Annotated in this window: 43 protein-coding genes and 1 riboswitch; of the genes, 30 read left to right on the plus strand and 13 right to left on the minus strand. The window is 75.0% G+C overall.

Translation table 11 applies throughout. The annotated features are described in order from the left end of the window. Nucleotides 1-261: 261 nt before the first annotated feature. Nucleotides 262-424, plus strand: a riboswitch (cyclic di-AMP (ydaO/yuaA leader). A gap of 2 nt (nucleotides 425-426) precedes the next feature. Beyond that, nucleotides 427-1,179: a C40 family peptidase gene (locus JQN70_RS21095; RefSeq protein ID WP_204132731.1), complete on the plus strand. Its 753-nt coding sequence runs from the start codon at nucleotides 427-429 to the stop codon at nucleotides 1,177-1,179. Between the two features lie 76 nt (nucleotides 1,180-1,255). Here the strand turns inward: JQN70_RS21095 and JQN70_RS17820 are convergent, their stop codons facing one another. Then, entirely contained in the window at nucleotides 1,256-1,783 is a 528-nt protein-coding gene (locus JQN70_RS17820; RefSeq protein ID WP_204132732.1) for an O-acetyl-ADP-ribose deacetylase, read from the minus strand. Further along, the gene (locus JQN70_RS17825) at nucleotides 1,780-2,220 is read right to left on the minus strand and encodes a YdeI/OmpD-associated family protein (protein ID WP_204132733.1); all 441 of its coding nucleotides are present in this window, start codon (nucleotides 2,218-2,220) and stop codon (nucleotides 1,780-1,782) included. Before JQN70_RS17825 ends, JQN70_RS17820 begins: the two co-directional genes overlap by 4 nt. 64 nt (nucleotides 2,221-2,284) lie before the next feature. Between JQN70_RS17825 and JQN70_RS17830 the strand changes: the two genes are divergently transcribed. The 4 genes from JQN70_RS17830 (at nucleotide 2,285) to JQN70_RS17845 (ending at nucleotide 5,582) form a co-directional block, all read left to right on the plus strand. Continuing rightward, nucleotides 2,285-3,433 carry a glycerate kinase gene (locus tag JQN70_RS17830; protein WP_204132734.1) on the plus strand — a complete coding sequence of 383 codons (1,149 nt, stop codon included), beginning with the start codon at nucleotides 2,285-2,287 and terminating at the stop codon, nucleotides 3,431-3,433. A gap of 85 nt (nucleotides 3,434-3,518) precedes the next feature. Beyond that, nucleotides 3,519-4,163 (plus strand): fasciclin domain-containing protein, encoded by a 645-nt coding sequence (locus JQN70_RS17835; protein ID WP_204132735.1) that lies wholly within the window; start codon nucleotides 3,519-3,521, stop codon nucleotides 4,161-4,163. Nucleotides 4,164-4,264: 101 nt separating this feature from the next. Next, nucleotides 4,265-4,834 carry an RNA polymerase sigma factor gene (locus JQN70_RS17840; RefSeq protein ID WP_307836068.1) on the plus strand — a complete coding sequence of 190 codons (570 nt, stop codon included), beginning with the start codon at nucleotides 4,265-4,267 and terminating at the stop codon, nucleotides 4,832-4,834. Beyond that, a complete protein-coding gene (locus JQN70_RS17845; protein WP_204132737.1) occupies nucleotides 4,821-5,582 on the plus strand; it encodes an anti-sigma factor in 762 nt (253 codons plus the stop codon). The genes JQN70_RS17840 and JQN70_RS17845 overlap by 14 nt, the downstream gene beginning before the upstream one ends. 21 nt (nucleotides 5,583-5,603) lie before the next feature. On the opposite strand, the gene JQN70_RS17850 is transcribed toward JQN70_RS17845, so the two are convergent. From JQN70_RS17850 to JQN70_RS20700, 3 genes are read right to left on the minus strand one after another with little or no spacing between them, the layout of a single operon-like run. Then, nucleotides 5,604-6,227, minus strand: coding sequence for an ATP-binding cassette domain-containing protein (locus JQN70_RS17850; RefSeq protein WP_204132738.1), 624 nt, complete (start codon nucleotides 6,225-6,227; stop codon nucleotides 5,604-5,606). Then, nucleotides 6,224-7,087 (minus strand): ABC transporter ATP-binding protein, encoded by an 864-nt coding sequence (locus JQN70_RS17855; RefSeq protein ID WP_307836069.1) that lies wholly within the window; start codon nucleotides 7,085-7,087, stop codon nucleotides 6,224-6,226. The genes JQN70_RS17850 and JQN70_RS17855 overlap by 4 nt, the downstream gene beginning before the upstream one ends. Beyond that, entirely contained in the window at nucleotides 7,084-10,200 is a 3,117-nt protein-coding gene (locus JQN70_RS20700) for an FtsX-like permease family protein (RefSeq protein ID WP_204132739.1), read from the minus strand. The genes JQN70_RS17855 and JQN70_RS20700 overlap by 4 nt, the downstream gene beginning before the upstream one ends. Nucleotides 10,201-10,365: 165 nt before the next feature. Here JQN70_RS20700 and JQN70_RS17865 point away from each other — a divergent pair, with 165 nt between their 5' ends. Next, nucleotides 10,366-11,418, plus strand: a complete 1,053-nt coding sequence (locus JQN70_RS17865) for an NAD-dependent epimerase/dehydratase family protein (protein ID WP_204132740.1) — start codon at nucleotides 10,366-10,368, stop codon at nucleotides 11,416-11,418. 13 nt (nucleotides 11,419-11,431) lie between these two features. On the opposite strand, the gene JQN70_RS17870 is transcribed toward JQN70_RS17865, so the two are convergent. After that, nucleotides 11,432-12,823, minus strand: coding sequence for a hypothetical protein (locus tag JQN70_RS17870; protein WP_204132741.1), 1,392 nt, complete (start codon nucleotides 12,821-12,823; stop codon nucleotides 11,432-11,434). 125 nt (nucleotides 12,824-12,948) lie between these two features. On the opposite strand from JQN70_RS17870, the gene JQN70_RS17875 reads away from it, so the two are divergent. The 8 genes from JQN70_RS17875 to mobA all read left to right on the plus strand — a co-directional run bounded on the left by JQN70_RS17875 (nucleotide 12,949) and on the right by mobA (nucleotide 19,094). Further along, nucleotides 12,949-13,608 (plus strand): glycosyltransferase family 2 protein, encoded by a 660-nt coding sequence (locus JQN70_RS17875; protein WP_204132742.1) that lies wholly within the window; start codon nucleotides 12,949-12,951, stop codon nucleotides 13,606-13,608. Beyond that, entirely contained in the window at nucleotides 13,605-14,312 is a 708-nt protein-coding gene (locus JQN70_RS17880; RefSeq protein ID WP_307836070.1) for a DUF2064 domain-containing protein, read from the plus strand. The genes JQN70_RS17875 and JQN70_RS17880 overlap by 4 nt, the downstream gene beginning before the upstream one ends. Further along, nucleotides 14,309-15,484 (plus strand): molybdopterin-dependent oxidoreductase, encoded by a 1,176-nt coding sequence (locus tag JQN70_RS21100; RefSeq protein ID WP_307836071.1) that lies wholly within the window; start codon nucleotides 14,309-14,311, stop codon nucleotides 15,482-15,484. The genes JQN70_RS17880 and JQN70_RS21100 overlap by 4 nt, the downstream gene beginning before the upstream one ends. 5 nt (nucleotides 15,485-15,489) lie before the next feature. Next, nucleotides 15,490-15,906, plus strand: a complete 417-nt coding sequence (locus JQN70_RS17890) for a hypothetical protein (protein WP_204132743.1) — start codon at nucleotides 15,490-15,492, stop codon at nucleotides 15,904-15,906. Then, entirely contained in the window at nucleotides 15,903-16,598 is a 696-nt protein-coding gene (locus JQN70_RS17895; RefSeq protein ID WP_204132744.1) for a class I SAM-dependent methyltransferase, read from the plus strand. The genes JQN70_RS17890 and JQN70_RS17895 overlap by 4 nt, the downstream gene beginning before the upstream one ends. Nucleotides 16,599-16,660: 62 nt before the next feature. Further along, nucleotides 16,661-17,392, plus strand: coding sequence for a response regulator transcription factor (locus JQN70_RS17900; protein WP_204132745.1), 732 nt, complete (start codon nucleotides 16,661-16,663; stop codon nucleotides 17,390-17,392). Further along, a complete protein-coding gene (locus JQN70_RS17905; RefSeq protein WP_204132746.1) occupies nucleotides 17,392-18,405 on the plus strand; it encodes a sensor histidine kinase in 1,014 nt (337 codons plus the stop codon). Before JQN70_RS17900 ends, JQN70_RS17905 begins: the two co-directional genes overlap by 1 nt. Nucleotides 18,406-18,455: 50 nt before the next feature. Further along, nucleotides 18,456-19,094 carry a molybdenum cofactor guanylyltransferase gene (mobA, locus tag JQN70_RS17910; protein ID WP_204132747.1) on the plus strand — a complete coding sequence of 213 codons (639 nt, stop codon included), beginning with the start codon at nucleotides 18,456-18,458 and terminating at the stop codon, nucleotides 19,092-19,094. Between the two features lie 43 nt (nucleotides 19,095-19,137). Here mobA and JQN70_RS17915 read toward each other — a convergent pair whose 3' ends face one another. Both JQN70_RS17915 and JQN70_RS17920 read right to left on the minus strand, forming a co-directional pair. Next, on the minus strand, nucleotides 19,138-19,830 hold the full coding sequence (locus tag JQN70_RS17915; RefSeq protein WP_204132748.1) for a class F sortase: 693 nt from the start codon (nucleotides 19,828-19,830) through the stop codon (nucleotides 19,138-19,140). Nucleotides 19,831-19,891: 61 nt separating this feature from the next. Beyond that, entirely contained in the window at nucleotides 19,892-20,719 is an 828-nt protein-coding gene (locus tag JQN70_RS17920) for a DUF4397 domain-containing protein (RefSeq protein WP_204132749.1), read from the minus strand. 152 nt (nucleotides 20,720-20,871) lie between these two features. Between JQN70_RS17920 and JQN70_RS17925 the strand changes: the two genes are divergently transcribed. Together JQN70_RS17925 and JQN70_RS17930 are read left to right on the plus strand one after the other, a co-directional pair. Beyond that, entirely contained in the window at nucleotides 20,872-21,297 is a 426-nt protein-coding gene (locus tag JQN70_RS17925) for a GNAT family N-acetyltransferase (RefSeq protein WP_204132750.1), read from the plus strand. A 111-nt stretch (nucleotides 21,298-21,408) separates the two neighbouring features. Then, nucleotides 21,409-22,794, plus strand: coding sequence for a hypothetical protein (locus JQN70_RS17930; RefSeq protein WP_204132751.1), 1,386 nt, complete (start codon nucleotides 21,409-21,411; stop codon nucleotides 22,792-22,794). Nucleotides 22,795-22,858: 64 nt separating this feature from the next. Here the strand turns inward: JQN70_RS17930 and JQN70_RS17935 are convergent, their stop codons facing one another. From JQN70_RS17935 to JQN70_RS17945, 3 genes are all read right to left on the minus strand, one after another. Then, nucleotides 22,859-24,325 carry a right-handed parallel beta-helix repeat-containing protein gene (locus JQN70_RS17935; RefSeq protein WP_204132752.1) on the minus strand — a complete coding sequence of 489 codons (1,467 nt, stop codon included), beginning with the start codon at nucleotides 24,323-24,325 and terminating at the stop codon, nucleotides 22,859-22,861. Between the two features lie 83 nt (nucleotides 24,326-24,408). Next, complete coding sequence (locus JQN70_RS21105) at nucleotides 24,409-25,686, minus strand: sensor histidine kinase (protein ID WP_204132753.1); 1,278 nt, start codon at nucleotides 25,684-25,686, stop codon at nucleotides 24,409-24,411. Continuing rightward, on the minus strand, nucleotides 25,683-26,351 hold the full coding sequence (locus tag JQN70_RS17945; protein ID WP_204132754.1) for a response regulator transcription factor: 669 nt from the start codon (nucleotides 26,349-26,351) through the stop codon (nucleotides 25,683-25,685). Before JQN70_RS17945 ends, JQN70_RS21105 begins: the two co-directional genes overlap by 4 nt. A gap of 99 nt (nucleotides 26,352-26,450) precedes the next feature. On the opposite strand from JQN70_RS17945, the gene JQN70_RS17950 reads away from it, so the two are divergent. The 14 genes from JQN70_RS17950 to JQN70_RS18015 all read left to right on the plus strand — a co-directional run bounded on the left by JQN70_RS17950 (nucleotide 26,451) and on the right by JQN70_RS18015 (nucleotide 39,572). Then, nucleotides 26,451-27,476: a hypothetical protein gene (locus tag JQN70_RS17950; RefSeq protein ID WP_204132755.1), complete on the plus strand. Its 1,026-nt coding sequence runs from the start codon at nucleotides 26,451-26,453 to the stop codon at nucleotides 27,474-27,476. 515 nt (nucleotides 27,477-27,991) lie between these two features. After that, entirely contained in the window at nucleotides 27,992-28,201 is a 210-nt protein-coding gene (locus tag JQN70_RS17955) for an excisionase family DNA-binding protein (RefSeq protein WP_204132756.1), read from the plus strand. A 253-nt stretch (nucleotides 28,202-28,454) separates the two neighbouring features. Next, nucleotides 28,455-29,018: a hypothetical protein gene (locus JQN70_RS17960; protein WP_204132757.1), complete on the plus strand. Its 564-nt coding sequence runs from the start codon at nucleotides 28,455-28,457 to the stop codon at nucleotides 29,016-29,018. A 443-nt stretch (nucleotides 29,019-29,461) separates the two neighbouring features. After that, on the plus strand, nucleotides 29,462-29,944 hold the full coding sequence (locus JQN70_RS17965) for a hypothetical protein (protein ID WP_204132758.1): 483 nt from the start codon (nucleotides 29,462-29,464) through the stop codon (nucleotides 29,942-29,944). Between the two features lie 33 nt (nucleotides 29,945-29,977). Continuing rightward, complete coding sequence (locus tag JQN70_RS17970; RefSeq protein ID WP_239111820.1) at nucleotides 29,978-30,667, plus strand: SAF domain-containing protein; 690 nt, start codon at nucleotides 29,978-29,980, stop codon at nucleotides 30,665-30,667. A 5-nt stretch (nucleotides 30,668-30,672) separates the two neighbouring features. Further along, nucleotides 30,673-31,464: a CpaE/TadZ family protein gene (locus tag JQN70_RS17975; RefSeq protein WP_204132759.1), complete on the plus strand. Its 792-nt coding sequence runs from the start codon at nucleotides 30,673-30,675 to the stop codon at nucleotides 31,462-31,464. Further along, complete coding sequence (locus JQN70_RS17980; protein WP_239111821.1) at nucleotides 31,461-33,029, plus strand: TadA family conjugal transfer-associated ATPase; 1,569 nt, start codon at nucleotides 31,461-31,463, stop codon at nucleotides 33,027-33,029. The genes JQN70_RS17975 and JQN70_RS17980 overlap by 4 nt, the downstream gene beginning before the upstream one ends. Then, nucleotides 33,026-33,895 (plus strand): type II secretion system F family protein, encoded by an 870-nt coding sequence (locus JQN70_RS17985; protein WP_204132760.1) that lies wholly within the window; start codon nucleotides 33,026-33,028, stop codon nucleotides 33,893-33,895. The genes JQN70_RS17980 and JQN70_RS17985 overlap by 4 nt, the downstream gene beginning before the upstream one ends. Beyond that, on the plus strand, nucleotides 33,892-34,809 hold the full coding sequence (locus JQN70_RS17990) for a type II secretion system F family protein (protein ID WP_204132761.1): 918 nt from the start codon (nucleotides 33,892-33,894) through the stop codon (nucleotides 34,807-34,809). Before JQN70_RS17985 ends, JQN70_RS17990 begins: the two co-directional genes overlap by 4 nt. Before the next feature lie 102 nt (nucleotides 34,810-34,911). Next, nucleotides 34,912-35,103 (plus strand): hypothetical protein, encoded by a 192-nt coding sequence (locus tag JQN70_RS17995; protein WP_204132762.1) that lies wholly within the window; start codon nucleotides 34,912-34,914, stop codon nucleotides 35,101-35,103. A gap of 11 nt (nucleotides 35,104-35,114) precedes the next feature. After that, on the plus strand, nucleotides 35,115-35,528 hold the full coding sequence (locus tag JQN70_RS18000) for a TadE/TadG family type IV pilus assembly protein (protein WP_204132763.1): 414 nt from the start codon (nucleotides 35,115-35,117) through the stop codon (nucleotides 35,526-35,528). Further along, nucleotides 35,525-35,974, plus strand: coding sequence for a TadE/TadG family type IV pilus assembly protein (locus JQN70_RS18005; protein ID WP_204132764.1), 450 nt, complete (start codon nucleotides 35,525-35,527; stop codon nucleotides 35,972-35,974). The genes JQN70_RS18000 and JQN70_RS18005 overlap by 4 nt, the downstream gene beginning before the upstream one ends. Continuing rightward, nucleotides 35,971-36,402: a pilus assembly protein TadG-related protein gene (locus tag JQN70_RS20705; RefSeq protein ID WP_304622410.1), complete on the plus strand. Its 432-nt coding sequence runs from the start codon at nucleotides 35,971-35,973 to the stop codon at nucleotides 36,400-36,402. The genes JQN70_RS18005 and JQN70_RS20705 overlap by 4 nt, the downstream gene beginning before the upstream one ends. Continuing rightward, the gene (locus JQN70_RS18015; protein WP_204132765.1) at nucleotides 36,399-39,572 is read left to right on the plus strand and encodes an AfsR/SARP family transcriptional regulator; all 3,174 of its coding nucleotides are present in this window, start codon (nucleotides 36,399-36,401) and stop codon (nucleotides 39,570-39,572) included. Before JQN70_RS20705 ends, JQN70_RS18015 begins: the two co-directional genes overlap by 4 nt. 140 nt (nucleotides 39,573-39,712) lie before the next feature. Here the strand turns inward: JQN70_RS18015 and JQN70_RS18020 are convergent, their stop codons facing one another. Then, a complete protein-coding gene (locus JQN70_RS18020; RefSeq protein ID WP_204132766.1) occupies nucleotides 39,713-40,084 on the minus strand; it encodes a hypothetical protein in 372 nt (123 codons plus the stop codon). A 619-nt stretch (nucleotides 40,085-40,703) separates the two neighbouring features. Further along, nucleotides 40,704-41,675 (minus strand): hypothetical protein, encoded by a 972-nt coding sequence (locus JQN70_RS18025; RefSeq protein WP_204132767.1) that lies wholly within the window; start codon nucleotides 41,673-41,675, stop codon nucleotides 40,704-40,706. Between the last annotated feature and the right edge of the window lie 1,031 nt (nucleotides 41,676-42,706).

Here is a 42,706-nt window from a genome sequence, read left to right on the forward strand (position 1 = left end):
TGCACGTGCCGTTCAACTCGTGCCCCGCCCGCCCGCCCCGGGGGCCCCGACGACGGCCGCCGACCCCCGGGTCCGGCGGCCGTCGTCGTCCGCGGGGGACATCGTTGTCACCCAGTCCGCCGAGCACCCAAGAGGTCCCTGAGAGGGCGTTCCGTGATCTTTTTGTGATCATCCCCGGGACCCTGTTACGTTCGACGTGCCCGCCGGCCCGGACGGGGGGCACCCACGGTGGAACCGCCGAGTCCTGCCTCCACCACTGGGTCACTCTCGAGAGTCCGCTGGGCAGGAGCGGGGGAACCACTTCGGAGCCACGGCCTCGGCCGCGACTCCTCGGGGTGAAGCCGGTACGACCCTCACGGGCCACACCGGCCGGGCAACCTCAGCCCGAACCCGACAGCTCACCTCGTAGGCACTGAGAGGTCCACCGTGTCCGAGCACACCCGTGCCGGGCGGCACCGTCATGCCGCTCGCTACAGCCCCGTCGCCGAGCTCTCCTCGATCGCCCGCACCGCGGGCGAGACCGGCGTCCGCGTCTCCGCCGTCCTCGCCGCCTCCGGCGGCCTCGTCGCCACCTTCGCCCTCCCGGCCCAGGCCTCGGCGAGCCCCACGACCGGCACCACCCACGCGGTCGGCCCCCAGGCCCCCACCTCGCTGCGCGCCCTGAGCGCCCGTCCCGCCGTCGTCGCCCCGAAGGCCGCGGCCCCCGCCGCCACCCCCGAGGTCGGCCTCGCCGGCGTCAAGGCCGTGGCCCGCCCGAAGCCCAAGCCCGCCGCCGTCCGCGACCGCACGCCGCAGGCCGTCAGCCGCAGCACCCAGCGGGTGCCCGTCGCCGACGTCAAGCAGTCCTCGAGCGAGATCGTCAACATCGCCCGGACGCTGCTCGGCATCGCCTACTCGTACGGTGGCACGAGCCCCTCCACCGGCTTCGACTGCTCGGGCTTCACGCAGTACGTCTTCGGCAAGGCCGGCATCTCGCTGCCGCGCACCGCCGCCGACCAGCAGGCCGCCGCCACGCCCGTCAGCGACCCGAAGCCGGGCGACCTCGTCTTCTTCGGCTCCCCCGCCTGGCACGTCGGCATCTACACCGGCAACGGGATGATGATCGACTCCCCGAAGCCGGGCCAGTCCACCTCCGAGCGCGCCGTCTTCTCCGGCGTCAGCGGGTACGGACGCTTCTGACCCACCCCGACCGACGGCGCCCCGGACACCCCCCTGCAGTCCGGGGCGCCGTCCCCTGTCCGGACCCGGACACGGATCAGCCGGCGGCCCCCAGGGCCCGTGTGAAGGCGGCGAGCATCCGGTCCGACACGAGGACGAAGCGCACGACGTCGAGCCCCGGGTGCGCGGCCACGTCGGCGACGGCGGCCCCGACGAGCACCCGCGCGGCCTCCTCGGCCGGCCACCCGTAGGCTCCCGCGCCGACCGCGGGGAACGCCACGCCGCGCGCCCCGAGCCCCCGCGCGACGGCGAGGCTGCGCGTGACGCACGAGGCGAGCAGCGCGGGGTCGTCCTGTCCCCGGTGCCGGTTCGGGCCGACGGTGTGCACGACCCACCGGCAGGGCAGCCGCCCGGCCCCGGTGGCCACGGCGTGCCCGACCGGCAGGCCGTCCGGGTGCGAGGTGCGCCGCAGCCGGCGACACTCCTCGAGCAGGGCCGGCCCGGCGGCCGCGTGCAGGGCGCCGTCGACCCCGCCGCCCCCGAGCAGCGTGGAGTTCGCGGCGTTGACGACGACGTCGAGGTCCTGGGTCGTCAGGTCGCCGGGGACCGCCTCGACGCGGGTCACGACCCCGTGAGCGCGGCGAGGGTGCTCGCCACCCGGCGGGCCCGGGTCTCGGGCGCCTTGGCCCCCGCGACCGCCTCGGCGTGACGGCGGCGGGCGCTGTGCGAGAGGGCCTCCCACGCGGCCGCCGCCTCCGGGTCCGAGGCCAGGGCGGCCGCGAGCTCGTCGGGGACCTCGACGGTGCGCGGCGCGGCGTCGACCTCGACGGTGACGACGTGCGTCTCCCCGGCGGCGATGCCCGCCGCCGCGCGCACCGCCGCGCTGGCGCCGAGCCAGCTCTGCCCGCCCATCGGGGCGATGCTCGTGCGCCACGTGTGCCCCGCCACGGTGGCCGTGACCTTCGGACGCCGACCGGCGCCGAGGGCCGCGACGACCTCCTCCGGCACGACGAATCCCGTGGTCGTCCCGCCGGTGGCCTGCAGCTCGGTCGTGAAGTCCATGGCCGCAGTCTGCCCCGCGGCTAGGCTCGCCCGCAGCCGTCGACCGAGACCGAGGGAGGTCGGGATGGACGTGCGGGCCGGCCGCTCGGTCCTCGTCGCGCCGGACGGCTTCAAGGGCTCGCTCGGCGCGCAGGAGGTCGCCGACGCCCTCGCCGAGGGTCTGCGCGAGGGCGGGGGAGCCGGGCTGGTCGTCGACACCCTGCCGCTCGCCGACGGCGGCGACGGCAGCATCGAGGCGGCCCTGCGGGCCGGGTTCGCGCCGGTCGAGGTCACCGTCCCGGGCCCCACCGGCGTCCCGGGTCGCGCGCTGCTCGCCGAACGCGACGGGACCGTCGTCGTCGAGGTGGCCTCGACGTGCGGGATGGCCCGGCTGCCTGGCGGGGTGCTGCGCCCGCTCGAGGCCTCCAGCGCCGGTCTCGGGGTGGCGCTCCGGGAGGCCCTGCGGCGGGGGCCGGAGCGCGTCGTCCTCGCCCTCGGCGGCAGTGCCGGCACCGACGGCGGCCTCGGGATGCTCACCGCCCTCGGGGCGACCGACGTCGACACCGACCACCCCGGCGGCGGGCACCTCGAGGCGCTCACGGTGCTCCGGCTCGACGACCTGGACCCGCCCGGCGTCGAGCTCGTCGTCGCCACCGACGTGACGAACCCGCTCCTCGGGGCGCGCGGGGCCGCCGCCGTCTTCGCGCCCCAGAAGGGGGCCGACCCCGCCACGGTGGCCCGGCTCGAGCGGGGCCTCGCGCACCTCGTGGCGGTCGCGGGCGCCGCGCGCGCGGACGCCGAGGAGCTGGCCGCCACCCCGGGGGCCGGGGCGGCCGGGGGCCTGGGCTTCGCCGGCCTGCTCCTCGGGGGGCGCGTCGTGTCCGGGGCCGAGCTCTTCCTCGACCTGCTCGGCTTCGACGCCGCCGCCCGCGGCCGCGACCTCGTGCTGACGGGGGAGGGCCGGCTCGACGAGCAGACGCTGCACGGCAAGCTGCCCGGGGTCGTCGCGGCCCGGGCCGGGACCCGTGTCGAGGCAGTCGTCGGGCGCAGCACGGTCGACGCCGGCACGGCCGAGCGGCTCGGCATCGCGGCGGTCCACGAGCTCGTCACCCGCACCGACGCCGACCCCGCCCACGACCCGGTCCTCACCCGGCGGCTGCTCGTCGAGGTCGGCCGCGAGGTGGGGGAGCGGCTGTCCGCCCCGGACCGACCGGGGGGTCGCGCGGAATCCTGACGCCGGGGTGCATCCGGGGCCGCCCCGCGGGCGGAAGAAGGGATGGGTCACGTCGGATGGCCCGCCCGTCGACCAGGAGGTTCCCATGCGTCACCGCCGTCTCGTCACCGCCGTCGTCGCCGCCGCCCTCGGCCTCTCGCTCGCCGCCGCCCCGGCGAGCGCGTCCTCGTCCTCCTCCCCGACGGGCACCCGGAGCCTCGCCGCGGTCCTCACCGCGGACGGCAACCGCTTCGACCGCAACTGGTACGACTACGACATCGTCACGGAGGCCGTGCTCGCCGTCCTCGCGGCCAAGCCCGACAGCGCCGTGGGCGTGCTGACCGACGGGTCGGTGCCGCTCACCGCGTTCATCCCGAACGACCGCGCGTTCCAGGTGCTCGCGTACGACCTCACGAAGCGCTGGCCGGGCACCGAGCAGAAGACCTTCGCCGCGCTCGTCGACGCGGTCGGGGTCGACGCCATCGAGCAGGTCCTGCTCTACCACGTCGTCCCCGGGGCGACGATCACGAAGAAGCAGGCCCTCGCGGCCAACGGGGCGACCCTGACGACCGCGCAGGGCGGCACGATCGGCGTCCGCGTCCTCAGCCGCTGGCTCGGCATCGTCGAGCTCAAGGACCAGGACCGCAACGACGTCAACCCGGTCGTCAACCCGCGCGCCTTCGACATCAACAAGGGCAACAAGCAGGTGGCGCACGGCATCGTCTTCGTCCTGCGGCCGCTCGACCTCTGAGTGTGTCCCTCGTCGCGTCGGCCGACCGAGGGGTGGCCCTGCCCGCCCCCCGGCGGTCGCGCGCCGGGGCCCGCCCTGCACCGACCCCTATCGTGGAGCCCGTGACCGTGGACGCCGAGGTGGAGCCGGACCTCCACGACCTCGCCGAGCGGCTGCGCGGTGGTTCCCGCGAGGCGCTCGAGGAGGTCTGGGCGAGATGGTCCTCGCTCGTCTACACCCTCGCGCTGCGCTCGGTCGGTGACCACCACGACGCCGAGGACGTGACGCAGCAGGTGTTCGTCGCGGCCTGGCGGGGCCGGCACACCCTGCGCCCGGACCGGGGCAGCGTGCCGGGCTGGCTCGTCGGCATCACGCGGCACAAGGTCGCCGACCTGCACGCCCAGCGCTCGCGCCGGGCCCGCGACGCGGCGGCGGCCACCACCCTGCCCGGGCAGCACGCGCCACCGCTGGACGAGCGGCTCGCCGCGCGCCTGCTGCTCGCCGACGCGCTCGACCGGCTCGGCGAGCCGCGGGCCAGTGCCATCCGGCTGGCGCTCGTCGACGAACTCACCCACGAGGAGGTCGCCGCGCGGCTGGGACTACCCCTCGGCACCGTGAAGAGCCACATCCGCCGCGGCCTCGCCGCGCTGCGCAGACACCTGGAGGAGGTGAGCGACGATGACGCCCGCTGAGGACGTGCACCCCGACGACGACCTCGTGCTCGTCGCCTCCGGGGCCGCCGTGCGTCCCGAGGTCGCGACCCACGTCGCCACCTGCGCCCGCTGCACGTCCGAGGTCGCGGCGCTGCGCCCGGTCGTCGAGCTCGTGCGCGGCCCTGCCCCGGCCCTCGAGACCCCCTCGCCCGCCGTGTGGGACGCCGTCCTCGCCGAGCTCGACGGGGCCCCGGTGCCCGCCCGCGGGTCGGCACCCGACGCGGCGTCACCGGTGGAGGACGCGGAGCCCGCCGTCGTGCGCCCGCTGCGACCGGCGGCCGGGGGCCGCCGGGTGAGCCCGTGGTGGCTCGGGGTCGCGGCCGCCGTCGGCCTCGTCGTCGGCGGCGCCGGGGTCGCCGTCGTCGGCCGGCCCGCCCCGGAGCCGAGCCCGAGCGTCCTCGCCCGCGCGAGCCTCGACACCCTCGACACCCGGCAGGTCCTCGGCAACGCGAGCGCCGTGCGCCTCGACGGCCACCTCGACCTCGACGTCGACACCCCCCGGCTCGAGGCGGGCTCGGGGTACCTCGAGGTGTGGCTCATCAACCGCGACCTCAGGCGGATGGTCTCGGTCGGGGTGCTGCGCCCGGGAGAGGGCACCCAGCGTTTCGCCATCGACCAGACCCTCCTCGACCAGGGCTACGTCATCGTCGACATCTCGCGCGAGGGGTTCGACGACCGGCCCGAGCACTCCGGCGACAGCCTCGCCCGCGGCACCCTGGCCCTCTGACAGCTGCTCGGCGTCCCTCGCTCACACCTCGACGCACGTGTCGCAGGCCTGCGCCAGCACGGGATCGACGGTGGCGAGGAGGCAGCAGCCCCCGCGGGCGGCGACCTCGCGGACGGCGGCGACGACGAGGTCGGCGCTCACCGGGTCGAGCTCGCTCGTCGGCTCGTCGAGGACGACGAGGCGCGGGAGCGGTACGAGGGCGCGGGCGAGGGCGACGCGCTGGTGCTGGCCGCCGGAGAGCTGCTCGACGAGGTTGAACCACGTGTCCTCGCCGAGCCCGAGCCGTGCGAGGTGCTCCTGGCCGCGGGCCCAGTGGTCGCCGCCCCGGGGACGGCCGCGGAGGGCGAGCAGCGGGAGGACGACGTTCTCGAGGGTCGTCAGCGTGCCGACGAGGGCGTGGTCGGCCGCGACCCAGCCGACCCGGTCCGGGGGCTCGTCGAGGCCGAGGTCGGCGTCGTCGAGGCGCACCGAGCCGCCGGGGCGCGGAGCCCGGCCGGCGATCGCGGCGAGCACCGCGGACAGGTCCGCGGACCGGCCGGACAGCGCGACGACCCCTCCGGTCGGCACGTCGACGTCGAGCGCGGAGACCGGTGTGCCCGAGGCGTCCTGCACCGGGACACCCCGCACGGTGAGCCCGGCGGTCACGACGGGTCCTCGCGGGTGAGGCGCAGCGTGCCGTCGTCCTCCTCGACGACGCGGACGCGCGCACCGGGCGGCCAGTGGCCGAGGACGCGGTCGGGCAGCGGCACCGACCCGTCCGTGCCGATGACGGCGAACGGCGACTCGCGCACGCCCTCGGCGGCGATGCGCCCGTCGCGCATCCGCACCATCCGCTCCATCCGGGCAGCGACGGCCTCGTCGTGGGTGACCATGAGGACGGTCGTGCCGGCGGTGGCCTCGACGAAGGCGTCGAGCAGGGCGTCGCGGTCGGCGGGGGTCAGCATGTTCGTCGGCTCGTCGACGAGCAGCAGCCGCGGCCGGCGGGCGAGGGCGACCGCGAGGGCCACCGCCTGCCGGGCCGAGGGGGTGAGCCGCTCGACGGCCCGGCGCTCGCGGTGCAGCCCGACGAGCCGCAGCACCTCCTCGCCGGCGCCCGGGCGGCCCGCGGTGGCGTGCCGGACGTTGGCCACCGGGTCGGCCCACGGGAGGAGGTTGCCGTGGACGCCCTGGAGCATCAGCCCGACGGTGCCGGCGCGGTACGCGTGCAGGGCCGCCTCGCCGGCGCCGGTGACCTCGAGGTCGTCGACGAGGACGGTGCCCGCCGACGGGCGCAGCAGCCCGGCGACCAGCCCGAGGAGCGTGGACTTCCCCGAGCCGGAGGGCCCGAGCAGCGCGATCCGCTCCCCGGGGGCGAGGTAGAGGTCGGCGCCGCGCAGGGCGGCGACGTCGGTGCCGGAGACGCGGTAGACGTGGACCAGCCCCGTGCAGCGCACCTCGGCGCCGACGACCGCCGCCGGCTCCGGCCGCTCGGGCCGGGCCGCGCCGCGGGCGTGCCCGGGGCTCACGACCGCCCCCCACCGGTGCGCGTCTCGACCCCGGCCCCGACGACGGCGATGAGGGCGACGACGAGCGCGACGCCCGCGAGGACGGCGGCCGCCGGCGCCCACGGCTGGTCGAGCTCGAGCGGCGGACCGGGGCGGGCGAGGTCGACGACGGGGAGCCGGGAGGCCGCCAGCCGCAGCGACACCCACCCGGCGCCGGCCCCGAGCAGCGCGCCGACGAGGGCCGGGGTGGCGACCTCGACGCCCGCCATCCGCCGCAGCCGTCGCCGCCCGACCCCGGCGGCCCGGACCGCCGTCCAGTCGGGACGCCGGCGGGGGACCTCGACCGCCCGCGCCGCGACGACGGCGACGAGGGCCAGGGCCAGGGCGACGAGGGCGAGCGGCACCCCGAGGTCGGCCCCGAGCGAGGCCGGGGACCGGGCGAGTCGCTCGCGCTCGGACGAGAGCAGCTCGCGGCGCTGGACGACGAGGCCCGCGGCCGTGAGCCGCCGCGTCACCTCGGGACCCGCGCCCGGCGCGAGCCACACCTCGGAGACGGCCTGGTCGGCCGCGGGGTCGCTGAGCCGCGAGGCGTTCGTCAGGTCGACGAGGACCCCGTCGTCGAGCGCGCGGGGGAGGATCGCGGCCCGGCCGACGGGTCGGAGCAGCTGGGCCTGGCCGTCGAGGCCGGTGCCGAACGCGTCGGTGGGCCGGCCGGCGAGCGGCTGGGCGGTGGTCCGGGGGCCGACGACGGCCGGGAGCGGGTCGGTCGTGCCGGGTCCGAGCAGCCACGCCGTCCCGTCGCCGATGCCGTCGCTCGTCTCGAGCAGCAGGCCGGCGGCGGAGGCCTCCCCGGTGACGCGGAGCACCGGTTCGGCGTCCGTGAGGTCGCCGACGCGGGTGGTCCACGGACCCGAGCGCAGGGCCGTCGTGAGGGCGGGGGCCTCGCGCCCGTCGACGCCCGCCCCGGTGACGACGACGGCGGCGGTGTAGGCCACCTGCACGTCGCCGGTCACGGTCAGCGCGACGAGCCGGCAGCCGGCGGTGCACGGCAGGTCCGCGGCGAGCCGCAGGCCCGGCGCGTCGAGCGGTCCGAGGTCGAGGCGCTCCCAGGTGCGCGCCGACTCGACGACGACGCCGAGCCGGGGGCGGGGGGTGGCGACGTCGGCACCGACGACCATCGGGGCGACGTTGGGGGCCCGCAGGGTGACCTCGAGCCGACGGCCGGTGAGGACCACGGGGTCGACCCGGGACGGCCCGAGGCGGTCGGTGACGTCGGTGACGCCGGCCCAGCGCGTGCGCCAGCTGCTGACCGCCGCGAGCCGGCTCGTGTCGACCGCGACCATCCGCGAGGTGGCGCCGTCGGCGCTCGCGGCCCGCTCCTCGACGGCCATGGCGCTGCGCCCGTCCGGGTCGGCGGCCCGGACCGTGTCGAGGAGCGAGCGTCCGGCCGGGACGGTGACGTGGAGGACGGTGGCGGCGCCGACCGCGGCGTCGGCCCGCAGCCCCTGGTTGCGCTCGGAGAGCACGGGCACCTGGACGGCGAAGACGGCGAGCGCCGCCCCGACGGCGACGACGACGGCGGGCACCAGCGCCGACGGGGCGCGTGCCGCGTGCCGGCCGACGACGAGGGCGAGCAGGCCCCGCGGCGGACGACGGGTGGCGGCGCGGACGAGGGTGACGGCCAGGCGGGCGGCGACGACGGCCAGCGCCACCGCGAGCAGGGCGGGGGCGACGAGCCCGAGCTGCGGACCCTCGCTCGCGAGCACCCCTCCGGCGAGCAGCTGGTAGGCCGCGACGACCGCCAGCGTGACGACGAGCACCTGCCCGGCGACGAGCAGCGGCCCGTCGGCGCGCGCCTCGGCGCGCTCGCGCAGCTGCTCGGCGAGGGGGCGCCGGACGGTGGGGACGGAGGCGGCGACGAGGGCGAGCACGCTGCCGAGCGCGGCGGCCCCGGCCGCCAGCAGCACCGGCGCGCGCCACGGCTGCAGCCCCACGGCGGGGTCGAGGACCGCGGAGACGACCACCCGCGCGACGCCCAGCGCGAGGACCCAGCCGCCGAGCAGCCCGAGGACCACGGCGAGCAGCGGTTCGCCGAACACGCCGAGGAGCCACCGCCGCCGGGGCAGGCCGCGCAACCGACCGATCGCCCACTCGGGACCACGGGTGCGCCCGATGCGCGCCATGACGGCGGCCGAGGCGAGGAGGGCGAGGAGGAGGGCCTGGACCGACGTGACGGTGACGAGGATCCCTGCGGCCCGACCCTGCCGCGTGGTGTCACGGAGCAGGGCGAGCAGGTCGCTCTCGACGAGGAGCTCGCGGGGCTGGGTGAGGGCCGCCGCCTCGAGCGAGCGCACGAACGCCCCGACCCGCACGTCGTCACCGACGCCGAGCCCGCGCGCGGGCCGCAGCGTCCCGACGACGCGGACCGGCACGGTGAGCGCCCCGAGCTGGGCGTCCGGGACGACCATCGAGTCACCGGTGATGGCGACGTACGTGCTCGTCGCCGTGCCCGCCGGCGTCACGAGCTCGGCGCGGGTGCGGGCGAGGTCGTAGGTGCCGACGAGCCGCCACCGGACGACCGAGGTCTCCGGCAGCACGACCTCGACGCGCGGGCCGCCCCCCGTCGCGCTCGGAGCGAGACCGCGCGCGGCGGCGTCCCGGCTGCTGAGGAGCACCTCGCCCGGGGCGCTGGGACAGCGCCCGGCGGCGAGGGCGTAGCCGGCGCACCCGGAGCCGGCGGCGCTCACCCGGGCCGAGGTCGCCTGGGCCGTCGGGGACTCGCGCCACCGGAGGGTGGAGTCGGACTGCGCGGAGACGACCGGCGGTCCCCAGAGCGACCCGGCGGAGGCGATGTCGGTGTCGGCCAGCACGGACGTCACCGACTGCACGGCCCCGGCCGCCCCGTCGGCCGAGGAGACGTACGTGGAGACGGTGACGGTTCGCTCGGCGGGGTCGGCGGTCGCGACGGCCGTGCGGAGGGCGGACTCCTCGAGCGCGCGGACGAGCAGCGGCCCGAGGACCGAGGCGACCATCGCGCTCGCCGTGACCGCGGCGAGCGCGAGCGCGGCGACCGGACGCGCGGCGAGTCCGCGCAGCACGAGCGGGACGCTGCGTCGCGCGTGGGCTCCCGCCATCGTCCCCGTCCTCGGAGTGTGCGGGTACCCCCGGTGCGGCCCCGGCGGCCTCAGCGTAGACCCGGCTCCCGACGCCCTCGGGGTCCGCGGGCCACGGGCTTACGAGAGTGTGACGTCCGGTCGCGGACCCCCGGCGACCGCGCCCGGGTGGGGCAGGCTCGGAGGGTGCGAGTCCTCCTCACCGGCGCGGCCGGGTTCATCGGGACGGCCACGGCGACCGCGCTGCTCGAGCACGGTGCCGACGTGGTGGCCGTCGACCTCCTCCTCCCGCAGGCGCACGGTGCGGCGACCCGGGACGGGCCGCCCGCGGACGTCCACGTGCTCGACACCCGCGAGGCCGGTGGCTGGGCCGACCTGTTCGCCGGCGTCGACGTCGTCGTGCACCTCGCCGCGATGGTCGGGGCCGGCGCGACCGCCGCCGACCTGCCGCTCTACGCCGGGCACAACGACCTCGGCACCGCTGCCGTCCTCGCGGCGATGCACGCCCGCGGGGTCTGCGGGTTCGTCCAGGCGTCGTCGATGGTCGTCTACGGCGAGGGGAGGTACTCCTGCCCCGAGCACGGCGAGCGCCGGCCGGGTCCGCGCAGCCGCGCCGACCTCGAGGCCGGACGGTTCGACGCCGCGTGCCCGGTCTGCGACGGGCGGATGGACTGGGCCCTCGTCGACGAGTCGGCGCCGCTGGACCCCCGCAGCTCCTACGCCGCGAGCAAGGTCGCGCAGGAGCACTACGCCGCGGCCTGGGCCTGCCAGGCGCCGGGCGCCGCGGTGTCCCTGCGCTACCACAACGTCTACGGCCCGGGGATGCCGCGGGACACGCCGTACTCCGGTGTGGCAGCGATGTTCCGCTCCTCGCTCGAGCGGGGTGAGGCGCCGGTCGTCTACGAGGACGGCGCCCAGGTGCGCGACTTCGTCCACGTCGACGACGTCGCCCGGGCCAACGTCGCGGCGGCCCTCGCCGTGCTCGACCGGCCCGAGGGCTCGCACGCCGCGTACAACGTCTGCTCCGGACACCCCGTGACGATCGCCGACGTCGCGAGGGCGGTGGCCGCCGGCGCGGGGTCCGGGCTCGAGCCGCGCGTCACCGGGCAGTTCCGCGTCGGGGACGTGCGCCACGTCGTCGCCTCGCCGGCCCGGGCCCGCGAGGAGCTCGGCTTCACGGCGCGGGTGGCACCCGACGATGGCCTGGCCGCGTTCGCGACGGCGCCGCTGCGGGCCTGAGGGAGAGGCGCGTTCACCAGAGCGTGCGCACGAGGTGCTGGAGCAGCACCGCCGCGACGGCCTGCCCGACCAGGGCTCTCCGGCGCCACCGCTCCGGCAGCCAGACGACCGCGAGGAGCATCCACGGCAGGAACGGCAGCCAGATGCGCTCGACCTCGGCCTTGCTCATGAGCGACAGGTCGGCGACGGCGACCATCGCGACCCCGGCCGCGACGAGGGCCGCGACGGGCTCCGGTCGCGACCGGGCGGCCAGCGCCCGCAGCCGGGGCAGACCCGCGCCGAGGGCGGCCGGGAGCGCGGGCCCGGCGACGAGGAGCAACGCGGCGAGGTTGCCGAAGACCCAGTACCACGCGGGGCGGCTGCTCGCGATGCCCGCCCAGTACCGTTCGTGCAGAACGGGATAGGCCTCCCACCACGCGAAGCCGAGGGCGGCGAAGGTGAGCACGACGGCCACGGCGGCCGCCCCTCCGACGGCGGCGACCGCGAGCTTGGTGCGGGCCGCGGTGGGGGAGGCGAGGAGCACGGCCAGCGCGAGCACACCGAGCAGTGCGAGCCCGTAGGACTCCATGAGGCACCAGCCGAGGAGGAGGCCGGCGACGAGACCGAGCCCCAGTCGGGCCGCCCGGGTGCGCGCCACGGTCGCGGCGGCCAGGGCCGCGGCCCCCCAGGCCGCCGTCGTCGCGAAGACTGCGTCGGCGGAGACGGCCATGAGCACTGCGGCGGGGCCGACGGCGAGGAACGGGAGCGCGGTCCGCGCGGCGGGGCGGGCGCCGAGCCGGTCGAGCGTCGTCGCGACGGCGGCCGGCAGGGTCGCCGCGACGAGCACGACGACGAGGCCGGCGGCCGGCCACGACCCGAGCCCGAGGCGGTCGAGGCCGACGAACATCAGCACCGCGCCCGGCGGGTGCCCGGCGAGGTGCACGGCCCAGTGGTCGGGGGCGTCGAGGGGGATGCGGGCGACGTACTCGCGGAGCATGAGCCCCACGTCGTCGATGCCGCGCGCGCTCTGCAGGTACTCGGTGCCGTGGTCGAGGATGCGGCCGAGCCCGGGTGGACCGTCGACGAGGGCCAGCGCGACCATCCACGCGAGCGAGGCGACCCACGACAGGACGAGCAGTCGCGGCCAGGACGTGCGGTCCAGGGCCGGGTGGAGACCCCGCCACGCCGTGAGGGCCGCGACCGCGAGGACGACCGGGGTGGCCCAGCCGACCCGCGGCGCCCAGTCGGCGAGCAACGGCGGGGCCGAGCCGGCGCGGACGTCGACGCCGAGGAGGTGCGGCAGCGTCGTCGCGGCGAGGACGAGCAGCGCGGCGACGCCGAGGGCCACACGCGTGCGTCGCCCGAGGCGGACCCGCTCGTCCTGCCCCTCGGCACGGGTGATCGGGTCACGGGTGGTCGTCGGCACGGTCCCAAGGATGCCCGCGCGCGGGGGTGCGCCGGGCGCCGAGGGACGGGCGTCAGCACTCCGTAAGGGGCCCGTAACCCCAGTTGGCCTGCACCGGAAGGGACCACGCGCCTAGCGTCGCCGACGTGGACCTGGACTGCGATCTCGTCATCCCCTGCCGCGACGAGGCGGCCGCCCTCCCCGGTGTGCTCGCCGCCGTGCCGCCCGGGATGGGCGTCGTCGTCGTCGACAACGGGTCGAGCGACGGCACCGCCGACGTCGCCCGCCGCCTCGGGGCGCGGGTCGTCCACGAGCCGCGCCCGGGGTACGGCGCCGCGGTCCACCGCGGGGTCGAGGCGGCGACGGCCACCCACGTGGCGGTGCTCGACGGCGACGGCTCGATGGACCCGCGCGACCTCCTGCCGCTGCTCGCGGAGGTCCGGGAGGGACGGGCGACGATGGCCTGCGGCCGGCGGCGCCCGGCGGCCCGGGGGGTCTGGCCGTGGCACGCGCGGGTGGGCAACGCGCTCGTCCTCGCCTGGCTGCGTCGCCGCACCGGCCTCGCCGTCCACGACATCGCCCCGGTGCGCGTCTGCCGCCGCGAGGACCTCCTCGCCCTCGGCGTCCGCGACCGGCGCTTCGGATACCCCGTCGAGCTCCTCGTCCGCGCCCAGCGGGCCGGCTGGCGACTCACCGAGCACCCCGTGCCCTACCACCCGCGCGCCGCGGGCACCCGCTCGAAGGTGTCGGGGTCGGTGCGGGGCACCGTCCGGACGGCCCGCGACTTCGCCAGGGTGCTGCCGTGAGGGGCAGCGTGCTCGTCATGGCCAAGGCGCCGGTGCCGGGTCGGGCCAAGACCCGCCTCGCCGGGGTCGCCGGCGCCGAGGGTGCCGCCGACCTCGCCGCCGCCGCCCTCCTCGACACCCTCGAGGCCGCGGCCACCGCCTTCCCGCCCGGCCGCCGGGTCCTCGCCCTCGACGGCGACCTCGCCGCGGCCCGCCGCGGGCGGGAGCTGGCGGCGGCCGCGCAGGGCTGGCAGGTCGTGCCGCAGGCCGGGCAGGGGTTCGCCGACCGCCTCGTCGAGGGGCACCGGCAGGCCCACCGGCTGGCGGGCGGGCCGGTCGTCCAGGTCGGGATGGACACCCCGCAGCTGTGCCCGGTGCTGCTGGGCGACCTCGCCGAGGCCGCGCACCGCCACGGGGGGCCGGTGCTCGGCCCGGCCGACGACGGGGGCTGGTGGGTGCTCGTGACGACCGACGCGCGGCAGGCCGCCGTGCTCGCCGACGTCCCGATGAGCCGGGCGGACACCGGCCGGCTCACCGCCGCCGCCCTCGCCGCCGCCGGCCATCCCGCCCTCGAGGCGGCCACGGCGCGCGACGTCGACCTGCCCGACGACGCCGAGGCCGTCGCCGCCCTCGCCCCGGGCACCCGGTTCGCCGCGGCGTGGCGCGAGCTGGCGTCGGCGTCCGGGACGCTGTCGGGCCCGACGTCCACGGGGGCGGCGCCGTGAGCGAGCGCGCGCTGCGGGGCGTCGCCGCCCGGCTCGACGCCCGCATCCCGCGGCCGGAGTCGTTCACGAGCGACCTGCGCGGCGAGCGCACGACGGCCCACGTCGGGGTATGGCTCGGGGTCGCGTTCGCCGTGGCCTTCGCGACCGGCCTCTACAGCCACGCCGCCCAGCTGGCGACGCCGCCGCTCGCCCTCCCGGCGGCCCCGAGCCGGCTGTACCAGGTGACCCAGGGCCTGCACGTCGCCGCGGGCACGGCGGCGGTGCCCCTCCTCCTCGTCAAGCTGTGGTCGGTCTTCCCGCGGCTCTTCGTCCGCCCGCCGGGTCGGCCGCGCGCGCTGGCCGTGCACCTCCTCGAGCGCGGGTCGGTCGCGCTGCTCGTCGGGTCGGCGGTCTTCCAGCTCGTCACCGGGCTGGCGAACTCGGCCCAGTGGTACCCGTGGTCGTTCGGGTTCGTCGGGGCGCACTACGCACTGGCCTGGGTGGCGGCCGGGTCGGTCGTGCTCCACGTCGCCGTCAAGCTCCCCGTCGTCCGCCGGGCCCTCGGCGAGCCGGTCGAGCGGACGGCGGCCGGTACGGGGCCGTCGCGCCGCACGCTGCTCGGGGCGACGTGGCTGTCCGCTGCCATCGCCGTCGTCGCGACGTCGGCCGCCGAGGTGCCGGGGCTGCGCCGGGTGGCCCTCCTCGCCGTGCGCTCGGGGGAGGGGCCGCAGGGGGTCCCCGTCAACCGCAGCGCCGTCGGGGCCGCCGTCGCCGGGCTCCTCGACGACCCGGCGTGGCGGCTGCGGGTCGTGGGTCCCGGTGGGGCGGTGGAGCTCTCGATCGCCGACCTCGAGGCGATGCCGCAGCACGGGGCCGACCTCCCGATCGCCTGCGTCGAGGGCTGGAGCGCGAGCGGGCGCTGGGGAGGCGTGCGCGTGCGGGACGTCGCCGCGCTCGTCGGGGGCGGCCCGGGCGACGACGTCGTCGTGCGCTCCCTCCAGACCCGCGGCGCCTACCGCGAGAGCCGGCTCCCGGCGAACTTCGTGCAGCACCCGGACAGCCTGCTCGCGCTGCGGCTCGCCGGTGAGCCCCTCCACCCGGACCACGGCCGCCCGTGCCGGCTCATCGCGCCGGGCCGACCCGGTGTGCTGCAGACGAAGTGGGTCCGAGAGGTGCAGGTGGTGACGACGTGAGGACGGTGCGTTCAGTGCTCGGGCTGGCCGGGGTCGCGGGGGTCGGCTACGGGCTGCTCCGCCTGCTCCGCCTGCCGGGGGACCAGGTGGTCGCGGTCGTGGTGTGGGCGGCCGGCGGCGTCGTCGGCCACGACGGGGTGCTCGCCCCGGCCGTCGTCGCCCTCGGGGTGGCCGCGACGCTGCTCGCCCGCTGGGCGCGCCCGGCGCTCGCGGTCCTGCTCGTCGTCCTCGGGCCACTCACCCTCGTGGCGGTCCCGGTGCTCGGGCGCTTCGGGGCGCGGCCCGACAACCCCACGCTGCTCGACCGGCCGTACCTCGCGGGCTGGCTCGCGATCGTCGGCGGGGCGCTGCTCGTGGCCCTCGGTGTCGCCCTGCGCGACCGTCGACGCCTCCGGCGGGCGGAGCCCGGGGCACCGTCGTGAGCCTCGACGCGGGGGCCGCGGCCGTCACCTTCGGCCGGGGTGGCGACGAGCCGTACCACCACGCCCTGTCGACCGGAGGTCCGCTGCACCTGTTCGAGCACGGTTCTGCGGCAGGCGCATCGACGACCCCGCAGCGCGTCCCCGTCCACCGGTTCCTCGCCGGGGCCGACCGCACCGAGCGCCGCCTCCTCGCGTCGACCCGGGGGTCGGTCCTCGACGTCGGCTGCGGGCCCGGCCGGATGGTCGCCGAGGCGCGACGGCGCGGGCGGGACGCGCTGGGCGTCGACGTGTCGCCGACGTCGGTGCGGCTGGCCGCCGACCGGGGTATCCCGGTGCACCTCGGCTCGGTGTTCGGTCCGTTGCCCGCGGAGGGGTCGTGGGACGTCCTCCTGCTCCTCGACGGCAACGTCGGCATCGGCGGCGACCCGTCGACCCTGCTGCATCGGTGCCGCGACGTGGCCTCTCCCGCAGGCCTGCTCGTCATCGAGACCTCGCCAGAGCGTGGGCGGCTGGCCCGGTACACGGCGCAGGTGTCGACGGCGGACGGTCGGCCCAGCGACCCCTTCCCCTGGGCGGAGGTGGGCGCCGACGCCCTCGTGTCCCCGGCCCGGGACGCCGGGTGGCACCGGCTGCGCGAGGTCCGCCGGCGGCGCCGGACCTTCGTCGTCCTGGGAGTAGGGGTCCGGTCGTGACCGGACCGGGTGCCGGCACGGACGACGTGGTCCCGGCCCCCGCCGGCTCCTACGCTGGGACCGTGCCCACCGTCCTCGTCGTCGACGACGACCCCGTGCTGCGCGAGGTGGTCGTCACCTACCTCGAACGCGCCGGGATCGACGCCGTCGAGGCCGGGGACGGGCTCGAGGCGGTGGCCCGGGCCCGCGCCACCTCCCCCGACCTCGTCCTCCTCGACCTCACCCTGCCGGGGCTCGACGGTCTCGAGGCCTTCCGCCGGATGCGCGCGCACCGCGGCGACCTCCCCGTCGTCATGCTCACCGCCCGCGGCGAGGAGTCCGACCGGGTGCTCGGCCTCGAGCTCGGGGCCGACGACTACGTCGGCAAGCCGTTCAGCGCCCGCGAGCTCGTCCTCCGGGTGCAGGCGGTGCTGCGCCGCACCGAGGCGGCAGCCGCGGCGTCCGGGGCGCCCTCGGACGAGCCGCTCGTCGACGGCGACCTCGTCGTCGACCGGCGCCGTCACGAGGTCCGCAGGGCCGGGCAGGTGCTGCCCCTCACCGCCCGCGAGTTCGACCTCCTGGCCCACCTGGTCTCCCTTCCGGGACAGGCGTTCTCGCGCGCCGACCTGATGCGCTCGGTCTGGGGGTGGGAGTTCGGCGACGAGTCCACCGTCACGGTGCACGTCCGGCGGCTCCGCGAGAAGGTCGAGGACGACCCCTCCGCGCCGCGCCGGCTCTGCACGGTCTGGGGGGTGGGGTACCGCTGGGAGCCGACCCCGGTGGCCATCCCGGACCCCACCCCGGAGGGCACCTGATGCTCCTGGTCGTCCTGCTCTCCGGTGGCGCCGCGGTCGCGGTCGGCCTCGTCGGCGCCCTGCTCGTCGACCGTCAGGCCCGCTCCTCGCTCGTCTGGGCGGCGGTCCTCGTGCCCGTCCTCGTCCTCGTCATCGTCGCGGCCGGCGTGGCGGCGACCGCCCAGGCGATGTTCATCAGCGAGCACGACCACCAGGTGGTGCTCGTCGTCCTCGCCACCTGCCTGCCGATCGCCGGGCTCTTCGGGTGGCTCGTCGCCCGCCGCGTCGAGGCTGTCGTGCGGCACTCGGTCGAGGAGGCCGCGACCCGCGAGCGGGACCGCGTCGTCGAGGCTCGGCGGCGCGAGCTCGTCGCCTGGGTGTCGCACGACCTGCGGACCCCGCTCGCCGGCATCCGCGCGATGGCCGAGGCGCTCGACGACGGCGTCGCGCCGCCCGGGTCCGACTACCTCGGGCGGATCCGCGCCGAGACCGACCGGATGTCCGACATGGTCGGCGGCCTGCTCGCCCTCTCGCGCCTCCAGAGCGGCTCCCTCGTCCTCGACGTCGCCCCCGTGGACCTCGCGGACCTGGTGTCCGACACCGTCGCCGGCGCGCGACCGGTCGCCGAGCGCCGGGGCGTCGTGCTCAGCGCCAGTGCCGACCGGCCGGTCGTCGCCCGGGTCGACGGCGCCGAGCTCGGGCGGGCGCTGGCCAACCTCGTGGCGAACGCCGTCACGCACACCCCGTCCGACGGTGCGGTGCGCATCCGGCTCGCCGCCCGGACCGACGGCGCGGAGATCACCGTCGACGACGAGTGCGGCGGCATCGCGCCGGAGGACGCCGGACGCCTCTTCGAGCCGGGCTGGCGCGGGACGGGCGGACGGACCCCGGCGGCCGGGGTCGGTGCCGGCCTCGGCCTCGCGGTGGCCCGGGGCATCGCCCGGGCGCACGGCGGGGACGTCGAGGTCACGCCGCGCCACGGCCCGGGCTGCCGATTCCGGCTCGTCGTGCCCGGGGAGGTCGTCCCCGGCTGACGCGCCGGCGCACAAGGTCGCCGCCGGCCACCGGGTGGCAGACTCGCCGGATGGGCGCGGACCGGGTGTGGGAGGAGCGGACCGACGTCACGGTCGTCGTCCTCGCCGGGGGTCGCTCGACGCGCTTCGGCCGCGACAAGCTCGCGGCGCCGCTCGGCGACGGTTCCGTCCTCGACCACCTGCTGCAGGCCCTGCCCGCGCGCTGGCCGCTCGTGCTCGTCGGACCCCGCCGGGCCACCCCCCGCCCCGACGCCGTCTGGACGATCGAGGAGCCGCCCGGCGGGGGGCCGCTGGCTGCGGTGGCGGCCGGTCTCGCGGCGGCCGACGCCTCGGCGCTCGGCGGCGGGCCGGTCGCCGTCGTCGCCGGGGACATGCCCCTGGCGGCGTCCGCGCTGCCGGCGCTCCTCGTGGCGCTCGACGAGGACCCGGACCTCGCGGCGGCGGTGGCGGCCGACGGCGCGGGCCGCGCCAACCCGCTCCTCGGCGTCTACCGCCGGCAGCCCCTGCGCGACGTCCTCGCCGGACCGGTGCGCGACGCCCCCGCCCGTCGGCTGCTCGCCCTGTCGCACAGGCGGGTTCGCATCGTGGGGGACGCCGCTCGTGACGTCGACACCCCGGAGGACCTGCGCCGACTCGGCACCGGTCCCGACCCCGACCGCCGCGAGGCCCCTCCACGGGGCGAGGCCTGAGTCGCGGGGACGTCCCTCGGGACCGGGACCGGACGTCAGGGACTCACGACACCGGGACCGCGGTCACGACGACGTTGTCCCGGTGCGACCGCAGCTCGGGCAGGTACTCGCCACCACACGTGACGAGGACGAGGCGCGGTGGCCCGTCGCGCGCGAAGACGTCGTCGACGGGCAGGGCCTTCTTGCGGATGAGGGTGCGGCCCTCGACGACGTACCGGTGCACCGTCCCGTCCGCGTCGGTGACCTCGACCCGCATCCCCTCCTCGGCTTCGGTCAGTGGCGCCAGCGCACCCGGTCCGTCCTCCCGGGTGGCGACGTGACCGGCGATCACGGTGTGCCCCACGGGGTCCGAGGGCGCCGCGCCGTACCGGTACCAGCCGACGCTCGTCGGCGCCGCGGGGATGACCATCGCGCCGTCGTCCTGCACACCGACCGGACGCACCGTGGCGTCCACGTCGAGGTCGGGGACGCGCAGGCGCACGGGTGCGGGAGTGACGGGCCGTCTCGATGCGCCGGGAGCCGCCGGCCGGGCGGTCGCCCGCACCGACGGGGTCGCGGCGGGCGTCGGGGCGGATGTCGTGGGGGTGGCGCCCTGCAGGCCAGCGGCACCGTCTCCGGAGGTCTCGCCGGGACGACCGGCGACCCAGAGCGCGAGGGCGAGCAGGGCGCCGACGGCCACCGCGAGCGATGCCACCGAGGCCACGCCCCAGCGCCGCGCGCCCGGGGGTGCGGTCATCGGACCTCCTCGTGCAGGGGCGGGTGGCCCGGTGCCGGGCCACCCGCCGTGTGGGTCGGGCTCAGGCGCGGGTCCGCTTCGCGCGCAGACCGGTTGCTCCCGCCGCGGCGAGGGCGATGACCGCGATCGCGGTGAGCGCGAAGGGCGTCCGGTCGGCCGGGAGGTCGGCGGTCCCCGACGGCACGCCGGACGGCGACGAGTGCAGCCCGCCGATGGTCTGGACGGCGAGGGCGAGGGTGTCGTCCTCGGCCGAGCCGTACGCGTAGACGATGGTCGACGTGCCCTCCGCGAGGTCCAGGTCGGCCGGGCCGATGACCGGGTCGGTCGTGCCGGCCAGGGCCACCGCGGCCGAGACCGAGCCGGTCGGCAGGTCGGCGCTGTCCTCGTTCGGGTTGGTCAGGCCGGTGAACACCGGCTCCCCACCGGCCAGGATGTCGACCGCGGGTGCGGCCGCGGTGTGCCGAACGACGATCCGCGCCTCGCCGGCGGCCACCGGGTCGACGTCGTTGACGAACGGCGTGAGCACGGGGTCGCCGTCGGCGTTGAGGTGGGCCACGACGCTGATGTTCGCGCCGGCCGGGACCTCGACCCCGGTGGCCTCGATCGCCGGGTCCCCGGACGGGTCGCCGCCCGCCGGGAAGACCGCGAGGTTGTACGTGCCTCCGGGCAGCGAGACCGGGTCGGTGACCGTCCCGGGCTCGAAGTCCTGGAGGAGCGCCTCGTCGGCGCTGTAGCTGTCGTCGGCACTGCCGTAGACGTCGACGGTGAGGCCCGGGACCCCGTGGACGACCACGACGCTCGCGTCGTCGGCGGCACTGGCGGGGGTGCTGAGGACGAGGGGGAGGGAGAGCGCCGCGGTGGCGGCCGACGCTGCGATGACTCGACGCATGACGAACCCTTCTCGAGGAGGTGCTGACACCCCCTCTTCCGGATCGCGCGCTCCGCGGATGCACCCTGTCGAAGGTTCATCGGACCCGGCGCGTGGACCTCGGCGGGGGTGGCGCGCCGGCGCGCCCTCCCGCTCTGCGATGCTCGCCGGTCATGGACGGGTTGACGACGACGACCGGTGAGGGCGACGCAGCCCTCGACCAGCGGCTCAGCGACGAGCTCGACGCGGTGAACGCCGCGGCGACGGCCGGCACGCCCGCCGCCCGCGAGCTGACGGTGCGGGTCGTCGACGCCGCGGGCGCGCTCGTCGGCGGGGTGTCCGGGTGGACGTGGGGTGAGGCCGCGGGCATCGCCATGACGTGGGTCGACGAGGCCCACCGCGGCGGGGGAGTCGGCGCCGAGCTGCTGGCCGCCTTCGAGGCCGAGGCCCGCTCCCGCGGGTGCCGGCGGGTGTTCGTCACCTCGTTCACCTTCCAGGCGCCGGCGTTCTACGAACGCGCGGGGTACCGCGAGATCTTCCGGTGGGAGGGCGTGCCGACCGACGGCCGGGACGACGTCCACCTGCGCAAGGACCTCTGACCCCACCCCCGGCATCCTCTGGCGCCGACGCCCCGACCTGCGAGACGATCAGCCACCGGCGGGCCGCAGGCAGGGCGACCCGCCACCACGGGCGACGTGCCGGGGGCGACCATGACCGACCCACTCACCGACCTGGCGACCGCGCTGAGCACGCTCGCCACCGCGAGCAAGAGCCAGGCCGAGGCGGACAAGACCCGCGCCGACGCCGAGAAGGTCCGCGCCGACCTCGAGGTGCAGAAGGCGCACGCCCAGATCGCCACCGACGCCGCCGCGGCGGACCTCAGGGCCAAGCAGCTCGCGAACGACAAGGCCAGGGCCGACCTCGACGCGGCACGCACCGACAAGCTCATCGAGCGGCTCACCGGCGCCGTTCCCGACCTGAGCGGGCTCCAGAAGAACGCCGTCACCTTCGGGGACGGGCGGGCGCTGAGGCAGAACGAGGCCGTCGGCCTGGCCGTCGCCGCCGTCGCGCAGCAGGTCGCCTCCGACGTCGCCGGGGCCGTGCCGCACGACGGTGGTGCTCCCGTCCCCGTCTTCGTCACCGCCGAGACGTCCCTCGTCGCGGCGGTCGCGGCCTACTGGCAGGTCGCCGACGAGGCCGCCGACCTCGGCACCCGCCTGGCCGCCGCGGGGGCGGATGCGGCCGCCCTCCTGCCCGAGGCGCCCGCCGGGGGTGATCGCCTCGACACGACGTCCTTCGTCGACCCGGCCACGACGGTCGCCGCCGTGGCCGGGGCGGTCGTCACGCAGGTCGCGTCGTTGTTCGAGGTCGACACCGCCGTGACGAGCAACGTCTCGGACGTCGCCTCGCTCTCCGTCCAGACGGCGGTGCTGCACCACCTGGTCACCACGGGGCACCTGCGCGTCCGGCACCACTGGACCCGCGTGCCCGACGACGGCTCCCCGCTGCGGACCAGCATCCGGGCCCTCGTCACGGGCGACGTCGAGGCCGCCGAGACCGACGCCCTGCTCGGGGCGGCGATCGGCGCGCTGGGCGACCCGCAGGCGGTGCTCGACAGGGCCCGCAAGGACGCGAAGGACCCGAAGCTCACCGACGAGGAGCGACAGCGGGCGCAGGACGTCGCAGCGCAGGCCGAGCAGGACGTCGCGACGCTGGCGGCGCTCGGGAACGCGCGCACCCGCCTGGCCGCGGTGGTCGCCAAGGTCCGGGCCTTCGCCGACCGCGTCGGGACCGCGTCGGCCGGCGCGGGCCCCAGCGCCCTCGCCGCGGCCTACGCCATCGAGCCGCTCGGCCGGGCGGGCACGGGGGCCTGGGTCCTCGTCGTGGGCCCCGCGCGGGCCGAGACCCACCAGGTGGTCGTCACCCGTCGCCTCTTCTCGCCCCGTCTGCACCTGAGCACCGGCGTCGAGGTCGACTACGTCCTCCTGCAGGGAGACACCGTGCGCCGGGCCGACCACGCCACCGCCTCGGCGGCCTTCTCCGCCAAGCTCAAGGGCAACGCACCGGACTGGTCGAGGCGTCCGTCGCTGACGTGACCCGCGGTCCGGGCGGGCCCCTGCTCGGCCGCCCGGACCGCGGGTCACGGCCCTGCCGGCCGGGTCAGGGCCGGACCGTCCAGGTGCTCGTGGCGTCCTGGCCGCTCGCCCGGCGCCAGGCGGCGAGGCCGACTCGCTCGGTGCCGTTCCAGACGAACACCGCCTCGGACGCCGGCACCGGGCCCCCGTAGGAGTTGGCGTCGAGCACGAGGCCGCGGTTCTTCGCCGCGGCGCCCGCCGGCCGGACGCGTCCGACAACGAAGGGGTACGCGGGGTCGGTGGCGGTCACCGTGTTGCCCGAGATGCGGGTGTCGTGCACGTAGTACTGGAGCAGGACCTCGGGCGACCCGTCGTGCAGAGTGTTGTTGTTCCGCAACGTGTTTCCCGAGACGGCGATGTCGTACGCCTCGCCGCGCGCCGTGTCGTACCCGCCGAGCGCGAGGCCGACGTACCGGCTGTCGGTGACCGTGTTGCCCCGCACGACGACACCGTTGGTGCGCCCGCGGGCCCACTCCGACGCCACCTCGATGCCGATGTCCGCCTCGCGCACCGTGTTCTGCTCGATCGTCACGTCGAGGGCGCCGTCGAGGTAGATCCCGTCGGCGCAGTTGCAGTACTGGCCGTCCTCGAAGTAGGCGGGGTTGCCCTCGCTGCGGATCCGGGTGACGGTGTTGCCCGCGATCCGGCCGTGGCGCGCCCGGTTGACGTCGGTCCAGCGGGCCGCGCCACCGATGGTCTCCTCGAAGCCGATCGCGTCGATGCCGATGTTGTTCGTGTCGTGCACCGAGTTCCCCGTGACGGCGAACCCGTCGACGTTGCCGTTGAGGACGACCGCCTCGCTGGCCCCGAGCACGAGGTGGTCGACCTCGTTGCCGCTCACCGTCACGTCCCGCATGGCGGCCGTCGCCGACCGTCCGTAGACGGCGATGCCGTGCGCGTTGGTGTCGAAGCTGCCGAGGGTCGGGTTGTCGTTGCCGAGGTGGTGCACGTGGTTGCCGACGATGCGCAGACCGTCGGTGGCGCCGGTGGCGTAGATGCCGATGGGCGTCGCAGCGGTCGAGCGGGTCCGGTATCCGGTGACGGTCAGGCCCTCGACCGCCACCCGCGTGCCGCCACGGACCTCGACGACCCCGGTCGTGCCGCCGGGGACCGTGGTCCCGGTGAGGTCGAGGACGGGCGTCTCCCCGTCGGCGGCCCGGACCGTGACGTCGGTGCGGTTCGCGAGGACGACCCGCTGGCCGCGGTAGGTGCCGCCGTGGAGGACAACGGTCCCACCGGACGCCCCGAGGCGGTCGACCGCCCGCTGGGGCGTCCGCAGCGGCGCGCTCGCCGAGCCGGTCGCGGCGTCGTCGCCGGTCGGGCTCACGTGGAGAGTCGTCGTCGGTGCCGCCGTGGCGGACGGGGCGCGCGGCGCGACCGCGGCGTGCGGCGTGGCGGCCCCGGCGCTCGCGCCGGACAGGAGGGCCATTGCCAGCCCGACGGGCAGGACGAGGGCGGGAGCGGCCAGGACGGTGCGTCCGGTCGTGGACATGGGTTCTCCTCGGTCGGGGGTCGTGGGCCCCCACCGTCGCCCACGCACGATGACGCGTCGATGACGCAGCCGGCGCCCTCGGGTCAGGCCGCGGGACCGGACCCGAGCGGGAGGTCGAGGGTCGCGACGGTGCCCGTCCCGTCGTCGCCCGGAGCGAGGTCGAGCCGCCCTCCGTGCCGGGCTGCCACCCACTCGACGAGCGAGAGCCCGAGGCCGGTGCCGGTCCCGGTGCCCGCGTAGGGCCGGCGCACGTCCACGTCCCCGGGCAGGCCGGGTCCGCGGTCGACGACGCGGACGACGGCCCGGGTCCCGGTGCGCCGCAGCTCGATCCGGACGTCGGCGTCGGCCGCCCCGTGGAGCAGGGCGTTCTCGACGAGGTTGCCGAGCGCGTGGCGCAGGAGGGCCTCGTCGCCGTCGACGACCACCGCCTCGTCGACGACCGCGACGACCCCGGGGTGCCGCAGCTCGAGGTCCGACGCGATCCGGTCGAGGCGCACGGGGGACCGCGTCGTCGGGACGTCGGCGTTGTCGATCCGGGCGGCGAGGAGCAGGTTGCCCACGACGCTGGACGCCCCGTCGGCGTCCCGCAGGACCGCCCGGGAGGCCGACCACGCCGGGGAGCCCGGGGGCTGCCCGCGCCCGAGGGCCTCGGCCGCGGCCCGGACGTGGGCCAGCGGGGCCTTGAGCTCGTGGGCCGCCGTCGCGAGGAACTGCTCGCGGTCGGCGGCGGCCTGCACGGCCGGCCGGAGGCTGCGGGCCGTGAGCACCCACCCGAGGGCGGTGAAGAGCGCGACGAGGCCGGCGCCGGCCGCGAGGATCGGGACGAGGAGGGGGCTGGCCAGCCGCCGGGGATTGCCCTCGACGGCCACGGCCACCCCGGCCACCGCGTCGCCGGAGAACCAGGGCATCGCCGCCGCCCGCCGCGTCCCGCCGGGCAGGCGCACGTCGGCGAGGGACCCCTCCTCGGCGGCGTCGGCGCGGGCGCCGGCGAGGAGGGGCGCCAGCGCGCCGGTGTCGCCGGCCCCCGGCCGCGAGTCGAGGAGGACCGGTGACGCCGCCGACCCCGGGAGGTCGGAGACGACGAGCACCCGGGCGCCGCCCGCGGTGACGTCGTCGTCGGCGACCGCGTCGGTGCGGGGTGCCCCGTCGTCGTCGAGGTAGACCAGGGCCGCCGCCCGCGACGCGACGGCGAGCAGGTCGCTGTCGGCCCGTTCGCGCGAGAGCTGGACGTCGCGCGCCACGAGGACGACGCAGGCCGAGCCGACCCCGAGCGTCACGACGACGACGACCGTCGCGAGCAGCCGCCTCCGCAGGCTGCGCAGCACCCGGTGCTGGGGGGTGCCCCGGTCCGTGCCGCTCACCGCGGACGCTCCTCGGCCACGTACCCGGCGCCGCGCACGGTGTGGACGAGGGGCGGGTCGCCGAGCTTGCCGCGCAGCAGCCGGATGCGGACGTCGACGACGTTCGACGCCGGGTCGGCGAACTCGTCCCAGCAGTGCTCGACGAGCTCGGAGCGTGACACCACCCGGCCGGCGTTCCGCAGCAGGTGCTCGAGGAGGGCGAACTCCTTGGCGGTGAGCACGAGCTCGCGACCGGTGCGGGACACCCGCATCGAGGCGGGGTCGAGCTCGAGGTCGCCCAGCCGGAGCACCGGCGGGGCGGCCGTCCGGGGCCGGCGGCCCAGGGCGCGCAGGCGGGCGAGGAGCTCGGGCAGGGCGAAGGGCTTGGCGAGGTAGTCGTCGGCGCCGCCGTCCAGCCCGGCCAGCCGGTCCGGGAGGTCCGCCCGGGCGGTGAGGACGATGACCGGCGTGGTGTCGTCGCGGGCGCGCAGCCGGGCCAGGAGCCCGAGCGAGTCGCCGTCGGGCAGCATCCGGTCGAGGACCATCGCGTCGTACTCGGTCGTCCAGGCCTTCTCGTCGGCGGCCGCGACCGAGCCGGCCAGGTCGACGCTCAGCCCGGACGCGGTGAGCGCCGCGGCGACGTGGGCGGCGAGCCGCGTGTCGTCCTCGACGATGAGCACCCGCATGGCGCCAGTGTGGCAGCGGGCCCGGGCCCGGTCTCGTGGTGCACAGCCGAGGTGATCGCCCACCGCCGCGCCGGCTCGTCCGGTGGCTAGGGTCGGGGCATGGAGACGGGCCGGGGGGACGGGGCGGCCGCCTCCGGCGTCGGCCCGGACGCGCTGCCGGCCGACCTCGTGTGGCACTACACCGACGGTCCGGGCCTGCTCGCCATCCTCTCCACGCACACGCTCTGGGCGACGGCGGCCTCGTTCCTCAACGACCGCGAGGAGGTGGTCCTCGGCGGGCGGATGGTCGTCGACCGGGTGCTCGAGCTGGCGGGGGAGCGGGACGGCCCGATGGCCGCCGACCTCGCCGAGAAGGTGCGCGAGTCGACAGAGCGCGGCGAGGGGCCCGGGGCCGGCAGCGCGTTCGTCCTCAGCGCGAGCCGCTCGCCGGACTCGCTCGCGATGTGGCGCCTCTACGGCGGGGCGCGCGAGTCGTACGCCATCGGCCTCGATCCCACCGCCCCGCTCGCCGCCCTCGCGCACCGCGAGCTCGACGTGGCGTGGGGGATCGGCGAGGGGGTGTACCTGCGGCACCAGGGCTGGCGGCCGGTGCGCTACGACCGCGGCGAGCAGCTCGAGCTGGTCGACGCGGCGCTCGCGATGCTCGGCGACCTCGCGGGCGGGTTCGGCCCCGACCTCTTCGACCGCGAGCCCGGGGTCGAGCCCGGGGCCGCGCCGAGCCCCGAGCTGCGGGCCCACCTGGAGGCCCACCTCGAGCCGTTCCTCGAGGCACTCCACGAGGTGCTGCTGCTCGTCAAGCACCCCGGCTTCGTCGACGAGCGCGAGACCCGGTACTCCGCGATGCTCATCACCCGGCCCGGGGAGGACGCCCTGCGCGCCGAGGCCGCACTGCTGTCGTACCGCGCGTCGGCCTACGGCATCGCCCCGTACCTGCGGCTCACCGGCGCGGGTCCGGAGTCTCCGGACGCCCTCGTCGTCACCGCGCCCGCGCCGCTGCCGGTGCGGGCCGTGGCCCTCTCGCCGTCGCCGAACGGGCCCGAGGCGACGGCGTCGGTGCGCCAGCTGCTCCTCGCGAACGGGTACGACGTGCCCGTCGGACGCTCGGCCATCCCGTTCCGCGGCTGAGGTCACAGAGGCGTCCGGCAGCCTCCGGCAGGACCCGCCGTCGCAGCCTCCGGCAGGACCCGCCGTCGCAGCCTCCGGCAGGACCCGCCGTCGCAGCCTCCGGCAGGACCCGCCGTCGCAGCCCCCGGCAGGACCCGCCGTCGCCGTTCGCTCCTCCGTCGCGAGCGGCTCCGGCTCCCGTCATCCGCCCGGGGGCACTCTCACGCCCTCGCACGCTCGGGCGTGCAGAGTGCCCCCGGCAGGATTCGAACCTGCGACACCTTCTTTAGGAGTTACCGTGCGAAACACCCTGCATTAGGTGTCTGAACTGTGGATATGTCGCGAGATGCCGGCGCAAAGGTGGCCCGCGTGCCACATACGTGCCACAAGTTTTCGGCGCGAGTGCCATTGGAGGCGTCTTGCGGGCCCGCCCGGTCCACCTTCGGTGGCCCCGGACGTCCGGCTTCTCGTCAGCAATTTGGGGCCGTTGGCCACCAGGAGTGGGTCGACTGGCTTAGGGGGTCAGGAGGTGCTCCATGAAGACAACCGACCGCCGAACCTACGAATCCCTGTCCGCCGCCGCCGATCGAACGGGAGTAAGCATCCGCACCCTTCGACGACGCATCGCGTGCGGCCAGCTCGCGGCCTACCGCACCGGGCGGCTGATCCGGCTGGATCCCGATGACGTCGACCACCTGCTCGAGCGCATCCCCACCGCGCGCTCACCGTACCTGGGGCCGTACTGATGGCTTGCGAGTTCCCGCAGAAGCCTTCTATCCACAGGCGCGCCCGCACCACCATGGTTTTCCACAGGTTTGTTCTGGGCGAGCACGTCGGCAGAAGCCGTGTGATTCTGGGTCCCAACAAGTTCGTCGGAAGAACCGGCGCGGGTAGCAGGGGGAATCTCTCAGCGAGAGTCGAGACAGGATCCGGTCCTGGCAGGGGCGGGCGACAGGCTTCGGCGCGGAGACCGAAGGGGGCGTCATGACAACGAGATTGGTGGGCATCGCTGCCGTCGCGGTACTGGCCGCAGTCGCGCTCGCGGGGTGCAACGACGGTGACGCCACCCCGACCGTCAGCTCGGCAACGCAGACCGCGACCGCAACCAGCGCGTCGTCGAGCTCGACGCCGACACCCACGAAGTCCCTGACCCCGGCAGAGCAAGACCTTGTGGACGCCGAGCAGTCCGTCATCGACTACTGGCGCGTGCTTGACTCCACTGGCGCGGATCCCAAGTCGAACCTCAACGTGCTCGCGACGGTGGCGCGAGGCCAAGCCTTGGCCCAGTGGCAGTCGACCTTGTCGGACTATCGCTCTAAGGGCTGGGTCCAGCAAGGAGCCGCCAAAGTCGTCGACCCGGCTGCTGCCAAGAAGGCCAACAAGAAGTTCAGCGTGACGGCGTGCATCGACGTCACGGGTGTCGAAGTCGTTGACGCCTCGGGCAAGTCGGTCGTTGCGAGCAGTCGTCCCAACCGTCAGCAGTACACCTATGAGGTCGAGAAGTCCCCGCAGGGCTTCTTCGTCACAGTCGATCGTCTCGAGGGCAGGCCATGCGTCGCCTAGCGGCAGTCGTGCTCATGTTCGGCTGCTTCCACCTCGGCGCTGGCGGTCAGGCTCATGCCGCCACGCCTCCAGTCGAGTGCCCTCCAGGGCAGACCCCCGACCCTCACACCGGCACCTGCACCGTGATCATTGACCTTCCCCCAGGCCCCAGCAATCCAGGGGACCCGACGGACCCCGGCGGGGGCTCGGACCCGAAACCGCCTAAGAAGGTGACCTGCCGGTTCACGTTGGGGAGTCCGCCTCGTGAGTTGCCGTGTTCGACGAAGCAGGGCTACTGGGTGCAGTCGCGCGAGTGCTATGCGAAGGCGGCGTCGCCGCAGCCGCCGAAGTCGGACCCGGTGTGGCAGGGCCACACGGACGGTGCGGTCTATGACTGCTTCCGGCCGGCGCTGGGCCCAGGTGGGTTCATCGTGTCGCAGTTCTGGTCCGCGTCGCCTCCGGGGGTGGGTGCCCCACCGGACCCGGCGCAGCTGGCGCGGCGGGCGATCGCGGTGATGAACCTGCACGCGATCCGGATCGGGATCGTGCCCGAGGCCCGACCGGGCCGGGTCGGGCTGGTCGGGTTGCCGGTGTGGATGTGGGCCGAGGCCCCGGACGCGTCGACGTGGGGGCCGGTGACGAAGTCGGCCTCGACCGGCGGGTACACCGTGACGGCCACGGCGAAGGTGGACCGGGTCGTGTGGGGTATGGGCGACGGCGAGGTCGTGGTCTGCCGTGACCCGGGCACGGTGTACGAGGACCGGTTCGGCAAGACGTCCAGCCCGGACTGCGGGTACCGCTACGAGCACCCCGGCCGCTTCCGGGTGAGGGCGACGTCGTACTGGCACGTCGACTGGTCCGGTATGGGCCAGAGCGGCACGATCCCGCTGTCGTTCACCGACAGCGTGCTGATCACCGTCGGAGAGGTGCAGGTCCTCGTGCAGTAACGGCGGGGGACTGCGGGCAGAAGGGGGAACGGCATGGCCATCGACACCGCACGGGTGAACGGGGCGGTCCAGGAGCGAGCCGGTAGTGCGGCGCCGGCGCGGGAGGCCGCGGTGGCGCCGCCGCCGAAGCTGCGCCGCCGCCCGATGCTGGTCGCGGCGTCGATCGCGGCGATCTGCCTGGGGGCGCTGCTGGCCGCGTTCGCCTGGTCGGCCACAAGCACGACCCGCAGCGTCCTGGCGGTGCGGGTGCCGGTCGAGCGCGGCGCGCTGATCGAGTCATCGGACGTGGTCGCGGTGCAGGTGAGCACCGACCCGGCCCTGGACCCGGTGCCGGCTTCGCAGTCGGACACGGTGGTGGGGCAGCGGGCCGCGGTGGACATCGCCGCCGGAACACTGCTCACCCGGGCGCAGGTCACCACGGCGGTGGTCCCGCCGGCCGGGTTCTCGATGGTCGGGGTCGGGCTGCCGGCCGCGTCGATGCCCGGGGAGCCGCTGCTGGCCGGGGACAAGGTGCGGATCGTGGCCACCCCCGGCGAGCAGGGTGAGGTCACCACGCAGGATGCGCCGGCGACCATCGACGCGACGGTGGTCGGGGTGCGCGTGAACGACGAGAACGGGCAGAACGTGGTCAGCGTGCTGGTCCCCACCGACGACGCGCCCGAGCTGGCCGCCCGGGCCGCCACCGGCAAGGTCGCCCTGGTCCTGGACTCCCGGGAGCGCTGAGCATCATGGCGCTGATCGTGCTGACCTCCGCCTCCGGCTCACCGGGGGTGACCACCACCGCGCTGGCGCTGGTGCTGACCTGGCGCCGACCGGCGCTGCTGGTCGAGGCCGACCCGACCGGCGGGTCCGCGCTGCTGGCCGGGTACTTCCGCGGCCGGGCCGCACCGACGGACTCGCTGATCGACCTGGCCTTCGCGCACCGTGACGGCACCCTGCCCGAGGCGATCCCCGCGGTCACCATGCGCATCCCGGGCTCGGCCGCGACGCTGATCCCCGGAACCCGCGCCCACGGCCAGGCCCGCTCCCTGGCCTCGTTGTGGGAGCCGCTCGCGCAGGCGTTCAGCAGCCTGGACGCCGTGGGGCAGGACGTGATCGTCGACGCCGGCCGGCTCGGCCTGGACGGGTACCCGGAGCCGCTGCTGTACGCCGCGGACCTGACCCTGCTGGTGACCCGCACCGACCTGGTCGCCCTGGCCGGGGCCAGGTCCTGGGCCGAGACCCTGCGCGGCGGGTTCGAGCAGCACGGCACCTCGACCGGGTTCGCTCTGCTCACCGTCGGCGACGCCCGTCCGTATACCGCCCGTGAGGTCACCGACGTGCTGCAGGTGCCCGTGCTCGCGTCCGTGGCATGGGACGAGCCCGCGGCCGCGGTGTTCTCCCACGGCCACGACGCCCCCCGCAACCTCGACCGGACCCGGCTGCTGCGCTCGTTGCGCTCGGCGCAGGACGCCATCAGCACCCGCGTGGCCACCCTCCGGGAACCCCTGGCCGAACCGGAACCGGAGAAGACCCGATGAGCACCGACCACCCCACCAGCCCCGCACAAGCGGCGGCGGGCCCGGCACCGAGCGACCTACCGATCTTCGCCACCCCAGCAGTGCCGCAGCGGCCGGGCCGGGTCCGCGGCGCCTTCACCCTGACCCCCACCCCCGAGCCGACGTCCCCCGCGCAGGCACCTACACCGCAATCACCCGCGGAGGTGATGTTGCCGGTGGCGCGGGCGCTGCCGCGACCGTTCGCCGGGGATGTGGACTGGGCCCTGGTCGCCTCGCTGCGCGGGCAGGCCTCCGACCGGCTGTCCGCCGCGATGGGGTCCGAGCGCGCCCACACCACCACCGCGCAGCAACGCGCCCGGGGCCGGGTCATCATCGGCGAGCTGCTCGAGACCGAAGCGGCCGAACGGATCGACGCGGGCGTGCCGACCTGGTCCGCCGCCGAGCAGGAGGCGTTGGCGGTCGCGGTCGATGACGCCCTGTTCGGGCTCGGCCGGCTGCAACCGCTCGTGGACGACGACCGGGTGGAGAACGTCATCATCACCGGGCACGACCAGGTCACCCTCGAGCTGACCGACGGTCACCTGGTCCCGGGGCCGGCGGTCGCGGACAGCGACCAGGAGCTGATCGACTTCCTGGTCTTCCTGGCCTCGCGCAGCGAGGTCAACGCCCGCCCGTTCTCCGAGGCGCAGCCGCGGCTGCACCTGCGTCTGGACGGCGGCGCCCGCCTCGCCGCGGCGGCGTGGGTCACCCCGCGCCCGTCGGTGGTGATCCGCCGGCACCGGCTGCGGCAGGTCACCCTGGTCGACTTGGTCGACCTGGGCACCTTGTCGCAGGTCGCGGCGTCGTTCCTGTCCGCCGCGGTCAAGTCGCGCAAGAGCATCGTGGTCGCCGGCGCGCAGGGCGCCGGGAAGACCACCATGGTGCGGGCGTTGTGCGCCGAGATCCCGAAGCACGAGGCGATCGGCACCTTCGAGACCGAGTACGAGCTGCACCTGCACGAGCTGCCCGAGCAGCACCCGATCGTGTTCGCGTGGGAGGCACGCCCCGGCTCCGGCGAACGCGGCCCGGACGGGCGCCAGGCCGGCGAGTTCACCTTGTCCGAGGCGCTGTTCGACTCGTTCCGGTTCAACCTCTCCCGGCAGATCGTCGGCGAGGTCCGCGGCCACGAGATCCTGGCCATGCTCAAGGCGATGGAGTCCGGGGCCGGGTCGATCTCCACCACCCACGCCGCCAGCGCCGAGGGCGCCATCGGCAAGCTGGTCACCTGCGCCATGGAGGCCGGCCCGCACGTCACCCACGACTACGCCATCCGCGCGATCGCGTCCGCGATCGACATCGTCGTCTTCGTCCACCTGGACACTGCCCCTCACCGGGACGGGACTTGGCAGCGCAACCGGTGGGTCGGGGAGGTCATCACGGTCACCGGCGGCGAACGCGAGAAGGGGTACGCGCTGCAGCACGTGTTCCGCACGGCACCGGGGGAGCGGGTCGCGACCCCGCACGTCCTGGACGACTCCTACCGCGACCTGGCCCGGTACGGGTTCGACCTGGACGGGTACCTGCGCGGCGGGCAGGCCGCGTCATGACCGCCCTGGTTCCCGCGGTCGCCGGCGCCCTGGTCGTCGCCGGGCTGATCGGGCTGCTCCACGGGCTGCGCCGGACACCACCCGCACCCTCCGCCCCCAAACCGAGGACCTCATCACGGCTGGGCCGGCTCGCGGCGGTGACACCGCGGACCCGGATGCTCCTGGTCGGCGGCGCCCTGAGCGGGCTGTTAGTCGCCGCGGTGACCGGGTGGTGGGTCGCGGTGCTGGTCCTGCCCGCGGCCGCGGCCGGGCTGCCGGTGCTGCTGACAGCACCGCCGTCCGCGTCCCGGATCGGCCGGTTGGAGGCGATGGAGGAGTGGACCCGGGCCCTGTCCGGGGTGCTGACCGCAGGGATCGGGCTCGAGCAGGCGCTGCTGGCCACCCTGCGCTCCACCCCGGACTCGATGCGCCCCGAGGTCACCCGGCTGGTGTCGCGGCTGCGGGCCAGGTGGGGCACCGAGGACGCGCTGCGCGCGTTCGCCGACGACCTTAACGACGCCACCGGCGACGTCATCGCCGCCAACCTCATCCTCGGCGCCCGGCGCCGCGGTGCCGGACTGGCCAGCGTCCTGGACGGCCTGGCCGAGTCGGTGGCCGCGGACGTCCGGGCCCGCCGCGAGATCGAGGCCGACCGGGCCAAGCCGCGCGCCACCGCCCGCTGGGTCACCATCATCACCGTCGCCGTCCTCGCGGTGCTGGCGGTCTCCGGCACCTACGTCGCCCCCTACGGCACTCCCCTCGGGCAGGTCCTGCTGGTGGTGCTGCTCGGGCTGTACGTCGCCACCCTGGTCTGGATGCGGTCCATGGCCGCCGGCCGCCCCCTGCCCCGCTTCATCGGGACCCCCGCCAGGCAGGCACACCCATGACCCACACCACGTTCCAGCTCGTCGTCACGGCCGGGGCGCTGGTCGGGCTCGGCGTCGCGCTGCTGATCTGGCGGGTCGTGCCCGCCCAGCCCGACCTGCGCGACGCCCTGGACCGGCTCTCTCCCAGCCACACCCGACGCTCCCACGACGCCACCGTCGACACCCCTTCGGTGGATGCCACGCAGCGGCTGGGGATGTGGGGGATCAAGACCCTCCCGGCCGGGCTGTGGGTCCGCACCCCCACCAGGGAGCTGGCGATCCTGCGCACACCGCTGTCGCGGTTCTACGGGCAGAAGATCCTCTACGCCCTCCTCGGCCTGGTCATCCCGCCCCTGCTGACCATGCTGTTCAACACCTTCGACGCCGGACTGCCGGTGTACATCCCGGTGTTCGCCAGCATCGCCCTGGCCGCGGTGATGTTCTTCCTGCCGGACTACAACGCCCGCGACGACGCCCGCAAGGCCCGCGCCGAGTTCGCCCGCGCCCTGGGCGCGTACATCGACCTGGTCGCCCTGGAACGGCACAACGGCGCCGGCCCCCGCCAGGCCATGGAGACCGCCGCCACCATCGGCGACTCCTGGGTGTTCACCCGCCTGGTCGAAGAGCTCGCCCGCACCCGCTGGTCCGGGCTGACCCCATGGGAGGCGCTGCGCGTCCTGGCCGACGAGCTCGGCCTGCCCGAGCTGGACGACCTGGCCGACATCATGCGCCTGTCCGGGGAGGAAGGCGCCCAGGTCTACGCCTCCCTGCGGGCCCGCTCCGCCGCGATGCGCACCGCCATGCTCAGCACCGAGAAGGCCCGAGCCAACGAGGTCGCAGAACGGATGACCATCCCGATGAGCCTGCTCGGCGTGATCTTCCTGGCCATCCTCGTCACCCCCGCCCTGCTCCGCGTGATCGGAGGCGCCACCTGAACCGAATACCAGAAGCCCACCCCCGCGGCCTCTGCCGCGGAACTAAACCGGGCCGGACTGGCACCACGCCCGACCCGACCCACCAGTAAGGGGGAAACACCCATGCACCACCTGGCTGCCGCACTGCACACCCTCGGTGTCCACCTGAGCGACACCGCCACCCGCCGCGCCCGCGAGCGCGGCTCAGTCACCATCGAACAGGTCCTGTGGGCCGTCGCCGTGATCGCGATCGTCGGCATCGTCGTCCTCGCCGTGAAGACCTACGTCACCACCGAGGCCGCCAAGATCACCTGACGCCACCCATCATGCGACCGGCCACGGGACCGCGGCGACGACACCAGCGCGTGCCGGCGCGGGCCGAACGCGGCTCCACCTCCATCCAGATGGTGCTGCTCATGCCCGCCCTGTTCGCGGTCATGTTCCTGGGGATGCAGGCCGCGCTGTACTACCACGCCCGCGCCATCGCCCTGGCCTCCGCGCAGGAGGGCGCCCGCGCCGCCGGCGCGCAGGACGGCACCACCAGCGCCGGGATCGCCGCCGCCCGCGACTACCTGAGCGCGACAGCCGGTGACGCGCTGTCCGCCACCCGCGTCACCGGCTACCGCAGCACCACCACGGCAACCATCACCGTGCGCGGCACCCCACTGGCCGTCATCCCCGCCTGGGCGCCCCCGGTGGTCCAGTCAGCCACGGTCACCGTCGAACGGATCACCCAATGACTGGGCACAGGCCGACCCGGCACCCGCGCCGGGGTGAGCACGGGTCTGCCGCGCTCGAAGCCGCGATCGGCCTGCCCGCGTTCCTGCTCTTCATCGCTCTCCTCCTGTTCGCCGGCCGGGTCGCGATCGCCACCCAGGCGGTCGACTCCGCCGCCGCCCAGGCCGCCCGCACCGCCTCCATCGCCCGCACCCAAACCGTCGCCCAGAGCACCGCCCACGCCGCCGCCACCAGCACCCTGGCCGACCAGCACGTCAACTGCACTCGCACCACCGTGCGCCTTGACACCCGCGGCTTCACCGCACCGGTCGGGCAACCCGCCACGGTGACCGCCACCGTGACCTGCGCGGTCAACCTGGCCGACCTGGCCGTCCCCGGGATCCCCGGCACCCGCACCGTCACCGCGACCGCGTCCTCCCCGCTCGACACCTACCGGGAACGCCGATGACCCCCATGAGGGGCTGCCGTGACGAGCGTGGGTCGATCAGCCTGTGGCTGGTCACCACCGGGTTCACCATGATCGTCCTGGTCGGGCTGGCCATCGACCTCGGCGGCCAGGTCCACACCCAGCAACGCGCCCACGCCGTCGCCGCCCAGGCCGCCCGCGTCGCCGGGCAACAGCTCCAACCCGGCCCCGCGATCCGCGGCGAAGGCACCACCGCCAGCCCCGCCCAGGCCGTCAAGGCCGCCCGGACCTACCTGACCGCCTCCGGCCTGACCGGCACCGTCCAGATCAGGGCAGGCAAGACCATCACCGTCGACACCCGCGACGTGTACGCCACCAAGTTCCTCGGCATCATCGGCATCACCTCGATGACCGTCACCGGACATGCCCAAGCCCGCATCACCCGATCCGTCGAAGGCGTCGAACAATGACCACCACCCGCGCCCGGCTCACCGGCGCCGCCGCCGCCCTCCTCCTGATCGCTGTTGTGGCAGGAGTTCCGTTGGCGCTGTTGGGAATCGGTGCCAACCCCATCCCCGACAGCCTCCCCAGCTGGGACCAGCTCCGCGGTGCGCTGACCAGCCCAGACGACGGCACCCTCGCCCTGGCCGCCATCACCATCGTCGGCTGGCTGGCCTGGGCCTTCCTCACCGCCGCCATCGCCCTGGAGGTCGCCTCCCGGCTGCGTCGGGTCCCCACCCCGCACCTGCGCGGGCTCGCGCTCCCGCAGGCCGCCGCCCGCGGCCTGGTCGGTTCCGCCGTCCTCCTCTTTGCCGCCGCACCCGCCATCACCAGCGCCCCCGCCGCGCACGCCGCAGTCGCGCACCGAACTCCGGTCGCCTCCGAGTCGGCGGCAACCGGCACCCCCAGGGCCGTGCTTGCCGACCACGAGCGCGGCCATGACTCCCGGACGCACACCGTCACCTCAGGGGAGTCCCTGTGGTCCATCGCGCAGGACCAGCTCGGGTCCGGGTATCGCTGGACGCAGATCGCCGACCTCAACCCTGACACCGTCGGGAACCACCCGGACCATCTCCGGCCCGGGACCGTCCTTCGGCTGCCCGACCCGAACACCACTGCGCCGCAGCGAACCTCGCACGGGCGGCACCTCTACGCGGTCCAGCGCGGGGACACCCTCAGCGGCATCGCCCAGGACCAGCTCGGCGACCCCGACCGCTACCCGGACATCTTCGCCGCCTCCCGGCGCACCGAACAGCCCGACGGGCGCCACCTGACCGATCCCGACCTCATCCTCCCCGGGTGGACCCTCACCATCCCCGGCACCCAGCCTGACGAGGCCGGTGCGGTGCCGCCTCCCGCGCTGGGACCCACCCGCGCACCGGCCCGGCACCGGGCAACCCCGTCGACCCCCTCGGTCCCAACGACCCCGGCGGCAGCCGCGCCCACCCTGACTCCGGAGGCGCCCCAGCACAGTCAGACGGCCAGATCCGCCCCCGACGTCACGGAGACCGAGGTACAGGCGCCCGCACCGTGGCTGCTCGCCGGCCTCGTCGGCGGACCCGTCCTCGCCGGATCCCTGTGGATGCTGCTCCGACGTCGCCGCGCCGCCCAGTTCCGGCACCGCCGACCCGGCCGCACCATCGCCACCCCACCCCCGGCCCTGACGCCAGTCGAGAAGACCATCGCCACCCTCGGCCCCACCGAAGCACCCGCCCTCGAGCACCTCGACCAGGTCCTGCGCCGGCTCGCCACCGAACGCGCCGCCGCCGGCCAGCCGATGCCCTCCGTGGCAGCGGTCGAGCTTGCCCCCGACGCGATCACCCTCCACTTCGACACCCCAGCCGCTTTGCCGCAGCCGTGGACCGACCTCGGACAGCAGACCCGCTGGAGCATCCCCACCGACACCGGCGCCAGCACGATCGGCCCGCTCGCCCCGGACCAGCCCGCGCCCTACCCGCTGCTGGCCACCATCGGCACCAGCGACACCGGACACACCTGGCTGCTCAACTACGAAGACCTCACCCTCACCCTCACCGGCGACCCCACCTACGCCGCCGACTACGCCCGCTACCTCGCCGCCGAGATCGCCTGCAACCCCTGGTCAAACACCGTCACCCTTGACTGCATCGGCGTCGCCACCGAGCTCGCCCCGCTCAACCCCACCCGGATCCGCGCCCACCACATCAGCGGCGACCCCGCCGCCGACGTCCTCGCCGACGCCGTCAACACCATTGACCGCGCCAGAGCTCACGACCACGACGCCGTCACCGCTAGAGCCGCCATGGCCGGAGCCGACACTTGGCCCGCCCGCCTCCTCCTCCTCGACGCCACCGCACCGGCCACCCCCGAACTGACCCAGCTCATCCGCCTCATCCATCAGCACCCCGGCGCCACCGGCACCAGCGTCGTCATCACCACCCCCGACACCACCCCCGAAGGGATCACCCTCGAGCTCACCCCCACCGGACGCGCCCGCCTCCCGCACGCAGGGCTCGACCTGGTCGCCGTCGGCCTCACCCCCGACGAAGCCCACGGCTGCGCCGCCCTCATCGCCGCCAGCACCGACCTGCACGACGCACCCATGCCCGTCGACGACACCACCACCGACGGGTGGCGCTCCCTCACCGACGAAGCCGGCGCGCTACGTCAGGAGCTCACCCACCCGCGCAACACCCCACCCGGCCAGGAGACCGAGCCCACCAGCAGCCTCCTGCCAGCCCCGGACCAGGAGTACCTCGACGCCGCCGCCACCACCACCGAGGACCTCGCCACGCTCGCCCCCAACGTCCCCGCCAGACTGCGCAACACCCTTCACGACGCCGACGCCACCCTCGACGCCGACCTCGCCGCCTGGCGCGACGACGACTGCCCCCTGCCCCGGCTCACCCTCCTCGGACCGGTCGGGGCGCGCACCCGCGGCAAGGCCATCGCCGAACGCAAGGCCTACATGACCGCCGTCCTGGCGTACCTCGCCACCAGGCCCCACGGAGCCACCCCCGACGAGCTGGCCGAAGCCATGGGGATCACCCCCGCCAAAGCCCGCGAGTACGCCCGCATCATCCGCGAGTGGCTCGGCACCAACCCCCGCACCGGCGACAAGCACCTCCCCGACGCCCGTCAGGCCCCAGCCGCAAAGACCCGCGGAGTCGGCGTCTACCAGGTGCAGGACGTCCTCGTCGACGCCGATCTGTTCCGCCGGCTCCGCGCCCGCGGACAGACCCGCGGCACCGATGGCATCCCCGACCTCCTCGCCGCCCTCGACCTCGTCCAGGGCCAACCGTTCTCGCAACTCCGCCCCGGCGCCTGGACCTGGCTCTTCGAGGGCGAGCGCCTCGACCAACACCTGACCTGCGCCATCGTCGACGTCGCCCATCTCGTCACCACCCATTCCCTCCAGGTCGGCGACATCCCCACCGCCAGACGAGCAGCCGAGACCTCCGTCCTCGCAGCCCCATTCGAGGACACACCCCACCTCGACATCGCGCGCGTCACCCAGACGGAGGAACCAGAAGAAGCGCGGGATCTGCTCGTGAGCGGCATTCTGGACCGTGGCGACGACGGCGCTCCCGAAGATCTGCCGGCGCGAACGACCCGGATCCTGCATTCACGCGAGTGGGCATCCGACGAACGAGCAGGCTGACGCAACCGATTCTCACTGTGTAGTACTGGACAGCCGGCTCCTAGCTCATCGCGGCAGGAGCGGACGTTCGTCACATGCCTCTGCGTCGACCGCGGCGAAGGTGCCGCCATGGCTACGCCAAGGTCGAGATCCGGTACCAATTACAGCTCCGGCGAGTACAACCAGCCCGTGAATGGGCCATCGAACATGGCCAAGCCGACGTCCCTGCCCCTGGCGACCATATCGAGGAAGTCAGACTCGTCGACATCGGTTCCCGTGACGCCACATGACATCCAGAACTGCCTGTCACCCGTCCTTCCTACGAAGCCGGGGTAGTCGCGCTCGATCTTGACGAGCTGCGCGCTCTCTGGGGCGATCCCCCTTATCTCTATGGGCTGCTCGAGGGGCTCGATCCTCGCGTGGATCTGCACGAGCACATGGCCAGGTCGAGGCATGAGGTACATGGTCACGACCTTGCGCGCCACTGCGGTGGGGTTGGATCCCCGGTCGGGTGAAACCTCCCACCTCGTCATGCCGTTGCCTTGCGGGATAGCGCGAGCGTTCAGGAACTGGCCCCGCACTCGCCAATCGTTGGTGTCCAACTGGAAGGACACGGCGTCAGTCCATGGCTGCCGGCTCGATCGGAATGCAACTTGAACGTCGCCATCTTTGTCGAAGCTCCAGGTCAGGCCCGACCTGTCTAGCGTGGCGCCGATCCCCTCGCCGCTTGCCCTTGTCAGGTCCATGTCACTCCTCGACCGAGGGCACGGCGCCCTGGATGCTTCCGTTGTGGGCTCGACCACCGGCGAGCTCCCATCGCCAGCGTATTGGAGCGCCAACCTCGCAGGCCGGGATTCACCGAACTCGACGACCACGACTTGGGGGTAATGGCTGACCTGCGTGAGCGCGGTTCTCACACTGCCGAATCCGAGCCACCGCCAGGTGTTCCTGCTAACAGCCAGGCGTCAAACGGCACGGCCAACCTTTGCCGTCCTTGGTGCTGGATGCCCTCGACCGATCCGCCAGCCGCGTGGTCGCCACCATCGGCGGCATGCGGGGAAGATCAAGAGACCGGAACCATCGCGTAGCGTCGGCTATGTGTTCGACCGGTGGGTGCTCCTTCTCGCGAGGGTCGGCAACAGGCGTAGCACTTTATGAACCTTCGCCGTCTTCGGGCGCCTGGAGTCGAGAAGGCCCACTAGTCCGCTTCAACGGCTTGATCCGAGTGGCACCCCACCCCGGGCCATGCTCGGCCCGCTGCTCCAGGTTGGTTGTGACTAGTTGGAACTCGTGAGTGCTGGTTCGCGCCGTCCCGTGGGCGTACGCGGTCTCGCCCAGCACCGCATGCGACATCGGCATCGGGACCACCTCGACGCGGGTACGCGCGAGGACGTCTAGGCGCGTCACTCGGCGCAGAACGGGTTTCCCGTTGACAACCACCTTGATGTACCTGTCGTTCGGGTGGGGCGGCCCGGCGACAGCCTCGACATTCATAGTTGTCTCCGCACCGGTCGCGTCGCGGAGCACCTCGTCAATCTGCTCGTTCAGCGCATGGCTTATCAAGGCGCACGACTGCTCGCGAGCCGACCCCAGGCTCGAACCGTCAGCGCTCCACATCTCCGTGTCCTCAGTCAGGGCTACGACCTCCTTCTCGGCGTCGTCGGTCGCTTCGAGGGTCGCGCTCGCGCTCACCGGGGTCGCGTTGATGGTCTTGAGCCACAGTGTGTTGATCAACTCGTCAAGGTTGTGGGCGAAGCCCTTCGGCAGTGGCCCGGGGACCAGTGTGGCCACCCCGTGGCTCGATGCCAGCGCGAGAGCCTCCTGGGTGAACCCCGAACTGGAGACCAAGACGAGCACGTTGGTCGGCAGCCTTAGGTGCTTCGCGTACTCCTGCTCGACCCAGCTAACGTCCTGAGGACGCTTCCAGTCGCGGCACTCGATGGAAACCGTCACCTCGTGTCCAGCGACGCGAGTGAAGATGCACACGTCAACCTCGCGCGCCGTCTGGGTGATGCGGTCCGTCAGCATCGCTGACTCCTCGACTCGCGTTCCCTCGGCGCCCTCAGCCAGCGCCTGCTGCAGGAGAGCGATGGTCTCCTGGAAAGGATTGGTTCTGGCCGGCATCCTCGCAGGCTACTGCGGGCCCGTACTTATCAAATCCTGTAGTTGGTTTAAGGCCGCGGCGCCTCCGAGCCCTAACGGGCAGCGCCCCTCCCGGAGACGCGACATGTCTGGACGTCAGACGCGCAATACCTCAAAGCACTTCAGCTTGGACCGCCACCAGCGGCCTGTCAGTCGGTGAAGCACAGAGTCGCCGTCAGGCTGTCTGGCTGCTAATCACTGAGTGGGCAGGCAGCCGCGAAGTGCTCCCGGATGATTACCTCCGGCCGAGGGCCGGCCCCGCCCGGCGATGCCCGATCCGGCCGACAGACCGCAGCACGTCCCGGGATCGAACCATTGTATGTAGACAATGTCACCCTGGCCCCCGGGGTCGCGGTGCGGCTGCGCGCCGGCGCGTGGTCAGCGCACATATTGAGTGGTTTGGAGTCGAGAACCTTCGGGGTTTCCGCAAGGTTTGGTTGGACACCTCCCACCGTTCACGCTTCCTGGTGGGGCCAAATAACGCGGGTAAGACGTCTCTTCTTAGGATCCTCGACTGGACGATGAATGGGGCTGACGCGGCCCTCCTGACCGGCTCCAGAGGTCTATCAGATGGAGAGGCTCGCCTCCTACTACCGGCGACGGAAACGGCTGGCCGTGCTCGTCGGATAACGGTGCTCGTCAGAATCAGCGACCTGCGCGTAGCCAAGAGGTTCAAGGCGAAGGCTGGGGTGGCACGACTTCGCCTAAAGGTCAGCCAGCGGCACGTCACAGCTCACCTTGGGGCTCCTCGAAGGGGCGAATCCGTCCACTCGGAGGACCGCGCCCTGGAGCTGCTGGAGCTCATCAGGAGATCGGAGCAATGGCTCTATGTCCCGAACGTCCGGGACACCTCTGGTGGCGCCTTCAGGCGGCAACTGCGATCGCTCTGTCAGCGACGGGTGAAAACTGACCCCTAATCGACGGGTGAAAACGGACCCCCTCGGTGACCCTGTGGAGGGTGATCAGTGTGGAGGACTGGGCGGAGATCCGACGGTTGCGTCGGGCGGAGGCGA

The organism is Phycicoccus sonneratiae (assembly GCF_016887965.1).
GTDB lineage: Bacteria > Actinomycetota > Actinomycetes > Actinomycetales > Dermatophilaceae > Phycicoccus > Phycicoccus sonneratiae.

Bases quoted from the DNA above. Each gene is read 5' to 3' on its own strand.
- JQN70_RS17950 (WP_204132755.1), top strand. From the start codon at position 26,451: ATGGAGACGGGCCGGGGGGACGGGGCGGCCGCCTCCGGCGTCGGCCCG.
- JQN70_RS18000 (WP_204132763.1), top strand. From the start codon at position 35,115: ATGCGACCGGCCACGGGACCGCGGCGACGACACCAGCGCGTGCCGGCG.
- JQN70_RS18025 (WP_204132767.1), bottom strand. From the start codon at position 41,675: ATGCCGGCCAGAACCAATCCTTTCCAGGAGACCATCGCTCTCCTGCAG.
- JQN70_RS17920 (WP_204132749.1), bottom strand. From the start codon at position 20,719: ATGCGTCGAGTCATCGCAGCGTCGGCCGCCACCGCGGCGCTCTCCCTC.
- JQN70_RS17915 (WP_204132748.1), bottom strand. From the start codon at position 19,830: ATGACCGCACCCCCGGGCGCGCGGCGCTGGGGCGTGGCCTCGGTGGCA.
- JQN70_RS17955 (WP_204132756.1), top strand. From the start codon at position 27,992: ATGAAGACAACCGACCGCCGAACCTACGAATCCCTGTCCGCCGCCGCC.
- JQN70_RS17970 (WP_239111820.1), top strand. From the start codon at position 29,978: ATGGCCATCGACACCGCACGGGTGAACGGGGCGGTCCAGGAGCGAGCC.
- JQN70_RS17980 (WP_239111821.1), top strand. From the start codon at position 31,461: ATGAGCACCGACCACCCCACCAGCCCCGCACAAGCGGCGGCGGGCCCG.
- JQN70_RS17935 (WP_204132752.1), bottom strand. From the start codon at position 24,325: ATGTCCACGACCGGACGCACCGTCCTGGCCGCTCCCGCCCTCGTCCTG.
- JQN70_RS17945 (WP_204132754.1), bottom strand. From the start codon at position 26,351: ATGCGGGTGCTCATCGTCGAGGACGACACGCGGCTCGCCGCCCACGTC.
- JQN70_RS17845 (WP_204132737.1), top strand. From the start codon at position 4,821: ATGACGCCCGCTGAGGACGTGCACCCCGACGACGACCTCGTGCTCGTC.
- JQN70_RS20705 (WP_304622410.1), top strand. From the start codon at position 35,971: ATGACCCCCATGAGGGGCTGCCGTGACGAGCGTGGGTCGATCAGCCTG.
- JQN70_RS18020 (WP_204132766.1), bottom strand. From the start codon at position 40,084: ATGACGAGGTGGGAGGTTTCACCCGACCGGGGATCCAACCCCACCGCA.
- mobA (WP_204132747.1), top strand. From the start codon at position 18,456: ATGGGCGCGGACCGGGTGTGGGAGGAGCGGACCGACGTCACGGTCGTC.
- JQN70_RS17975 (WP_204132759.1), top strand. From the start codon at position 30,673: ATGGCGCTGATCGTGCTGACCTCCGCCTCCGGCTCACCGGGGGTGACC.
- JQN70_RS17830 (WP_204132734.1), top strand. From the start codon at position 2,285: ATGGACGTGCGGGCCGGCCGCTCGGTCCTCGTCGCGCCGGACGGCTTC.
- JQN70_RS20700 (WP_204132739.1), bottom strand. From the start codon at position 10,200: ATGGCGGGAGCCCACGCGCGACGCAGCGTCCCGCTCGTGCTGCGCGGA.
- JQN70_RS17925 (WP_204132750.1), top strand. From the start codon at position 20,872: ATGGACGGGTTGACGACGACGACCGGTGAGGGCGACGCAGCCCTCGAC.
- JQN70_RS17990 (WP_204132761.1), top strand. From the start codon at position 33,892: ATGACCCACACCACGTTCCAGCTCGTCGTCACGGCCGGGGCGCTGGTC.
- JQN70_RS17985 (WP_204132760.1), top strand. From the start codon at position 33,026: ATGACCGCCCTGGTTCCCGCGGTCGCCGGCGCCCTGGTCGTCGCCGGG.
- JQN70_RS17835 (WP_204132735.1), top strand. From the start codon at position 3,519: ATGCGTCACCGCCGTCTCGTCACCGCCGTCGTCGCCGCCGCCCTCGGC.
- JQN70_RS17995 (WP_204132762.1), top strand. From the start codon at position 34,912: ATGCACCACCTGGCTGCCGCACTGCACACCCTCGGTGTCCACCTGAGC.
- JQN70_RS17825 (WP_204132733.1), bottom strand. From the start codon at position 2,220: ATGGACTTCACGACCGAGCTGCAGGCCACCGGCGGGACGACCACGGGA.
- JQN70_RS18015 (WP_204132765.1), top strand. From the start codon at position 36,399: ATGACCACCACCCGCGCCCGGCTCACCGGCGCCGCCGCCGCCCTCCTC.
- JQN70_RS17905 (WP_204132746.1), top strand. From the start codon at position 17,392: ATGCTCCTGGTCGTCCTGCTCTCCGGTGGCGCCGCGGTCGCGGTCGGC.
- JQN70_RS18005 (WP_204132764.1), top strand. From the start codon at position 35,525: ATGACTGGGCACAGGCCGACCCGGCACCCGCGCCGGGGTGAGCACGGG.
- JQN70_RS17930 (WP_204132751.1), top strand. From the start codon at position 21,409: ATGACCGACCCACTCACCGACCTGGCGACCGCGCTGAGCACGCTCGCC.